At 64.5% G+C, this 57,671-nt stretch carries 46 protein-coding genes (2 of these 46 cut by a window edge); 15 read left to right on the top strand and 31 right to left on the bottom strand.

The genetic code is table 11. From position 1 onward, the window contains the following. Window positions 1–237 carry the beginning of a YihY/virulence factor BrkB family protein gene (locus L6D77_RS03235; RefSeq protein WP_153785857.1) on the bottom strand. It extends 723 nt beyond the left edge of the window, so 237 of the gene's 960 nt are visible here — the first part of the coding sequence; its start codon is at window positions 235–237; its stop codon lies off the left edge, out of view. Between the two features lie 279 nt (window positions 238–516). Beyond that, the gene (locus L6D77_RS03240) at window positions 517–696 is read right to left on the bottom strand and encodes a CsbD family protein (RefSeq protein WP_125465105.1); all 180 of its coding nucleotides are present in this window, start codon (window positions 694–696) and stop codon (window positions 517–519) included. 243 nt (window positions 697–939) lie between these two features. Between L6D77_RS03240 and L6D77_RS03245 the strand changes: the two genes are divergently transcribed. Together L6D77_RS03245 and L6D77_RS03250 are read left to right on the top strand one after the other, a co-directional pair. Continuing rightward, window positions 940–2,412, top strand: coding sequence for a right-handed parallel beta-helix repeat-containing protein (locus tag L6D77_RS03245; protein WP_232880855.1), 1,473 nt, complete (start codon window positions 940–942; stop codon window positions 2,410–2,412). Between the two features lie 94 nt (window positions 2,413–2,506). Further along, window positions 2,507–2,737 (top strand): YheU family protein, encoded by a 231-nt coding sequence (locus tag L6D77_RS03250; protein ID WP_110996347.1) that lies wholly within the window; start codon window positions 2,507–2,509, stop codon window positions 2,735–2,737. Window positions 2,738–2,743: 6 nt separating this feature from the next. On the opposite strand, the gene csrA is transcribed toward L6D77_RS03250, so the two are convergent. Together csrA and L6D77_RS03260 are read right to left on the bottom strand one after the other, a co-directional pair. Then, a complete protein-coding gene (gene csrA, locus L6D77_RS03255) occupies window positions 2,744–2,926 on the bottom strand; it encodes a carbon storage regulator CsrA (protein WP_232880853.1) in 183 nt (60 codons plus the stop codon). 125 nt (window positions 2,927–3,051) lie between these two features. After that, window positions 3,052–3,867: an SDR family oxidoreductase gene (locus L6D77_RS03260; protein WP_232880851.1), complete on the bottom strand. Its 816-nt coding sequence runs from the start codon at window positions 3,865–3,867 to the stop codon at window positions 3,052–3,054. Window positions 3,868–4,079: 212 nt separating this feature from the next. Here L6D77_RS03260 and L6D77_RS03265 point away from each other — a divergent pair, with 212 nt between their 5' ends. After that, entirely contained in the window at window positions 4,080–4,232 is a 153-nt protein-coding gene (locus tag L6D77_RS03265) for a DUF3309 family protein (protein ID WP_110996334.1), read from the top strand. A 1-nt stretch (window position 4,233) separates the two neighbouring features. Here the strand turns inward: L6D77_RS03265 and L6D77_RS03270 are convergent, their stop codons facing one another. From L6D77_RS03270 to L6D77_RS03325, 12 genes are all read right to left on the bottom strand, one after another. Further along, complete coding sequence (locus L6D77_RS03270) at window positions 4,234–5,442, bottom strand: EAL domain-containing response regulator (protein ID WP_232880849.1); 1,209 nt, start codon at window positions 5,440–5,442, stop codon at window positions 4,234–4,236. Window positions 5,443–5,452: 10 nt separating this feature from the next. Then, window positions 5,453–9,052 (bottom strand): transporter substrate-binding domain-containing protein, encoded by a 3,600-nt coding sequence (locus tag L6D77_RS03275; RefSeq protein WP_236169966.1) that lies wholly within the window; start codon window positions 9,050–9,052, stop codon window positions 5,453–5,455. Window positions 9,053–9,071: 19 nt separating this feature from the next. Further along, complete coding sequence (locus tag L6D77_RS03280; protein ID WP_232880833.1) at window positions 9,072–9,698, bottom strand: response regulator transcription factor; 627 nt, start codon at window positions 9,696–9,698, stop codon at window positions 9,072–9,074. A gap of 429 nt (window positions 9,699–10,127) precedes the next feature. Continuing rightward, window positions 10,128–10,535, bottom strand: a complete 408-nt coding sequence (locus L6D77_RS03285; protein ID WP_232880831.1) for an Imm63 family immunity protein — start codon at window positions 10,533–10,535, stop codon at window positions 10,128–10,130. Between the two features lies 1 nt (window position 10,536). Beyond that, window positions 10,537–12,030, bottom strand: coding sequence for a glycohydrolase toxin TNT-related protein (locus L6D77_RS03290; protein WP_232880829.1), 1,494 nt, complete (start codon window positions 12,028–12,030; stop codon window positions 10,537–10,539). Window positions 12,031–12,454: 424 nt separating this feature from the next. Further along, window positions 12,455–13,102: a hypothetical protein gene (locus L6D77_RS03295; protein WP_232880820.1), complete on the bottom strand. Its 648-nt coding sequence runs from the start codon at window positions 13,100–13,102 to the stop codon at window positions 12,455–12,457. Window positions 13,103–13,418: 316 nt separating this feature from the next. Next, window positions 13,419–13,895: a lytic transglycosylase gene (locus tag L6D77_RS03300; protein WP_232880819.1), complete on the bottom strand. Its 477-nt coding sequence runs from the start codon at window positions 13,893–13,895 to the stop codon at window positions 13,419–13,421. Then, the gene (locus L6D77_RS03305) at window positions 13,895–27,178 is read right to left on the bottom strand and encodes a hemagglutinin repeat-containing protein (protein ID WP_236169967.1); all 13,284 of its coding nucleotides are present in this window, start codon (window positions 27,176–27,178) and stop codon (window positions 13,895–13,897) included. Before L6D77_RS03305 ends, L6D77_RS03300 begins: the two co-directional genes overlap by 1 nt. A 27-nt stretch (window positions 27,179–27,205) precedes the next feature. Further along, window positions 27,206–28,936, bottom strand: a complete 1,731-nt coding sequence (locus L6D77_RS03310; RefSeq protein ID WP_232880804.1) for a ShlB/FhaC/HecB family hemolysin secretion/activation protein — start codon at window positions 28,934–28,936, stop codon at window positions 27,206–27,208. A gap of 299 nt (window positions 28,937–29,235) precedes the next feature. Continuing rightward, on the bottom strand, window positions 29,236–30,900 hold the full coding sequence (locus L6D77_RS03315; RefSeq protein ID WP_232880802.1) for a cation acetate symporter: 1,665 nt from the start codon (window positions 30,898–30,900) through the stop codon (window positions 29,236–29,238). Then, window positions 30,897–31,208, bottom strand: coding sequence for a DUF485 domain-containing protein (locus L6D77_RS03320; RefSeq protein WP_232880800.1), 312 nt, complete (start codon window positions 31,206–31,208; stop codon window positions 30,897–30,899). The genes L6D77_RS03315 and L6D77_RS03320 overlap by 4 nt, the downstream gene beginning before the upstream one ends. A gap of 241 nt (window positions 31,209–31,449) precedes the next feature. After that, window positions 31,450–32,310 carry a glycine betaine ABC transporter substrate-binding protein gene (locus L6D77_RS03325; protein ID WP_232880798.1) on the bottom strand — a complete coding sequence of 287 codons (861 nt, stop codon included), beginning with the start codon at window positions 32,308–32,310 and terminating at the stop codon, window positions 31,450–31,452. Window positions 32,311–32,515: 205 nt separating this feature from the next. Between L6D77_RS03325 and L6D77_RS03330 the strand changes: the two genes are divergently transcribed. Then, window positions 32,516–34,081 carry a glycoside hydrolase family 17 protein gene (locus L6D77_RS03330; protein WP_232880796.1) on the top strand — a complete coding sequence of 522 codons (1,566 nt, stop codon included), beginning with the start codon at window positions 32,516–32,518 and terminating at the stop codon, window positions 34,079–34,081. Between the two features lie 125 nt (window positions 34,082–34,206). Here L6D77_RS03330 and L6D77_RS03335 read toward each other — a convergent pair whose 3' ends face one another. After that, window positions 34,207–34,563: a hypothetical protein gene (locus tag L6D77_RS03335; protein WP_232880794.1), complete on the bottom strand. Its 357-nt coding sequence runs from the start codon at window positions 34,561–34,563 to the stop codon at window positions 34,207–34,209. A gap of 218 nt (window positions 34,564–34,781) precedes the next feature. On the opposite strand from L6D77_RS03335, the gene L6D77_RS03340 reads away from it, so the two are divergent. Continuing rightward, a complete protein-coding gene (locus L6D77_RS03340; protein WP_232880792.1) occupies window positions 34,782–36,080 on the top strand; it encodes an alpha/beta fold hydrolase family protein in 1,299 nt (432 codons plus the stop codon). Then, window positions 36,073–36,888: an MlaA family lipoprotein gene (locus L6D77_RS03345; RefSeq protein ID WP_232880790.1), complete on the top strand. Its 816-nt coding sequence runs from the start codon at window positions 36,073–36,075 to the stop codon at window positions 36,886–36,888. The genes L6D77_RS03340 and L6D77_RS03345 overlap by 8 nt, the downstream gene beginning before the upstream one ends. Window positions 36,889–37,027: 139 nt before the next feature. On the opposite strand, the gene L6D77_RS03350 is transcribed toward L6D77_RS03345, so the two are convergent. Further along, window positions 37,028–38,176 (bottom strand): patatin-like phospholipase family protein, encoded by a 1,149-nt coding sequence (locus tag L6D77_RS03350; RefSeq protein ID WP_232880788.1) that lies wholly within the window; start codon window positions 38,174–38,176, stop codon window positions 37,028–37,030. Window positions 38,177–38,264: 88 nt separating this feature from the next. Beyond that, entirely contained in the window at window positions 38,265–39,200 is a 936-nt protein-coding gene (locus tag L6D77_RS03355) for a lipid A biosynthesis lauroyl acyltransferase (protein ID WP_232880774.1), read from the bottom strand. Window positions 39,201–39,300: 100 nt separating this feature from the next. Between L6D77_RS03355 and minC the strand changes: the two genes are divergently transcribed. The 4 genes from minC (at window position 39,301) to L6D77_RS03375 (ending at window position 42,015) form a co-directional block, all read left to right on the top strand. Beyond that, window positions 39,301–40,056 carry a septum site-determining protein MinC gene (gene minC, locus L6D77_RS03360; RefSeq protein ID WP_232880773.1) on the top strand — a complete coding sequence of 252 codons (756 nt, stop codon included), beginning with the start codon at window positions 39,301–39,303 and terminating at the stop codon, window positions 40,054–40,056. 98 nt (window positions 40,057–40,154) lie between these two features. Continuing rightward, window positions 40,155–40,967 (top strand): septum site-determining protein MinD, encoded by an 813-nt coding sequence (gene minD, locus L6D77_RS03365; protein WP_232880759.1) that lies wholly within the window; start codon window positions 40,155–40,157, stop codon window positions 40,965–40,967. 3 nt (window positions 40,968–40,970) lie between these two features. Next, window positions 40,971–41,225 carry a cell division topological specificity factor MinE gene (gene minE, locus L6D77_RS03370; protein WP_023631120.1) on the top strand — a complete coding sequence of 85 codons (255 nt, stop codon included), beginning with the start codon at window positions 40,971–40,973 and terminating at the stop codon, window positions 41,223–41,225. A gap of 154 nt (window positions 41,226–41,379) precedes the next feature. Further along, window positions 41,380–42,015: an RluA family pseudouridine synthase gene (locus L6D77_RS03375; RefSeq protein ID WP_232880746.1), complete on the top strand. Its 636-nt coding sequence runs from the start codon at window positions 41,380–41,382 to the stop codon at window positions 42,013–42,015. Between the two features lie 56 nt (window positions 42,016–42,071). Here the strand turns inward: L6D77_RS03375 and L6D77_RS03380 are convergent, their stop codons facing one another. Genes L6D77_RS03380 through L6D77_RS03395 form a run of 4 tightly spaced genes read right to left on the bottom strand, consistent with a single transcriptional unit; the run spans window position 42,072 to window position 45,754 of the window. Then, window positions 42,072–42,989 (bottom strand): 5-oxoprolinase subunit C family protein, encoded by a 918-nt coding sequence (locus tag L6D77_RS03380; protein ID WP_232880744.1) that lies wholly within the window; start codon window positions 42,987–42,989, stop codon window positions 42,072–42,074. Next, window positions 42,986–43,681: a 5-oxoprolinase subunit PxpB gene (gene pxpB, locus L6D77_RS03385; protein WP_232880742.1), complete on the bottom strand. Its 696-nt coding sequence runs from the start codon at window positions 43,679–43,681 to the stop codon at window positions 42,986–42,988. Before pxpB ends, L6D77_RS03380 begins: the two co-directional genes overlap by 4 nt. Beyond that, a complete protein-coding gene (locus L6D77_RS03390) occupies window positions 43,678–44,457 on the bottom strand; it encodes a 5-oxoprolinase subunit PxpA (RefSeq protein ID WP_232880731.1) in 780 nt (259 codons plus the stop codon). Before L6D77_RS03390 ends, pxpB begins: the two co-directional genes overlap by 4 nt. A gap of 10 nt (window positions 44,458–44,467) precedes the next feature. Continuing rightward, window positions 44,468–45,754, bottom strand: coding sequence for an MFS transporter (locus tag L6D77_RS03395; protein ID WP_232880729.1), 1,287 nt, complete (start codon window positions 45,752–45,754; stop codon window positions 44,468–44,470). A gap of 128 nt (window positions 45,755–45,882) precedes the next feature. Between L6D77_RS03395 and L6D77_RS03400 the strand changes: the two genes are divergently transcribed. Then, window positions 45,883–46,794: a LysR family transcriptional regulator gene (locus L6D77_RS03400; protein ID WP_232880727.1), complete on the top strand. Its 912-nt coding sequence runs from the start codon at window positions 45,883–45,885 to the stop codon at window positions 46,792–46,794. Between the two features lie 135 nt (window positions 46,795–46,929). Here L6D77_RS03400 and L6D77_RS03405 read toward each other — a convergent pair whose 3' ends face one another. Genes L6D77_RS03405 through L6D77_RS03415 form a run of 3 tightly spaced genes read right to left on the bottom strand, consistent with a single transcriptional unit; the run spans window position 46,930 to window position 48,760 of the window. Continuing rightward, complete coding sequence (locus L6D77_RS03405; protein WP_232880725.1) at window positions 46,930–47,451, bottom strand: DUF2937 family protein; 522 nt, start codon at window positions 47,449–47,451, stop codon at window positions 46,930–46,932. Window positions 47,452–47,460: 9 nt separating this feature from the next. After that, complete coding sequence (locus tag L6D77_RS03410) at window positions 47,461–48,234, bottom strand: class II glutamine amidotransferase (protein ID WP_232880723.1); 774 nt, start codon at window positions 48,232–48,234, stop codon at window positions 47,461–47,463. Between the two features lie 16 nt (window positions 48,235–48,250). Then, window positions 48,251–48,760 carry an MFS transporter gene (locus tag L6D77_RS03415; RefSeq protein WP_232880721.1) on the bottom strand — a complete coding sequence of 170 codons (510 nt, stop codon included), beginning with the start codon at window positions 48,758–48,760 and terminating at the stop codon, window positions 48,251–48,253. Between the two features lie 189 nt (window positions 48,761–48,949). Here L6D77_RS03415 and L6D77_RS03420 point away from each other — a divergent pair, with 189 nt between their 5' ends. Beyond that, window positions 48,950–50,992 (top strand): S9 family peptidase, encoded by a 2,043-nt coding sequence (locus tag L6D77_RS03420; RefSeq protein ID WP_232880720.1) that lies wholly within the window; start codon window positions 48,950–48,952, stop codon window positions 50,990–50,992. A gap of 178 nt (window positions 50,993–51,170) precedes the next feature. After that, on the top strand, window positions 51,171–51,644 hold the full coding sequence (locus L6D77_RS03425) for a cyclic nucleotide-binding domain-containing protein (RefSeq protein ID WP_232880718.1): 474 nt from the start codon (window positions 51,171–51,173) through the stop codon (window positions 51,642–51,644). Here the strand turns inward: L6D77_RS03425 and L6D77_RS03430 are convergent. Next, window positions 51,641–51,919, bottom strand: a complete 279-nt coding sequence (locus L6D77_RS03430) for a hypothetical protein (protein WP_232880716.1) — start codon at window positions 51,917–51,919, stop codon at window positions 51,641–51,643. The genes L6D77_RS03425 and L6D77_RS03430 overlap by 4 nt on opposite strands. A 133-nt stretch (window positions 51,920–52,052) precedes the next feature. Here L6D77_RS03430 and L6D77_RS03435 point away from each other — a divergent pair, with 133 nt between their 5' ends. Both L6D77_RS03435 and L6D77_RS03440 read left to right on the top strand, forming a co-directional pair. After that, on the top strand, window positions 52,053–52,418 hold the full coding sequence (locus L6D77_RS03435) for a YajD family HNH nuclease (RefSeq protein ID WP_110992478.1): 366 nt from the start codon (window positions 52,053–52,055) through the stop codon (window positions 52,416–52,418). 71 nt (window positions 52,419–52,489) lie between these two features. Then, window positions 52,490–52,960, top strand: a complete 471-nt coding sequence (locus L6D77_RS03440) for an RNA methyltransferase (protein WP_046856681.1) — start codon at window positions 52,490–52,492, stop codon at window positions 52,958–52,960. Window positions 52,961–53,090: 130 nt separating this feature from the next. Here the strand turns inward: L6D77_RS03440 and L6D77_RS03445 are convergent, their stop codons facing one another. The 4 genes from L6D77_RS03445 to L6D77_RS03460 all read right to left on the bottom strand — a co-directional run. Continuing rightward, on the bottom strand, window positions 53,091–54,581 hold the full coding sequence (locus L6D77_RS03445; protein ID WP_232880714.1) for an aldehyde dehydrogenase: 1,491 nt from the start codon (window positions 54,579–54,581) through the stop codon (window positions 53,091–53,093). Between the two features lies 1 nt (window position 54,582). Further along, window positions 54,583–55,485: a dihydrodipicolinate synthase family protein gene (locus L6D77_RS03450; protein WP_232880712.1), complete on the bottom strand. Its 903-nt coding sequence runs from the start codon at window positions 55,483–55,485 to the stop codon at window positions 54,583–54,585. A gap of 66 nt (window positions 55,486–55,551) precedes the next feature. Then, window positions 55,552–56,880: an MFS transporter gene (locus L6D77_RS03455; protein WP_232880710.1), complete on the bottom strand. Its 1,329-nt coding sequence runs from the start codon at window positions 56,878–56,880 to the stop codon at window positions 55,552–55,554. Between the two features lie 185 nt (window positions 56,881–57,065). Continuing rightward, window positions 57,066–57,671: the final stretch of an NAD(P)/FAD-dependent oxidoreductase gene (locus L6D77_RS03460; RefSeq protein ID WP_153786677.1), read on the bottom strand. Its footprint extends 714 nt past the window's final position; 606 of the gene's 1,320 nt are visible here — the last part of the coding sequence; the start codon falls outside the window, past its right edge — the gene reads right to left on this strand; its stop codon occupies window positions 57,066–57,068.

The following is a 57,671-nucleotide window of genomic DNA, read 5'->3' on the forward strand; positions in this document are numbered from 1 at the left end:
CTCCAGTGCCTGCGGTGGCAGCACCAGCTCCGACTGCAGGCGCAGCCAGGAGAAGAAATCCGGCAAGTGCAGGAAACCGATCAGGGCGATCAGGAACAGCAGGAAGGGGAACAGCGAGAACAGCATCTGGTAGGCCAGCGCGGAGGCGTAGGTGGACATCTCGTCGTCAAGGAACTCCTTGACGGTGCGCACCAGCACGCGGTGCAGGGGCAGGCCGCGCAGGTCGGGGAAAATCATAGCGTCTCCTTTCGCCGCTTGATCATCTGAGGGTTTGGCTCACTACTGGGGAGGCCTGTCAATGCAGACAAGTCTAATAGACCCTGCCGCCGCTGTGGTTGCTCAGTGCGCAGGTGAAGAAAAACGCCACACCCGCTCCCACGCAACCGTGGGAGCGGGTGTCTTGAGTTGCCAGTACGGGCCTCATCGCTGGCAAGCCAGCTCCTACAGGATAAGCGCATAGCTTGAGCTGATGCGGTCGGGGTGGGAGCGGCTTGCCCCGCGATCAGGCCCGGCAGGTCAAGGCTTCTTCAGCGCATCCTTGGCCTTGCCCACCGCCTGCTGCGCCTCGCCCTTGAGCTCCTGGGCCTTGCCTTCGGCGCGCAGCCGATCGTTGTCGGTCACCTTGCCGACGCCTTGCTTGATGTTGCCCACGGCCTCGTTGGCCAGCCCTTTGGCTTTGTCTTTGGTGCCACTCATGGGATGTCTCCTTGCGCAAAAGACACGGGAAATCGTGCCGACAGTGGGTCGACCCACGCCCCTTCGCCAAAGTTTCAATGAGTTCGAATACCGACAGTCGAACGGCAAACAGCGGGCGAATACCGCACCGATTCACCTGCCACGGCGCCGCGAAGCTGCGTGGCTGCCCTAGAATCGCGCCTCAGACAGGCCGCCCGAACACGGCGCGGCGCATAAAAACAACAGTCAGTGGAACCCCGCACCATGCGCTTGATGCCTGCGCTGGCAGCCCTGCTGCCGCTGCTCCCCTTGTCCGCCCACGCCGTTGCGCCTGCCGAAATGCAGACGCTGACCGTCAATCGCTATGCCGACGACGGCCAACCCGGCACCCTGCGCTGGGCCATCGAAACCAGCAACCAGAACCCCGGCCATTACCGTATCGAGATCGCCGCCGTGGGCAAGCCGCCCCATGTGATCCGCCCGGCCCAGGCGCTGCCAGAAATCAAGGGGCCGGTCAGTATCACCGGCCTGGCCTGGGCCCGCGACGGCCAGTTCATCGCCATCGACGGCTCGGGTTACATCAAAGATGAAGGCGTGCACACCTGCCCCGGCGCCCTGCCCGGCCAGTTCGGCACCAACGTGCGCACCACCACCAACCCCGGCCTGGTGCTACGCGATACCCAGGGCGTGCACATCCAGGGCCTTGAGGTGCGCAACTTCTGCATCGGCATCCTGGTCAACCGCGCCAGCCACAACGTCATCGAAGACAACCGGATCGTCGCCAACAAGGGCGGCGCCGGGATCATGCTGACCGGCGACGATGGCGCCGGCAACCCGACCGCCACCACCACGAACAACAACAAGGTCCTGCGCAACCAGCTGATCGACAACGGCGATGGCCTGGAGCTGACCCGTGGCGCGGCCTTCAACCTGGTGGCCGACAACCTGTTCCGCTCCACCCCGGCCAACCCGGAGCCCTCCCAGGGCATCGAAATCCTGCTGGGCAACGACAACAGCGTGGTGCGCAACCGCTTCGAAAACTACTCCGACGGCCTGCAGATCAACTGGGGCAAGCGCAACTACCTGGCCGCCAACACCTTCAGCGGCAACTCCATCGGCGTCAGCGTCACCGGCGAGGGCAATATCCTCGACGGCAACCTGATCCACGGCAACCGCATCGGCGTGGCGCTGCGCCCGGAGCCGGACATCACCGCCACCCGCCTTACCGCCAACCGCATCTGGGGCAACAGCCAGGATATCCGCCGCTGCGAAGCGGGCGGCTCGTGCGTGGCCAACCAGCGCACCGGCGCCATCGTGTTCGGCGTGCCGGCCCAGGCCCATGCGTTGTACGTGGGCTCGCGCGGTGTCGGGGCGCAATTGGCGAAGCAGGACCAGGCGATCATCTGCGACGCCAAGGGCGAGCCCAAACCCTGCCAGCCGCTGCCCAACCACAACCAGCAGCCGCCGACACTGCTTGCCCTGGATGGCAACGTGCTGCGCGGCGAGGTGCGGGGGCCGGCGTCAAGCCTGCTGCGGGTCGAGCTGTTCGGTAATGCCCGCGCTGAGGCGACCGAGGCCGAGCAGTATCTGGGTGAAGTGCTGGTCAACAGCGATGCCAAGGGGCAGGCGCGGTTTGCCCAGGCGCTTGTGCAAAGCGAAGGGCTGCAAAGCTTCACCGCGACCGTCACCACCGCCGATGGCGCAACCTCGGCGTTGAGCGAAGCGCTGCGGCGTTGAGGCAACAGGCCTTGTCGCCGCCAAGCTGGCGACAAGGCAGCCGCTGCCGATTTCACGTAGCATGCGCAGATTCCCACCACCACTGCCCATCGCCATGCTGATCCCCTACGAGCAACTCGAAGCCGACACCCTCACCCGCCTGATCGAGGACTTCGTCACCCGCGACGGCACCGACAACGGCGACGACACGCCACTGGAAACCCGTGTGCTGCGGGTGCGCCAGGCGCTGGCCAGGAAGCAGGCATTCATCCTGTTCGATTTCGAGAGCGAGCAATGCCAGCTGCTGGCCCGGCATGATGTGCCAGCGGAGTTGCTGGCGCCCTAGGCCCTTTCAGGCACGCGCCTTGGCCTGCTGCTCCTTGATCCGTTTGTACACCTCCACCCGGTGCACATCGATGTTGCGCGGTGCGCTGATGCCAAAGCGCACCTGGCCATTCTCGATCGACACCACCTGGATGCTGATGTCGTCCCCGATGTAAATCACCTCGCCCACTTCACGTCCGATTACCAACATGCTCCGATCCTCCAGCCATAGGAAAAATCGGAGCCTGCCCTGATGGCTTTGTCCTACTCAATCACTCCCTAGAGAAATAGACCCGGCCTACCCTGAGCGGTAAAAAGTCCTACAACAAATCTGTCTTAACCAGCGCTTCTACCGGCCTTTGCGTGCATCTTGACCGCCATATCGGCCATTTCGTCATACAGCCGCTGTGGCGCCTGGCACTTGAGCTGCCACGCCTGGCGCCCGGCTTCGTGGGGCAGGATAAGGAACTCGCCGGCGGCCACCTGTGCATGGATGTACTCGGCAATGTCGGCAGCGCTGATGGGCGAGCTTTCGAGCAACTTGCCCACCTGGGCTTTCATCGCCGGGGTCGGCCCGCGGAACGAGTCCAGCAGGTTGGTCTGGAAGAACGACGGGCAGACCACGTGCACCGCCACCCCGACCTGGCGCAGTTCCACCAGCAGGCTCTCCGACAGCGCCAGCACCCCGGCCTTGGCCACGTTGTAGTTGCTCATGCCCGGCCCCTGCATCAGCGCGGCCATGGAGGCGATGTTGATGATCCGCCCGTGGCTGCGTTCGAGCAGCGGCAGGAACGCCTTGCAGCCCTTGACCACGCCCATCAGGTTGACCGCGATCTGCCAGTCCCAGTCTTCCAGCGTCAGCTCGCTGAAGAAGCCGCCCGAGGCCACCCCCGCGTTGTTGACGATCACGTCGCAGCCGCCCAGGCGCTGTTCGCAGGCCTGGGCCAGGGCGGTGAGCTGGCTGTAGTCGCGCACGTCGCAGCGCTGGACAAAACCGTCGCCCCCCGCGGCGCGCACCCGCTCCAGTGTCTCGCGCAGGCCCACCTCGTTGACATCGGCCAACGCCAGCTGCCAGCCCTCACGGGCCCAGCGCAGGGCGATTTCGCGGCCCAGCCCGGAGCCGGCTCCGGTGATCATCATTCGCTTGTGCATGGTCGGCGCCTTGTCCTGAACAGTGGGAATGCCCGGCAGTCTAGCGACAAGCAGGGCTGCGCCGGTGCGGCATCAGGCTGCTGAATGTGGGGGTATCGGAAGATCCCGGGGCACAGCCGATTGAATCTTTACCCCTGCACACTGGTCGCAAATAAAGAGCGGCCAGCATTGTTCAGAGGCCCTTGACCCCTTAACCACGCAAGGACTCCGCCATGACCACGATCCTCATCATCATCCTGATCCTGCTGCTGATCGGTGGCTTACCGGTCTTCCCCCACTCGCGCAGCTGGGGCTACGGCCCTTCCGGCATCGTCGGCGTGGTATTGGTGGTGCTGTTGATCCTGGTATTGCTGGGGCATATCTGACCTAGCCAGGCGGCGCCAGGCGCAGGTCACTGCGCAGGCGCCGCAGCAGCGCTTCGCGGTCCAGCGGCAAGGCCAGGTAGTCGCCCTGGGCGCTTTCGCAGCCCATCGCCAGCAGGGCCAGGTGCTGTTCGGCACTGGATACCCCGACCACCGTCAGGTGCTGGTCGAGGGCCAGCGCCAGGCCCAGGCAATTCTGCACCACCGCAAGGCAGCGGGCCTCGTGGGGCAAGCCGCGAATGAAGCGCTCGGCCAGTTTTATGCGGGTGAAGGGCAACTGGCACAACAGCTGGCTGCCCGCCTGGTCGCTGCCGAACTCGGCCAGGCTCAGCTCACAACCCAGCGCCCGCAAGCGCAGCAGGTTCTCCAGCTCCACCACGGTGATGTGGTACAGGCTGCGCCCGGTCAGCTCGAAGCACAGGTGACGCACATCGACCCGCTGCTGGTGCAACAAGCTGCGGATACGCAACACCAGCGAGCGGTCGAGCAGTTGCGGCCCCAACAAGCGCAGGGTAATCCGCAACCGGCGCCCCTCGGCCTGCAGCTCGCTGTACAGGGCCAGGCCCTGCTCCAGCAGCAACAGCGCCAGCTCATCGAGCAAACCACAACGCTCCACTGCGGGCAGGAAGATCTCCGGCGCCAACACGCCCATCAACGGGTGGTGCCAGAACGGCACCAGGTCGACACCGGTGATGCGCCCGTCACGCAAGTCGAAACTGGGCAGATAGAACGCCGTGAACTGCCCATCGCGCATGCCGCGGCGCACCCCTTCCTCACCTGGCCATAGCATCACCGGGCGAGATGAGGCGCTAATGGCCGGCAGCGGGCTCGGCAGGCACTGGCGCAGCATTTCCACCGACAAGGGCGGGTCCATGTCAGCGATGAAACGCATGCCCAGCCGTTCCACCAGCTGCTGTACCCCGCGACGCATGCTCGGGCTCAGGCTGCAGGTCAACAGCACCGCAACTGCCAGCCTGGCCTTGCCCAGCCGGTGAAGGAACTCCAGGGTGTCCATGCTGCCGTCGTCACTGCCGGTCAGGGCGCACACCACCAGATCAACCCGCCCGGCCTGCTGCAGGCACCGCAGGGCCTCATTGGCATCCTGTGCCTGCAACACCTCGGCGCACCCCAGGAAACCAAAGGTCTTCGCCGCTATCACCCGCTGGAAGCGGTGCTCCTCGACCACCAGCACCCGCAACCCGTCTACCTCCATGTTTCACCCCTCACTGCTCAACCTGGCCGACGTGACTGCCACGTGCGGCGCCATTCTGTGTGCTGTAGCGCTGCAACACCCGTTCGAGTTCACCCAATGCCTGGCAAACGGCCTGCAGTTGCCCGGGCGGCAGCGAACCGCCGGCACAACTGCGCTCGACCTGCTCGCAGGCCTCGATCACCGCACGGGCACGGATGATCCGCGCCCCGCCCTTGATCCGATGAGCCAGCGCAACCAGTGCAGCCAGGTCCTCGTGTTGACCATGGTCGAGCAGTTGGGCAAGGTCTTTGCGATTGCTCGCCAGCAGGTCGTTGAGCAGTGCGTGCAGCGCCGGTGGGTCGCCCCCGGTCAGGCGCTCCAGGTTGCTCAGGTCAACGCCGTTGTCCACGGCGACGGGCGCGTCATCAGTCACCCGCTGCATGCCCACCAGTGCCGAGGCCAGGGCCTTGAGCCCCAACGGCTTGAAATGGCAGGCGTCCATGCCGGCGCGCTCGCAACGCAGGCGCTCGCCCACCAGCGCATTGGCCGTCAGGCCCAGCACCCGGCAGGCCCGGCGCCCCTGGCGGCGCTCGTGCAGGCGAATCGCCCGGGCCAGGGTGTAGCCGTCGAGCACGGGCATGTTGCAGTCACTGATCACCACATCGAAATCGCCCTGCAACCACGCGCGCAAGCCCTGGGCGCCATCCTCGGCGACGCTGGCGCGATGGCCCAGGTAGCCCAGCTGATTGGCCAGCAGCAGGCGATTGGCTGGATAGTCATCGACTACCAGTACCCGCAGGCTCTCACTCTTGACCGGCAAGGTGTCGGGCGCCTCCTGCGCCGCCATCGCCTCGCGGGCGTCGACCCGCTCGAGGCGCAGTGCCAGGTCGATCCGCGTACCCACGCCCAGGGTGCTGCGCAGGTGCATGTGCCCGCCCATCAGCTCGCACAAGGTACGGCTGATCGACAGGCCCAGGCCCGCACCACGCCGCGCCGACTGGCGATTGTTGCTGGCCTGCCAGAACAGCTCGCCGAGCCGTGACAGCTCGGCATCGGGAATGCCGATACCGGTGTCCTCCACCGTCAGCTCGACCGCGATCGTGCCCCCTTGGGCGATGCTGCGCAGGCTTACCCGCACATTGCCACGGTGAGTGAACTTGATCGCGTTGCTCAGCAGGTTGGCGAGCACCTGCTTGAAGCGCAACGGGTCGAGCGACACCTCGGCGTCTGCCGGCCCTTCCAGCTCCAGCAGCAACTGCAACCCCTTGCTGCGCGCCTGCTGTTCGAACAGTTGCACCACCTCGGCCACATGCTTTTGCAGGCACACCGGCTGCGGTGCCAGCTGCAGGTGGCCGGTTTCGATACGGGTGACGTCGAGGATATCGCCGATCAGCCCGAGCAGGCTGCGCGCCGAGTCCGAGGCGACTTCGATCGACAGGCGGTCGAGCACCCCCTGCTCGGCCTTGCGCAACGCCAGCTCGAGCATGCCCAGCACGGCATTGAGCGGCGTGCGTATCTCGTGGCTCATGGTGGCGAGGAAGTGGGTCTTGGCCTGGTTGGCGCTGTCGGCATCGTCCTTGGCGGCCTGCAGTTGCACTTGCAGGTGCTGGCGCTCGGTGACATCGATCCAGCCGGCAATCACCCCGGCCTGGCCGTCACGCAGGCCGCGGTAAGGCAGCATCCAGTGCGACAGGGTCCGTTGCCGGCCAGCGGCCAGGCTGACCTGCAGGTCTTCGACCTGCACCCGGCCGCTGGCCAGCACCTCGCGCCAGGCGCCTTGCCAGGCCAATGCCTCGCTCTGGCCCAGGGGTTGGCCGATGACCGCCGCCTGGCTGACCTGCAAGGCCTGCAGGTAACTGTTGTTGCAGGTCAGCAGGCAGCCGTGCTGGTCGCAGACGTAGATCGGGTGCGGCGTACCGTCGATCATCACGCGCATGAACGCCAACTGGTCGGCCAGTTCACGTTCGGCCTGCTCGCGCACGCGCACCAACCGGCGCAGGTAGCGGACCCAGGCCAGCGCCAGCAGCAACGACAGGGCGACGGCGGCAAAACCTTGCAGCACCTGCAACCGATAGCGTTGCCAGAAACTGTCGGCAACGATCACCTCGCTGCGCCAACGGCGGGCCAACGCGTCCATTTCCTGCGGTGACAGGCTGAGCAGCGCCTTGTTGAGGATCGCCTGCAGCTCCAGCGCGCCCCGTGGGCTGGCGAAGGCGAAATAGGCCGGATCCAGGCTGAGGCTGGCACTGATCTTCAGGCGTGTCGGCGCCATCCGCTCGGTCAAGGCCCGGGCCCCGATCAAGGGCACCAGCGCGGCTTCGGCACGGCCGCTGGCCACCCGCCAGACCGCATCCACCGGCCCGTCGGCCTCGACCAGCTGGATGCCCGGATAGTGCTGGCGCAGATACGCCTTGGGGTAGCCGCTGCGGGCTACGGCCAGACGCAGCCCGGCCAGTTGCTCCAGGCTGGATGCCGCCGCGCTGCTGTCGGCAGTGACCAGTACCCGCGCCGAGCTGGCAAAGCTGCGGCTGAACGCCAGGTGCTGCTCACGTTCATCGCTGGGCGTGATACCGGCGATCAGGTCGGCCTCGCCCCGGGCGGTACGCTCGATCATGCGCTCCAGGGTACCGCCAGCCACCAGGTCGAACGTCAGGCCGGTGCGCCGGCCAATGCGCTGCAACACATCCACCGCCAGCCCGCGCAGTCGCCCCTCGCCATCGCGGTAGCTGATGGGCGGGTACTGATCGTTGAGCAGCACCCGCAACGGCCCCTGGCCCTGCACCCAGCCCAGCTCCTTGTCACTCAGTTGCAGCGGGCCACGCTCCACCAGCCCCTGCCCACCCCAGCGGCGACGGATGCGCGCATGCTCCTGCGGCTCGATGCTGGCCAGCACCGCATCGACCAGGCCGTGCAAGGGCGTATCGTCCGGGTGCATGGCGAACCCCAGCGGCTGGCTTTCCAGGTCGGGGCTGTCGAAGGCCTCCAGCGGCCCCACCAGCCCTTTGCCGATCAGGTACTGGCTTTCCAGTGCGCCACCCAGGAACAGGTCGGCCTGGCCAAAGGCCAGGGCGCCCAGGGCTGCGCGAGTGGAGGGGAAGACCTGGACCTGCGCCTGGGGAAATCGCGCGAGGATGCTGCCCAGCTCGCGGTAGCCCTCACGCATGGCCAGGCGCAAGGGCACATCGGCCGCCGGTTCGTCCTCTCGCAGCACCACCACCGGCAGGTCTTGCGCGTAGGGTTGCGACAACTTCAGGCCGCCATCGCCAGCCTGCCGGGCGGTCACACTGGCCAGCAGGTCCACCTGGTGCGCCCGCAGCGCCTTGATCGCGGCATTGTGCGAGCCATACACCTGGATCTGCACGGGCAACTGCAGGTGCCCGGCCAACAGCCCGGCATAGTCGGCGCTGATCCCTTCGTAGTCGTGCCCGGTGCCCAGGATGTCCAGCGGCGGGTTGTCCGGCCGCACCACCGCAAGCCTGAGCTGCTGCCGTTGCCATAGCCAGCGCAGTTGCGCGTCGTCCGGCGTCAGCCGAGGGCCGGAAAGGCTCGAGCGGCCGTACAACTGCGGCAATGGATCAGCGGCCAGCAGCGGTGCGCAACACAGCAGCACAGCCAGCAGCCCCTTGCGCATCAGCCCCACGCAATGGCCACTAGATCAGCAGGTTGCGACGGGCGACGTCGGCCAGCTCGATCACCGAACCGACCCGCAGTTTTTCCAGCAACCTGGCCTTGTAGGTGCTGATGGTCTTGTTGCTCAGGAGCATGGTTTCGCCGATGGCCTTGTTGCTCAGGCCCCGCGACAGGTGCTGGAGGATGATCACTTCCCGGTCACTGAGGCAGGAAATGCGCTGTGCTTCGCTGGCGTGGATGTCCTGGCGATTGACCGAACTGAGCGACACCTCGGGGAAATAGCTGTACCCCGAGCGCAGGGCCAGCACCGCCTTGCTCAGCTCGCAGAGGTCGTCGGACTTCGACACGAACCCGGCGGCCCCGGCCTTCATGCAGCGCAACGAGAAACACTCGGCCAGTTGCGAGGTGAGCACCAGGATCTTCGGCGGCTGTGGCAGCGCCCGCAACCGGGCCATGACCTGCAGCCCATCGAGGCCAGGCATGATGATGTCGAGGATGACCAGGTCGGGGGTGTACTCGCGGGCCAGTTGCACGGCATCGACGCCGTTGTCGGCCTGGCCGATGATGTCCATGCGCTCCTGGCGCAACTGCAGGCACACGCTGGCGCGGATAAAAGGGTGATCGTCGACCACGAGGGCATTTTGCATGGCGTTGTCCTCTTCGTTGAGCGGTTTCAGGGCTCGCAGTACGAGTAGACGCGCGAGGCGGCCATTGCGGGCCTGGGGGCGTATTGTTCACCCTGGCCGAGGGGGCCGAATGCACGATGCGTCCTAAATCGAAGAGGAAATTTCCCAAGAGCGGATCGACCTTCCCTGCTTTTCAACGCACAAAAATGTGCCCGACGGGCGACTTACGCCCGGCGCTTTACGAACAGAGATGTCGCAAACACTGAATGGCACAAGCCAGCGAGCCTTAGGCTTTGTACGGAAATGTCAGGCTCGCGTAGGCGGGGCTATTGCGTACTCACTCCAACATAACGAGTCGCAACTTCAACAATGCAGTTATAAACACAGCCTTATCCGCCCTTAGAGGCAACCTCACCCCCGCCTTTTGCACCTACTTAGTTTTTCTCGACATTATACATCAGAGTATGGAGCGTTAATTAATATTGACTCAACCTCATCAGCGGCCTTTTTTTCCCACTCATCACTGACACGACCAAGAATTGACACGTATTGGGAAAACAGCAGCCTCCGCGAGTCAGCACCAACACTCCTATTAGCCAGCTCATAGTCTGAAGCCAAGTTAAAGGCCACACCACTAATTATCCAGTACATCAACTCATCCAAAGAATTCGTACGCTTTCTAAATATTTCAAAACACCTCTCTGAACACACATAGTCAAACCCGTCAGATCTAATCTCCACATGAGGGCTTCCATTTTCTGGAGAGCTATCTCTTACAATCAAAAGAGACCTTGGAGCTCCAATGCGCTCACCCAACGAGTAAATAGCCTCTTGTATTTCTTCGATCGTCGAGCTCATATCAATTAGTCCTCCTCAAATAACCTTCTTTCACTAATCTTTCAACATTAAATCTTTCAGAAAGGTCAGGCAGAATTTGAGTACCTCCGCCAGGCTGACCAAAGGCAGGAGCAATCTTTCCTTGAACGACTGGCAATGGCTTAAGTACTTCGCACTGATAGTATTTCTCGGCTTTTGAGCCAGGCGCCAATGCTCGTTGTTCAAACGGAACACCTTGAGGTGATAAGAAAGACCCTTGAAGTCCACCATAACGGTCCAATTTAGTACCCACTGGCAATGTGATTTTAATAGGATCACCAGAGAAACCTAATTCTTTCGGCCAATCCCAACCACCGTCAGCTTTTTTAAACTGATCGTAGTAAGAAAACCCTCCGGCTTCATTATCTGCAATAGCGCCGATTGTCGCTTGATTCTTTGGTGGAATTACTTTTGCACCAGAGCCTACCGAACTCTCCGCCGCGCTACCACCCACCCCACCGCCACGTATTGCCCCCACCAACCCCAGCGAGTTGAGAATGGCTCCGGCACCGGCCAGCACTCTATCGCCAGTAGTAGGCTCATACCCATTGATCGGATTTGCGCCGCCCAAGCTTGTAAAGAGCTGGCAGGCCACGCCAATCACTCCAGAGCTGCCACACCCTGCGTTGTAGGCGTCGAGTCCGAACTTCTCGGCCGCCATCGTCGCACGGTCGACTTCCATCTTGTCCCGCTGAGCCTGTCCTGCGGCCTCGGCATCACTGGCCGCGACCAGTTTCCATTCCTTGCCAGCAGGCGTCTGTATCGCCTCATCGGTAACCTGGCAGAAGCCGTTGCTCGAGTTCGCACACGCCACGATATCGCCTGGTTGGGCGGGGGTGAACTGGTCAGGCCCCATTTCCGAACCGACAACGGTGTGCTCAGTCTCCAGCACACTGTCACCCAGCTTGCGCAACTTGCCGATTTCATCAGCCCGCTTCTGACAATCGTCCGACGCCCCCGCCGCCCCGCCGCAGGCCGATGCGTATTCACGCTCCTTTTGCTTGAGGTACATCCGCCCATCCAGGGTCAGATGATTGTTATCGACCGCATTTTTGCCCGCATCGGCACCCGCCAAGGCGCTGCTCGCATCACCCCCGACGACCGCCCCGGCAAGGCCGGACGCCAACGTGGCCAGTGCCGAAACCGTTTGTTTTTCGTCTTCACTCAGTTCGTCTACGGCTTTGCCTGGGTACACCTGCTTGGCGATCAGCTCACCACTCAACGCACCTGCGGCGCCGGCAGCGGCGGCAGCGGCGGCGTTGCCTTGAGCCTGTGCCACCACCGCACCGAGTACGGCGTGGGCCATCAGGCGCGCAGTCTCGTTGTCACCCGCAACCTGCTTGATCTGCTGGGCCAGGTAGGGCGCCGAGGCACCTGCCAGCGCACCGGCCAGGTTGCCACCTGCCAAGCCTTGAAGGGCTGCGGTCACCGCCTGGGCGGCGCGCTGCAGATCACTGCCGGTGCCATAGGCCTGCATGGCGTCCCTGTAAGCGGGGCTATTGCGCACTCGCGCGCCATAAGTTTCGGCTGACTCGCTCGCTTTGCGGGCTTCGACTGTCTGCTTGCCCGCCTCGAACGCGCGCAGGTCGCCCTCGGTACATGCGTAACGCTTGACCTGGCGCGGCCTGCACGCGGGTCGCCACAGGTGATCCGCTGTCACCGAATAAAAGCATCCCAATGCGGGTTTTCAGCCCGTCACAACACACTGGATGACCCGAGCCAGCCGACAACAAAAAGCCCCTGGCGGTTCGGTGGCGCAGCCATTGGACGGCCAGGGGCCAATAAGCGCTGCGTGTTAGCCTCTGAGGGAGTTCAGCGAGGCAGGATTGTGGATAGGCAACTACTGCCCGCCGCTAACCGCGAATAAAACAACACCGGCGCAGGACCGGTGTTGATTATGTTCAAATCGAAGGTTCGTGATTGATCAGGGAAAAACCCTCTCGAAACAAATCCTTAAGCTCAGCGCGACGCCTTGAAAATAAAGATAAATCGCCCACCAAGTCTTGAATGCTATTTGTAACCCTCACCAAATAGCCATTACCTATTCTTTCATTAGGAAAGCCTGACGCTGCGATTTTATCAGCATCAACCTCTTGGACAAACTCATCTCCATAAAACATCGCCCAGCCAATATTTGGCACGTCGGGCTTCAAGGCCGCATTAAATGAACCCACTTGAAAACTGTTATTTCTCTCGTGAGAACCCAGCTCAGCCCCACTGAAAAGATGCAGCATTCCAAGCTGAGGAGGAAATATTTCGCACCATATCTTGAAGAGCGAATACCAGTCAACTTTCTCACTGCAAGCAGCATTCAAGCGAATTGAGCCCAGAACAATTTGCCCTCGAATATTTCTAGACATATGCACAATACCCCTCGAAGACTTGATCGCTTTATTTCTTCTCCATGCATAGTCTTGATAGAAGTCCAACAATGAGCCATTGACCCGAACGGCAGCTTTAGACGCCCAAACGCCTTCACTTTCAGCCCTTCCTATGAAAGGGTCCGTGAATTTATCTGCATTATGCGACACCTGCTCCGGAGCCAGCAAACCACCGCTCAGACTTAATGAGTCAACAAGCCTCTCGCCAGCACACCAGCCAATCGTTTCAAACTTAAGGTTTAATTGAAATCTGTATATATGATTTCATAAGTCATCAGAACTTCGTCACTGACACAGGTGATCCGCTGCCACCGCATAAAATCACCCCGACGCGTGTTTGAGCCTGCCAATAGCATGCCCAAGACGACCTGGCCAGCATTATATGATCACACCAGATACAGTTCTCTCCGACCAGTCGGGCACATGCCCCGCGTGGAATACAAATGTATGACACGTGGGGCAGTAGAAACTCACCCATCCTGTTTCATCTATCAGCCTTTATTACATTAGAGTAAAAACCAAATTTTGGAATTTTTTCATAGTTTCGAGACGGCTCAAAACTTGACCTGGCCTCTTCAAGCTCATGAGGATTAAACTTTTCTCGCCTAATAACAAGGTCACCCCCCTCATTAAAAATGTAGGACTCTCCACCTATGATCTCGTCTCCATCCGCTTCAAACTCCCGATGAGTCGCCATAGTCAAAAACAAGTTATCCGCATCTATGACCTGGAATTGGTAAGTCAAATACTCGCGACAATTCTTATCTAAAAACCCGACACCAACCATTCCTTTATCCATAGACAACTCAACAAAGCAGGATGGCGCGGATTCCGACCCAATAAGAGCCGTATATGGCTCACCCGATAGATGCCTAGAATGCGCCAAAGCCTCATCCATAAGCCCTAACGCAACCTTTTTCATCCGAAACCAAGACTTACAGTAATAAATAGGCAGCCCCATCAATACACCTTCCCATTAGTATCTCTAATTAAAACCCCTGCCTTATTAGCGGAGTCCAAGATGGCTTTTGGAATCACTCCATTCTGGGGAGGAACCTCTAGAATAACAGTACCCTGCAATTTTTGACCGCCCAAAGACCCACTAGAAGGGACTTTCGCAATGGTCGCGCCAGAAGGATATTTCGTAACAGCCTCACTTATGTAGCTCTTTGCTGTCGCCTCTGAAACCTCAGAAAGCTGTGTCAGTTTACGAGAGACGATTTCGCCTTTTATGGGATTATACGAATCAACACGATAATAGCCATTCCCGTCAGGTCGCAGAATATAAACTTCATTGTTCGGGTAGTTTTTAGACTGTAACTTATTAAACTCATTACCCGCATCAAGCCGTTGCAACCATTCAGGTTTAGACGATGGAACTACTGCATCATCTACCTTTCCAGTAGCGCCACCAACCGTTTTTGTCCCACCCAAAGCCTTGCCAAGCACAAGTCCCGCGCTGAATTTTAGGACATCCTCTCGGCTAGCGCCATTATCGACCAGCTTGACAATCCCCGGTACATCCACCGGCGCCAGCGTCGAACCCAGCAGTCCATCCTGGCGTGCCAGATTGTTGATTTTCTCCTCACTGAACCCTTGGCGTCGCCACTCAGCGACGAGCTCGCTGGCCCTGATCGCATCCAGGTATGGGTTGGCGATTCCGCCTAGCGGCGACCAGTCGGCACCGGACAGCGAATAGATATTGAGGTAATCGCCACCCTCGCCGTTACGTTGCCCCTCTTTCACCCCGTTCAACATGGTGACGGCATAGTCCGCCACCAGAATGTTGTACTCCTCTCGGCTTAGCCTGCCGCTCTGGTACATCCCCAGTATTTTCTCGCCGGCCTCCTTTTCCAGCTGGCGGTACTCGTTGCGAATATCTCGCTGGCATTCACCATTGCCCGCACAATTCTTGTACCTGGCCTGCAGTTCATCGATGCTACCGATGCCTTCAGCCTTGAGTTTTTCGTAAAGCGCACGGCTGGACGCATCCAGTCGTTCGACGCCGTATTTGTTCGTCAGGAAGTTGTTTTCTACCGCATTTCGCCCCGCACCCGCACCCGCGATGGCGTCGGCGCTGTTGCCCTCCACCAAGCCCCCTGCGAGGCCGGCCGCCAGCGTCGATAGCGCCGAGACAGTCTGCTTCTGCTCCTCGCTCAAGGCATTGCTGTCACTGGTGCCATACAGCTGCTGAGTGATCAGGCGCGCGACCAGCTCGCCTCCGGCAGCCCCGGCGGCCCCTGCTGCGGCCGAGTTGCCTTGAGCCTGAGCGACCACAGCCCCCAGCACGGCGTGAGCCATGACATTGAGCGCTACATTGTCACCCGTCGACTTCTTGATCAGCTGCGCCAGATACGGCGCCGAAGCCCCGGCCAGCGCGGAGCCGATATCGCCACCCGCAAGCCCTTGCAACGCGGCTGTGACCGCTTGGGTGACCCTCTGGTAATCACCACTGGTCCCATACTTGCCCATGATCCGCTGGTAGGCGTCTGTCGCCACCAACTGCTTCTGGTACGCCTTGAGGGTCTCTTCGTCTGCATCTGACGCTGGCGCCTTGGTGCCCTGGGCCTCAAGTTCGGCACGTGCCTCCTTGTCGGCCTTGAGTTTCCCTTCGGTGCGCACGATGTCCGACACCTGGTTGCCGATCTCACCGATCAACTGCACCTGCTGCAGGCGCCGCTGCTCCTTCTCCTTGTCGAAGATCGGGCTGATGCTGTCGTTGGCATGTTCGACGTCGTGGCTCAGGGTCGCGACATCCTGCTTCTGCTGGCCAGGGTCGCGGATTTCCAGGGTGCCCTCGGAGATCGCCGACGACGTGGTGCCGCTGGCGCTGCCACTGTGGTTGTAGGCGATCAGCGTGCCGCTTGGCATGTTGCTGGTGAAACCACTCGTACCATTGTTGCCGCCGCTGACACTGGCGCTGGCCATCTGGCTCTTGAACTCGGCCTTGTTCTCGATATCGCTCCAGCCCAGCGTGCCGGTGCTCAGGCGGTTCTTGTCGGCCTCGGCGGTGCTGGCGATGACGCTGCCGTCGAGTTGGGTGTGCTTGCCCACATCGATCTGGTAGCCACCCTTGCCGGCGAACAGCCCGGTCTGCTCCTGCACGCTCTGGTATTTGGAATCGAGTTTGTTCTGGCTGACGCTCAGGCTGCCGCTGGCACCCGTGCCAATGATGGCGACGCTCACCCCACCGCTGACGTTGGTCTGCTTGGACTTGTAGTCGTCGGTGTCCTGCAGGCTTTGCAGCGTCAGGTCGCGGCCAGCGTCGGCGACGACCTTGTCGGCATTGACCTGCGCCCCCTTGAGCGCGGTATCCCGCCCGCTGATCAGGGTCGCCTGGTTGCCGGCGTCCAGGGTGGTTTCGGTCCAGGTAGTGCCGTTGCCCTTCTCGTTGCCCGTGCCCTTGTTGGCATTGGCGAAGACGCTCAGGCCACCACCGTTGGGCCCCACACCCAGGCTCAGGCCAATCGCACCGCCGCTGCTGTTGTTCTTGCCGTCCAGCTTCTGCGTGTTGGCCGCAGCCTCCAGCAGGATGTCACGCTCGGCAGACAACAGCAGGTCGTTGCCGGCCTTGAGCTGGCTGCCCTGCACACGAATGTCACCCTCCGTGGCGTCACGGCCATTGCCGGTGGCGACGATGGTCAGGTCATTGCCGCTGGTCAGGCTGCTGCCCTGGCTGACCGTTTGTGTCTGGGTCTGCCGGGAGCTCGACTGCTGCCCACCCAGCGAGAACGCAATGCCGACGAACTGCCCGGCGTTGTCCGCCGTCATGCCGCCGTTCTGCTGCGCGGCCTGCCAGGCCTGGACGCCGGTCAGGCCGGCCTTGATGCCTTGGAGGGCCGAGAGACGGCTGTCTTCTTCCTGGGTCGCCTGCTTGGTGAGCTGGTAGGCGGTATCGACCGCACTGCCGACCGTGCCGGACAAGGCCAGGGTCAGGCCGCTGCTCTTGCTCTTGGCGGTCTGCTCGCTGGTGTTGTGGCTTTCGGCCGCGATGACCTCGACGTTCTGCCCGATCAGGGTGATGTCCTTGCCAGCGATCACCTCCGAGCCCTTCACGCTCAGGTCCTTGCCTGCCTCGATGGTGACATTGCCAAGCACGCTGCCGACGGTGCTGGCCTTGGCATTCTCGCTGGTGCTGGTGGAGGTGTTCTCCAGGCTGGTCGAGCCGAGGGTGAAGCCGATCCCACCGCTGCTGAGCAGGCCGGACTTTTTCTTCGAACTCGAGTGGCTTTGCTCGAAGGTTTCGGTGGCACTTTCGATCTGGACATTGCCGCCGGCCACCAGGCTGGTGTCATGGGTGGACACAATGTTGCTGCCCTGTACGCCGATATCCTGCCCGGCCTGCACGACCACCGTGTCGCCACTGACGGAGGAACCTACCTGGGTGACAGCACGGGAACTGTCGATGCGGATCTTCTGGCTGCTCGACAGCCCGGAACTGCTGGTCTTGGTCTTGCGGTAATAGCTGTAGTCGCTGTTCTCTTCGGCGACCAGGTTGACGTCGCCGCCCGCGTACAGGTACGCCTCATTGCCCGCCGTCACGCGGCTGGCGCTCAGGCCAAGGTCATCCCCCGCCTTCAACGCCACATTGCCGCCCACCGCCAGGGTGGTGGACACCTGCTGGACATGGTCCTCCTGGCTGGTGACTTTCTTCGTCTTGCCCGCCGAATGCTGCTCATTGGCGGCAGACATCAGGTCCAGGTCCCCAGTGGCCGTCATCGCCACATCGCGCTTGGCCTCGATCGCACTGGCCACGGCGCTGATATCGCGCCCGGCGCTGACGGTCAGGTCGCGCCCGGCCTGCAGGCTGGAGCCGTTCTGGGTCACGCTGGAGTCGCTGTGGCGCACACCCTGGTCGTTGCTGACCACCTGCTCCACCGAGCTCAGCCTGACATCGCGCCCGGCCTTGATGGTGGTGTCGGCAGCGCTGCTGAGCACGCCGCCGTTGTTGCCCAGGTCGCGCCCGGCGTTGATCGCCAGGTTGTTGGCCGCTTCGACGCGCGCGGCGTTGTCGACGAAGTCGCGCTGCTGGGTGTAGCTGCCGTTGCTGCTCTGGTGCGAGGTCAGGCTGCGTTCGTTGACCACGTCGCGGGTGGCGGCCAGGTTCACGTCGCGCCCGGCGATGATGCCCCCGGCCTTGTTCACCAGGTCGTTGCCGGCCAGCAGGTCGAGGCGCTCGCCCGCCTGCACCAGGCCGCTGTTGACCAGGTTGTTGCCGGCCTGGGCCGACAGGTTGTGGGTGGCGCGCAGGGTGCCGACGTTGTCCAGGTCCTGCCCGGCGATCAGGCTGACGTCGCTACCGGCGATCAGTGCGCCATTGGGCGCCAGGCGGTCGTTGGAATGGGCCAGGTAGAGCACCGGCACCAAGACCTGCTCGCCGTTCACCTCGGCGTTTTCCAGCCAGACGATGTCGTGGGTCAGGGCCGCCACCTGCTCGGAAGTCAGGCTCACCCCCACCGCGAGGTTGAGCTGCTGCTTGCTCTTGATGGCGTTGTCCATCAGGTACTTGAACAGCTTCTCGTCGGTGTCCTGGCCGTCGATGAAGCGCTGGCCGGTGCGGGCGACCACGGCCTGCTGCACCAGTTTCTGCTCGTAGAAACCATCGCCCAGGCGCTTGGCGCTGAGGTCGGGGTCGTAGCCGAGGTTGGCCAGCAGGTAGTCCGAGCTCATGAACTGCTTGAGGTCGGTGAGTACCGGGTTGGTTTCGATCAGGTACTTGTGCGGGTTGCTGCGCACGCTGCTGTCGGGAAGGCCTTGCACGCGGTCGATGCTGACCGGGCCGAGCGCCTGGCCGTTGATGGCGGACGCTTCGCGGATGCCATCGTTGACCTGCGAACGCCCCGGCAGCTGCGGGCCGGCACCGCTACCGGCCAGGCTGGTATCGATGGCGCTGGCGCCGGCGACGCTGCCTACCGGCGCGCGGGTGGCGGTGCTCAGCTGCGTGCCGCGGCTGGCCGCCTGGGTGGCGTCGGCCAGGTTGATGTCACGCGCCTGCACCAGCGGCAACGGCTGTTGGCGCTGCACGGCGCTCAGGCTGGCACCGCCCATGGTCCAGCTTTGCGGGCCGCTGTTGGCGGGCGCGCTGCCGGCCTCGCTGCTCAGGCGGAACAGGCCGTGCTGGCCGCTGGGCAGGCTGAAGCCCGGCAGCGCCAGCGGGTTGACCTGCTGTTGGGCCAGGTCTGGCGGCAACTGCTGATTGAGGGTGATCCGGGTGGCGAAGGCCGTGCCCGGTGCCGAAGTGTCGGTACGCGCGCCGCTGCCGATGTAGTCGTAGCCTGGGCGTACCACGCTGTTGCTGATGGCGTTGCCGGCGGTGATGCTTACCGCGCCACCGGCCTGCATCACGCCAGCGTAACGCTGGTCGCCACCGGCGAGCTTGCGGGTGCTGCCCAACCCGACCAGCTCCGCTTCGGTCATGCCGATGAACCCGGCCAGGGCGCCTTGCAGGCCACCGATGTCGTTAGGGTTGTAGCCTGCGCTCTGATACCAGTACCTGTTGGTAACGGCACTGGCGGCGCTGTACCAGCCACCGGCATTGCTGGTGCGCGCCGAGCGGAAGATGCGGGTGGTCTCGGTCTCTCCTGTTTCCACGCCGCGGTTGGTCAGGTTGTTGACCGTGGCCACCAGGCTGCCGCTGGCGGCGATGGTGCTGCTGCTGTTGAGCAGGTCGCCGCCGCGCAGGGTGAGGTTACCGCCAGTGGTGATGCTCGAAGCCGCACTGGCCTCGGTCACTTCGAACTTGTCGCGCTGGACCATCTCCCAGACGTAGTTGCGCTTGCCGCTGCAGTCGCCGGCGTTGTAGCCCTCGATACAGGTGGTCTCGCTGATCTTGGCGGTGTACACGCCCTTGTTGTCGGTCTTGAGCACCGCGCGCACGTTCTGGATGGTGCTGGCGGCGAGGCTCATCGAGCGATCGCTCTGCAACGAGCCGGAACTGTTGACGATGCTGCTGGCCAGGGTGCCTTGGCCGTCGCGGTCGACGCTCAGGCTGCCCAGGCTGTACACATCGGCATAGCTGTTGGTCAGGCTGTCGACGCGCAGGCCCATGTCGCCGCCGCTGAACAGCAGGCCATGGTCGTTGACCAGGGCGCCGGTGGTCAGGGTCATGTTCTGCCCCGCGCCCAGGGTGCCGCTGTTGTTGACCGCAGCGGCGCCGAGGGTCAGGCCGGCGCCAGAGGTCAAGCGCCCGGCGTTGTTCAATTGCCCGGCCACCGAGACGTTGGTCGCACCGCCCCCGGCGATGCTGGCGCTGCTGCCGAGGTTTACCTGCGCCGCCCCCAGGCCCAGGGTGCCACGGCTGCTCAGGCGGCCGTTGCCGGCGTAGGTGCCGCCCAGGTTCAGGCCAAGGCTGCCGTCACTGGCGATCAGGCCATCGTTGCTCCAGTTGCCGCCGCTGCCGAGCAGCGCTTCGCTGGCCAGCAACTGGCCGCTGGCGCTCTGGCTGAAGTCGCCGACATTGACTGTCAGGCGCCCGGCCTGGATGACGTTGCTGTTGTGCCAGCTGCCGGCGTTGAGGGTCAGGCCGCCGCGGGTGACGATGCTGCCGCCCGCACCGGTTACGTGGCCGGTGGCGATATCGAAGGTGCCACGGCCGACATGCAGCAGGCTGCCGCCGCCGTTGAGGAAGCTGCCAACGCCCAGGCTAAGGTCGGTGTTGGCGGTTTCCAGGGTGCCGTTGCGGTTGTCGAACTGGCCGGCGATCTGCAGGCTGGTGGCGCCACTGGTGCCAAGGGCACGCAGCTGGCCGGTCTGGTTATCGAGGCTGGCGGCCCTGATCGCCAGGGTGCTGTCGCTTTCGATGATGCCCAGGCGGTTGTTCAGTGCACCGCTGAGGTCGAGGTCGATGCGCTGGCCGGCGATCTGGCCGTCGTTGTCACCGCTGTTGTCGAAGTTGGCGCCACTGACCTGGACCAGGCCCTTGGCGTACAGGCCGCCATTGCGGTTGTCGAAGTCGCCGGTGGTAACCCGGGCATCGCCGCCCTGGGCGGCGATGCGCCCACCATAGTTGTCGATACCGCCCAGGGCCTTGAGGGTCAGGAACTGGCCCTGGGTGATGCCGCCCTGGCGGTTGTTGGCGAGGTCATAGCCGTTGCGCAGCACGCCACGCAAGTCGGCCGTCACGCCGCCGCCGACGCTGGCCAGCACACCGCCGCGGTTGTCCAGCAGGCCGGCGTCGACCTCGAGGTTGCCGCTGTCGGCGAGGATTCGGCCGCTCTGGTTGTCGATGTCGCCGGTCACCAGCTTCAGCGCACCCTGGCCTTGCAGGGTGCCCTTGCCATTGCCGAGGCTGGCCGAGCGCACTTCAAGGTCACCGCCCTGGCTGTAGATCAGGCCGTCGGCGCCGTTGTGCACGGCGCCGGTCACCACCACGGTCAGCGCCTGGCCAGCCGCAACGGTGCCGCGGTTGCGGTTGTCCAGGCTGCCGGCCAGCAGGCTCAGCAGCGCCTGGCTGACGATCTGCCCACCCTGGTTGTCGACCTGGGTGGCGCGCTCGATGCGCAACGGGCCAGCGCTGGCCAGCTTGCCGTGGGTGTTGGTCAGGGCGCCGAGCAACGCCAGGGTCACCGCGCCGTTACCCGCCAGGGTGCCGCCGCTGTTGTCCAGGGTGGTGGCGTTGAGGGTCACGGCCTGCTGGGCATTGATGCCGCCAGCGACATTGCCCAGGGTCATGGCGTTGAGGGTCAAGGCCGCGCCACTGTCGATCAGGCCGCCCTGGCCATTGTTGAGCAGGCCGGCGATCTCCAGGTGCTGGCCGGCGGCACTGGACAGGATGCCCGCACCGCTGTTGTCCAGGTTCGCCGCCGTGACCGTCAGGGCCTGCTGGCTGACCAGGGCGCCACCGCCACTGTTGAGCAAGTCGCCACTGACCTGGGCCTGCAGCGCCCCGCTGCGGCTGGACAGGGTGCCTTGGTTGCGGTTGTCGAGGCTGTCGAGGATGACGCCGAGGCCTTGCCAGCCCGAGACCAGGCCGGCCTGATTGAGCAGGCGCTGGGCGTTGACCGCCAGTTGCGCCTGGCTGATCAGCTTGCCGCCGCTGTTGTCCAGGGTGCGGGCGCTCAAGGCCAGGTCCTGGTGGGTGGACAGCTCGCCCCCCTTGTTGCTCAGGTCGCGCAGGTGGTTGATGGTCAGGGCGCCGTCGGTACGGATCTGGCCAGCGTCGTTGTTCAGGTCGCCCGTGGCGCTGCCCAGGTCGATGGCAATGGTGCTGCCGAGCAGCGCGCCAGCCTGGTTGTCGAGCGACTGGCTGGCGATGTCCAGCAGGCCGCTGGCGTTGACCAGCCCTTGCTGGCCGTTGTTCAGGCCACCCGCCAGTTGCAGGCGCAGCCCGCCGCGGCTGGTCAGGGTGCCGCCGCTGTTGTCCAGGCTCGCGGCCTGGGCATCGACGCTCGCTGCAGCCACCAGGCCCTTGATGTTGCTCAGGGCGCGGTCGATGCGCAGGGTCAGCGACTGGTTGCTCAGCAGCTTGCCGGCGCTGTTGTCCAGGCTGCCGGCGGCCAGGGTGAAGGCTTGGGCCGAGGAAATCTCGCCGCCCTGGTTGTTGACCTCGCCGAGCTGCTTGAGCACCAGCACTGGCGCATTGATCAAGCCCCGCCGGTTGTCCAGCAGGCCGTGGTTGAGGTCCAGGGTCAGGGCGCTGTTGCTGAACAGCTGGCCGCCCTGCTGGTCAAGGCCGCTGACGCTGAGTTCCACCGCGCCGTTGCTGCCGATGCGGCCGGCGTCGCGGTTGGTCAGTTGGCCGCTGGTCAGTTTCAGCTGGGTGTCGCTGTCGAGCCGGCCCTTGCGGCTGTTGTCCAGATCGGCGGTGGTGAGGGTAGCCGCGCCCTTGGCGCTGATGATGCCCTGGTCGCTGTTGTCGACATGGCCGGCCTTGAGCAGCAGTGCGCCATCGGTGAGCAGTTGGCCGCCCTGGTTGAGCAGGTCGGCCGTGTGTTCGAGGGTCAGCGCGCCGCCGCTGGAGATACTGCCGGCGCGGTTGTCGAGGCTGTCGCTGGCCAGGCCCAGGGTGCCTTCGGCATCGATCTGCCCTTCGCGGTTATCGAGCGCGCCGTGCAGGCTCGCCGCCAGCGCTTGCTGGGTTCGCAGCAAGCCACCGGCGTTGTCCAGGCTGTCGCCGGTCACGGTCAGGCCGGCCTTGCCCGAGAGCAGGCCCTTGCTGCGGTTGATCACCTCGGCCACGGTCAGCTGCAACTGGCCGTCGGCCAGGAGCTTGCCGCCGTCACTGTTGTCCAGGCGCGTGCCGTTCAGGGTCAGGTCGGCCTTGGCCGACAGCTCGCCGCCGCGGTTGTCCACGTTGGCCACGTGCAGATCGAGGCCTTGGCTCGCCGCCACCTGGCCGCCCTGGCGGTTGTCGAGGGCGTCGCCACTCAGCTGCAGGTTGTCACCGGCCAGCAGTTCGCCGGCCTGGTTGTCGAGGTTGGCGACCTTGGCCACCAGCGTGGCCTTGCCGGATACCAGGCCTTGCTGGTTGACCAGGCTGCCGGCCTGCAGGTCCAGGTGTTGATCGGCGATCAGCGTGCCGTTCTGGTTGTGCAGCTCGGCATCGACCACGAGCTTCTGGGTGCCGCGGCTGCTGATCATCCCCTGGCGGTTGTTCAGGTCATGGCTGCGCAGGTCCAGGCCATTGGCCGAAACCAGGCCGTCGAGGTTGTTCAGCAGCTGCTCGATGCGCAGGGTCAGGCCTTGCTGGCCGATCAGCTTGCCGTGGCTGTTGTCCAGGCTGCGGGCGGCCAGGGTGAAGGCCTGGGCGCTGGAGATTTCGCCGTTCTGGTTATCGACCTCGGCCAGCTGCTTGAGCACCAGCAGCGGTGCGTTGATCAAGCCGTTGTGGTTGCTCAGCCGCCCCTGGTTCAGGTCCAGGGTCAGGGCGCTCTTGCTGAACAACTCGCCGCCTTGCTGGTCAAGGCCACTGACGCTGGCCACCAGGGCCTTTTCGCTGGCGATGCGGCTGCCTTGGCCGTTGTTGAGCTGGCCGCTGGTCAGGTCGAGGCGATCGCCACTGACCAGGCGCCCGCCACTGTTGTTGTCGAAGGTCCCGGTATCGACCTTGGCCGCGCCCTGGCTGCTGAGCAGGCCACCGTCGCTGTTGCCCAGGCTTTGGCTGGCCAGCGTCAGGCCGGCGTCGCTGATGATCGAGCCCTTGCGGTTGAGCAGCGCGCCCTGGCTGGTCACGGCCAGGTCGCCAACGCTGGACAACTTGCCGGTGCTGTTGTCCAGGCGGCCGAGCGTGGCGCTCAGGCGGCCATCGGCGCTGATCACGCCCAGCAGGTTGTCCAGGCCGCCATCCAGGCGGATGTCCAAGGCCTGGCGGGCAACCAGCCGCCCCTCGCCGTTATCCAGGTACTGGCCGACCAGGTTCACCGCACCCTGGCCCGACAGCAGCCCCTGGTTGCGGTTGAGCACCTGCGTCACACGCAGGGTCAGTTCGCCGTCGGCGAGCAGCTTGCCGCTGTCACTGTTGTCGAGCTTGGCGCCGGTGACCGTCAGGCCGGTCTTGCTGGACAGCTCGCCGCCACGGTTGTCGACATCGGCAACCTCCAGCGTCAATGCCTGCTTGCCACCGACCTGGCCGCCGTTGCGGTTGTCCAGGCTGGCGCCGATCACGCTCAGGTCAGCGTCGGCCACCAATACACCTGAGTGGTTGGTCAGCGCTGTCACCTGGGCCACCAGCGCGCGCTGGCTGGAAATGCGCCCACCGCTGTTGTCCAGGCTGCTGCCTTCCAGGCGCACCGGGCCGGCGGCATTGAGCTGGCCGCCACGGTTGTCCAGGCGGGTCCCCTTGTAGGTCAGCGCCGCCAGGCTCTTGAGCAGCCCTTGCTGGCGGTTGTCCAACTGGTCGACATCGAGCAGCGCCTGCTGGTCCGCGCGCAGCTTGCCGGCGCGGTTGTCCAGGGTGGCGGCGTGCAGGTCGATGGCGCCCTTGGCGATGATCTCGCCCTGCTGGTTATCCAGCAGGCCATGGATGCGGGCGTTCAGGGCGGCGTCGCCGACCAGCTTGCCGGCCTCGCGGTTGTCGAGGCTGGCCGCCTCGAGCTCGATCTTGCCGGCAGAGCCGAGCAGGCCGTCGCGGTTGTCCAGGGCGCCGCGCAGGGCCAGGTCCAAGGCCGTGTCGCCGGTGACCTGGCCCTTGCGGTTGTCCAGGCTGGCGCCCTTGACGCGGGTGCTGCCGACGCTGGAGATCTCGCCGTTCTGGTTGTCGCTGGCGCCGGCCAGGGTCAGGGCCAGGTCGGCACGGCTGGTGACGGTGCCGTCATGGTTGTCCAGGCTTGCCGCACTCAGCGTGACGCCGCTGGCCGAGACCAGGCCGCTGGCGTTGTTCAACGCTTCGTCCAGGCGCACGCTCAAGCCCTGGTTGCCCAGCAGTTTGCCAAGGCTGTTGTCCAGGTTGCGCGCCACCAGCTCGAAGGCCTGGGCGCTGGAAATCTCGCCTTGGTGGTTGTTGACGCTGTCGAGGTTGCTCAGCGTCAGGCGCGGGGCGTTGATCAGGCCGCCCTGGTTGTTCAGGTGGCCTTTGTTGAGGTCCAGGTTCAGTTCGCCGAGGCTGGTCAGGCGGCCGCCATCGCGCTGGTCGAGCCCGCGCACATTGGCGGTCAGCGCCTGGTTGCTGGCGATGCGGCCGGCGGCGCTGTTGTTGACCTGGCCGGCCTTGAGGTCAAGGGTCTGCACGCTGGTGAGCGCGCCACCCCGATTGTCCACCGCGCCGCTGGCGGTCAGGCCCAGGTGCTGGCCGGCGCTCAGGGTGCCGGCGCGGTTCTCCAGGGTATCGACCTGCGCGCTCAGCCGGCCCTGGCTGGTCAGCTCGCCGGCGTTGTTGTCCAAGTGGCCGACGCGGGCGTCGATGGCCTGGTCAGCCTTGATCAGCCCACCCTGGCCATTGAGCAGCTGGCCGGCTTGCAGGTCGGCCTGGCCGGCGCTGAGCAGGCGGCCCTTGTCGTGGTTGTCCAGCACCCCGGCGCTGGCACTCAGTTGGCGTTCCGCGCTCAGCGTGCCGCCCTGGTTGCTCAAGGTCTGCGCCGCGCTGGCGTTCAGGTCGCGGCTGGCCACTACGCTCTGGCCGCGGTTGTCGATGTGCTGGGCGTTCAGGCGCACGTCACCGGTGGCGTTGCGGCTGTTGTCGGCGTTGACCCCGGCCTCGATGATGGCGTGGTTGGTCAGGCGGCCACCGCTGTCGAGGTCGATGCGCTGGCCAGCGACCAGGTTGGCGTGGTTGTCCAGGTCGCCCTGGGTCTTGACCTTGAGTTCGTTGCCGGCGTACACCGCGCCTGCCGCGTCAAGCTGGCCGGCATTGATCGCCACCGTGCCTTTGTCCGCCGTGACCTCGGCCATGCGCAGCTGGCCGTTGGCGTCGAGCTGGATATCGCCGCCACTGGCGATCAACTTGCCGTCGAGTTTCACCCCCACCCCGGCCTCGGTGCCCACCAGGGTGATGGCCCCGGCGTACATGCCGCCCAAGGCCGAAGAGTCGATGGCCAGTTGCGGTGCGTTCGCAGGGTTGGCAGCCCGCGCCGTGGCCTTGAGCGTGTGTGGGTCGACATCGTTGGCGCCGGCGATTACCGCCAGCTGGCGCGCCTGGATCTGCGCGTTGATCTTGGCACTGCGGGTGATGATCTCGAACTGGTCGACGTTGTTGGCATTGAGCCCCGCGCCTTCGATGGCGACACTGCCCTGCTCGACTTGATAGCGCTGCAACTGGCCGTTCTCTACCACCGGCTTGCCGGTGGTCAGGGTCGCCCGCGGGGTGTTGATGAAGCCGCAACCGTTACAGGTAACGCCATAGGGGTTGGCGACGATGACATGCGCCGACTGCCCCGCCACTTCGGTATAGCCTTTGAGCTGGCTGGGGTTGGCGCCGTTGACCTCGTTGAGGATCACGTTGGCCGAGCGGCCGCCCAGGTTGCTGTTGCCCAGGATGATCCCACCCAGCTGGGTAGCCTGGGTACGGTCGGTGGCGTTGTTGAGGATGACCCCCTGCTGGCCGACGTTGTAGTCGCTGAACCTGTTGTGCGACAGCCCAGAACCGCTGGGTGCGGCGATGTTGACAATCGGCACGCCGTTGCCTGCCTGGCCGAGGCTGGTGCCGCTGCCGTTGACCACGATGCCGTCGGCCATGGCCACCAGCGGCTGCCAGAACATCATGTTGGCCAGCATGAATGCCAGGCCACGCTTGGACAGGCCCCAGAAAGAGTCTCTGGGTTGCAGGGCAGCCGAAGGCTGGCGCACCAGGAAGGCGAACTGACGAACATCCATGTCGGGCATCTCGAGTGGAAAGCGGTGTTAAAGGAAGAAATCCAGGCGGAAATAAACCGGCGCCTCGCGCTCGAGCAGCCCGTCCGGGCGTTCGAGGGAGTGGGCGAAGGTCACACTGGCCGAGACATTGCGCCCGCGGGCGAACAACTCGAGCGAGTCGCTCGACACCCGGCCATGCTGGTCGCCGCTGTAGCGGTCGTGGCTGATCGCGCCGACGTCATAGCCAAGGCCCAGGCCGTACTCGGCCAGCACCGGGCGCAACCAGTCCCAGCCCACCTGGCGGCTCCAGCGCAGGTCGTTGCGCCAGTAGTAGCCACTGTCGCCGTTCAGGCTCTGGTCCTTGTAGCCACGTACCGAGGACTGGCTGCCCAGGCTCATGCGCTGGGGGCTGAACAGCCGGTCTTCGCTGCGCTGGCCGGTGACCAGGCTGCTGAACACCAGCGATTCGCCCAGCACCTTGAACGGCTGCAAAAAGCTGGCGGTAGCGGTGTACTTGCGATAACGCGCGTTGGGCAAGCGGTTGCCATAGTCATCGCGCTCACGCTCGCGCTGGGCGTCGAAGGCGCCGATACCCTCTTGCAAGCCCAGGTCGAGGTTGACGAAGGCGCCGCCGATGCGCCGGCCGTGGTTGATGCCGAACTGAGCCTCGCTGAGGCGGTGGCTGCTGTTACGCAAGCGGCTGTCTTCGATGTAGTTGTTGGTGCGCAGGTAACTCAGCCCGCTGTTGAGCGAGGTCTTGCTCAGCGAATCGCGGTGGATAACCCGTTCGAGGCGCAACTGATGGTTCTGGCTGTCGCCGGTCTGCTTGAAGTTGTAACTTGCCGCCTCGCCCAGGGCGCGGTACTCGCTCTGGCTGTAGCTGTAGCTGAGGTTCCACCAGCCGAATGGCAGGTTGTAGTAGAGCGAAGCGTTGCGCGAGGTCTTCTGGTGATCGCTGATGGCGTCGTGGCCACCGCGCAGCAGCAACTGGTCGGCCAGGCCCAAGGGGCTGTCCCATTCGAAGGTGCTGCCCCATTGCTGCTCGCCGGTGCTGCGCTGCCCTTCGTTGCTGCGCGACAGGCCGACCCGCCAGGGCTTCTGCGGGCTATTGGCGACCAGTACCTCGCTACCGCCCACGGCCTTGCCTGGGGTCAGCTGCATACGGGCCTGGTTGGAGGGCAAGCGATTGAGCTGATCGACCATCTGCTCGACCTGGCGCAGGTTGAGCAAGTCGCCCGCGCGGCCCGGGAAGGCCATGTCCAGCTCGCGCGCCGACAACTGGCTGCCTTCTGCAGGTTTCAGGCCTTCGAGACGGCCCTCCACCACGATGACTTTCAGGTGGCCACTGGAAAGGTCCTGCTGCGGCAGGTAGGCGCGGCTGGTGACCAGGCCTTTGTGGATGTAGAGATCGGTGATGGCCTTGAGCAGGGCATTGAGCTGCGCCACGCCCAGGCACTGGCCAAGGTAGGGCTTGAGCAGGCGCTCGCGCTCCGTGGCCCCAAGGGCATCGGCGCCCTCCAGCGCAATGTCGCTGATCGGGAAACAGCGGCTGTCTTCGGGCTTGGCCGAAGGGGCCGTGTCGCCAACCTTGCCAGGCAAGTCCTTGAGCTGCTCCAGGCGCCGCTGCTGCTCTTCGAGCAGGCGGTTCTGGCGGTCGCGAATCAGGTCCTGGTCGCCAGGGTTGTTGAACGACGCGGCACTGGCCACGTTGACGCAGACCACAAGCCAGGCACACAGCAGCCCACCACAGGTGCGCTGAGCCATAGAGGGGGAGAACATGTTCGATCCTTCGAAAGCGGAGCAGTAGGGCAAAAAAGCGATGATGCTATTTGGCCATTAACCTGACGTCAATAAACCATCGACGTGTGGTAGGTCTTTCTTGACCATCAACGCGGCCTCCCTGTTGTGCCCTCAGTTTGGCGCTGGATCATGCCCTATAAAGTGTGGGCTAGAGAGGGTGGTTATCGCGGTGGGTGGCTAACGTTGAGCCGGGCGTTCTGAGCAAAAAAAATACCCCTCCGAAGAGGGGTATTGATGTATCTACCGCCTGAACTGCCCGAATCCTCTATTCCCGAGGATCAGTGCGAAACCGCACCGCTGGCCCCCAGACCGGTCTGCGAGCGAACGAACTGCGGGTAGAACAGTGCGCGTTCGTCTTCGGCAGCCTTGGACTTGTCGGTAACCGAGAAGAACCAGATACCGACAAAGGCGATCAGCATCGAGAACAGCGCCGGGTACTCGTACGGGTAGATGGCTTTCTCGTGGCCGAGGATCTGCACCCAGATGGTCGGGCCGAGGATCATCAGGCCCACCGCGCTGACCAGGCCCAGCCAGCCGCCGATCATGGCACCGCGGGTGGTCAGTTTCTTCCAGTACATCGAAAGCAGCAGTACCGGGAAGTTGCAGCTGGCGGCGATGGAGAAGGCCAGGCCGACCATGAAGGCGATGTTCTGCTTCTCGAACAGAATCCCCAGGCCGATCGCCAGCACGCCCAGGGCGATGGTGGTGATCTTCGACACACGGATCTCGTCCTTGTCGTTGGCCTTGCCCTTGCGCCAGACGCTGGCGTACAGGTCATGGGACACCGCCGAGGCACCGGCCAGGGTCAGGCCGGCCACCACCGCCAGGATGGTGGCGAAGGCCACCGCCGAAATGAAGCCGAGGAAGATGCTGCCGCCCACGGCATCGGCCAGGTGCACCGCCGCCATGTTGTTGCCACCCAGCAGGGCGCCGGCGGCGTCCTTGAAGTCCGGGTTGGTGCTGACCAGCAGGATCGCGCCGAAGCCGATGATGAAGGTCAGGATGTAGAAGTAACCGATGAAACCGGTGGCATAGAGCACGCTCTTGCGGGCTTCTTTAGCGTCGCTGACGGTGAAGAAGCGCATCAGGATGTGCGGCAGGCCGGCAGTACCGAACATCAGCGCCAGGCCCAGGGAGAACGCCGAGATCGGGTCCTTGACCAGGCCGCCCGGGCTCATGATCGCCTCGCCCTTGGCATGCACCTTGATCGCCTCGGAGAACAGGGTGTTGAAGTCGAAGCCCACGTGTTTCATCACCATCAGCGCCATGAAGCTGGCACCGGACAGCAGCAGCACGGCCTTGATGATCTGCACCCAAGTGGTGGCGAGCATGCCGCCGAACAGCACGTACAGGCACATCAGCACGCCGACCAGGATCACCGCGACGTGGTAGTCGAGGCCGAACAACAGCTCGATCAGCTTGCCGGCACCGACCATCTGCGCAATCAGGTAGAACGCCACCACCACCAGCGAGCCCGAGGCCGACAGGGTGCGGATTTCCTTCTGCCCGAGGCGGTACGAGGCCACGTCGGCAAAGGTGTACTTGCCCAGGTTGCGCAGCCGCTCGGCGATCAGGAACAGGATGATCGGCCAGCCGACCAAAAAGCCGATGGAGTAGATCAGGCCGTCGTAGCCCGAGGTGAACACCAGGGCGGAAATACCCAGGAACGAGGCGGCCGACATGTAGTCGCCGGCAATCGCCAGGCCGTTCTGGAAGCCCGTGATCTTGCCGCCGGCGGCGTAGTAGTCGGCGGCAGAGTTGTTGCGCTTGGAGGCCCAGTAGGTGATGCCCAGGGTAAAGGCGACGAAGGCCACGAACATGGCGATCGCGGCAACGTTCAGCGGTTGTTTCTGCACCTCGCCGGTCAGGGCATCGGCTGCCCACACGGCAGGTGCGAAAGCACCGCAGGCCAGGACGGCCAGGGTTTTGGCGTGACGGATCATTGCTTGGCCTCCTCGAGGATTGCCTTGTTCAACTCGTCGAACTCGCCGTTGGCGCGGCGCACGTAGATGCCGGTGAGCACGAATGCCGAAATGATCAGGCCGACGCCCAGGGGGATACCCCAGGTGATCGACGAACCGGGGCTGAGCTTGGCGCCGAGCAAGTGCGGGCCGTAGGCGATGAGGAGGATGAAGGCGCAGTAGAGGCCAAGCATGACTGCCGAGAGAATCCAGGCGAAACGCTCGCGCTTGGTGACCAGTTCCTTGAAGCGCGGACTGTTCTGTATCGATTGGTAAATGCTGTCGTTCATTGTTTTTGTCCTAGCAGCACAGATGTAGGGAGAACCCGACTCCACTTTATGCTGCCGCTGGACGCCAACCAGACGACCTTAGTCTTAGATGCAATGGTGTTTTGCAGATTGCGTAACAAAGTGACGACGTATTCGCGGGTAAACCCGCTCCCACAGGGATCACCACAAGCTTAAACAGTGTGGAGATCCCTGTGGGAGCGGGTTTACCCGCGAAGCAGCAAAACTGGCCCTGTAAGGACTGTTACTTACCCGTCCACTCCTTGACCCGCTCCGGATGCTTGGCCACCCAGTCCTTGGCCGCCGCTTCCGGCTTGGCACCTTCCTGGATCGCCAGCATCACTTCGCCGATCTCATCCTTGGACTGCCACTGGAACTTCTTCAGGAACTCGGCCACTTCCGGCGCCTTGGTAGCCAGCTCCTTGCTGCCGATGCTGTTGACCGTTTCCGCGGCGCCATACACGCCCTTCGGATCTTCAAGGAACTTGAGTTTCCACTTGGCGAACATCCAGTGCGGCACCCAGCCGGTCACGGCGATGGATTGCTGCTTGGCGTAGGAGCGGCCAAGCTCGGCGGTCATCGCCGCGCCGGAGCTGGCGGTCAGCTTGTAGCCGGTGAGGTCGTAGTCCTTGATGGCCTGCTCGGTCTTGAGCATGACCCCGGAGCCTGCGTCGATGCCGACGATCTTCTGCTTGAAGCTCTGGTCGGTCTTGAGGTCTTCGATGCTGTTGGCCTTGACGTATTCGGGGACGATCAGGCCGATCTTGGCGTCCTTGAAGTTGGGGCCGTAGTCGACCACGTTGTCCTTGTTCTTGGCCCAGTACTCGCCGTGGGTGACCGGCAGCCAGGCCGACAGCATGGCGTCGAGTTTGCCGGTGGCCACGCCCTGCCACATGATGCCGGTGGCCACGGCCTGCAGTTTCACGTCGTAGCCGAGCTTCTGCCTGATCACTTCGGCGGCCACGTTGGTGGTCGCGACGCTATCGGACCAGCCATCCACGTAACCGATGCTGACTTCCTTGGCCATGGCTTGCGCCGCACTCATGGCCAGTACCACAGCGGTGCCCACGCCCAGGAAACGTCGCATTCTTGTAAAAGTCGCCATCAAAGCATCCCCTCGTCAGGTCTTGGAGATTGCATCATCAACCTGACACATCAGGCGACCTGCTCTGTCAGCGACCTTTAGCGAACGATCAGCGACAGCACTGTGCCATTAGCGTCAACGGCCCACACCGGCCTGCGCGATCCTTGCATGCCAAACGCTTGGCGCCGGGCATTTGCGGCTATCATCTAGCGCTTTGCGCCTGACGATGGACCGCCCGATGCCCTGCACTGCCCGCCCGCTCATGCCCTTGTACCTGCTCGCCTGCCTGCTGGCACTCGCCGGGCTCGGCGCGCTCTGGTACGGACTCGGCAAGCCGGTGCACCTGCCAGACGCCGCCAGCCCCACGCACAAACTGCAGTGCGCCTCCTACACGCCGTTCGACAAGGACCAGTCGCCGTTCGACCAGCCCTTCCGCTTGCGCCCGGCGCGCATGGACGCCGACCTGGCGCTGCTGGCCGAACGTTTCCAGTGCATCCGCACCTACTCGATGACCGGCCTCGAAGCCATCCCGGCCCTGGCCCGCAAGCACGGCCTGAAGGTGATGCTGGGGGCCTGGGTCAACGCCAGCCCGGTGGACACCGACAAGGAAATCGAGCTGCTGATCGCCGCCGCCAACGCCAACCCCGACGTGGTCAGCGCGGTGATCGTCGGCAACGAGGCGCTGCTGCGCAAGGAAGTCACCGGCGAGCGCCTGGCCGGGTTGATCAACAAGGTGAAAAGCCAGGTCAAGGTGCCGGTGACCTACGCCGATGTCTGGGAGTTCTGGCTGCAGCACCCGCAGGTTGCGCCGGCAGTGGACTTCCTGACCATCCACCTGCTGCCCTACTGGGAAGATGACCCACGGGGCATCGACGCGGCCCTGGCGCATGTCGCCGAAGTGCGTCAGGTGTTCGGCAACCGTTTCGCGCCCAAAGACATCCTGATCGGCGAAACCGGCTGGCCCAGCGAAGGCCGCCAGCGCGAGACGGCAGTGCCGAGCCGGGTCAACGAGGCGCGATTCATCCGGGGGTTCGTCACCCTGGCCGAGGCCAATGGCTGGCACTACAACCTGATCGAAGCCTTCGACCAACCGTGGAAGCGCGCCAGCGAAGGCGCGGTGGGCGGCTACTGGGGCCTGTACGACGCCGACCGCCAGGACAAAGGTGTGCTCGAAGGGCCGGTGAGTAACCTGGCGCTGTGGCCACAATGGCTGCTGGCCTCGCTGCTGTTGCTGCTGGCGACCCTGGCCCTGGCCGGGCGCCCGGCGAATGCCCGCGCCGCATTGCTGTTGCCGCTGCTGGCCGCGCTGGGCGCGGGCAGCCTGGGGCTGTGGGGCGAACTGATGCGCACCAACGCACGGTTTGCCGGCGAGTGGCTGTGGGCCGTACTGCTGGCCGGGCTCAACTTGCTGGTGCTGGCTCATGCGGCCTTGGCCCTGGCCCGCCGTGACGGCTGGCGACAGCGCTTGTTCATCTGGCTTGAAGGGCATGCCGCCAAGTGGCTGCTGATCGCAGGGTTCGCCGCCGCAGTGAGCATGCTGGCGATGGTGTTCGACCCGCGTTATCGCAGCTTCCCCAGCGCGGCGCTTTTGCTGCCGGCGGTGGTGTACCTGCTGCGGCCGGTGCACGCACCACGGGCAGAGGTGGCATTGCTGGCGTTCATCGTGGGCGCGGGCGTTGCGCCGCAATTGTTCCAGGAAGGGCTGGCGAATCAGCAAGCGTGGGGCTGGGCGTTGGTCAGCGTGTTGATGGTCGGGGCGTTGTGGCGCAGTTTGCGTTTGCGCAAGGCTTGAGACTGCAGGCGAGGGCTTTGCCCTCGATCGCGGCACAAGGCCGCTCCTACAGGAACAGCGCAGCCCCTGTAGGAGCGGCCTTGCGCCGCGAAAGGGCCGCGCAGCGGCCCCTGTCAGCCGCAACGCTATTGCCTGACCAACCGCAACCCGGCCAGCACCACCGCGAACACCGCAATGCTCGCGGTATACAGCACCAGCGCCGGCAACCCGAACACCAGCGCCAGCGCCGCCAGCCACCAGCCCGATCGCCCGGGAACCCACTGCGCGACCAATGCCAGCCCCAAGGCACTCCAGGCAATCACCTGGAAATGAATGCCCAACCCCAGCAGCGAGCGCACCTGGCATTGCCAGACAGCCCCCGGCAGCGAACACATGCCCACCCACTGGGCCTCTTCCATCAAGCCATAACGCACGCCATAGCTGGCGGCAAGCCACAGCGGCAGGCACAGCAGCAAGGCAATGACCGGCCACGAACGGGACATCCGGTTCTCCAATAGCGGCAATCGAAAGCGTGAATGATCGCTCACAGGCCGATGTAAGGCAAAATCATGGCCCTGCGGCTATGTTGCAAACACCGTTGTTGACGTGGACAACGGTATCTGGCGCGACAAAGGTATGAACGGCAGGCAACTTTGCCTTGCCGACCATGGTCCTAGCCTGCGTACAAATTGCACGACCTTGCGTTTTTCTGGGGGACTACATGCTTCGATCTTTGCGCCTCGCCGCCCTGCTCGGTGGCTTGCTCATGGCTGCGGCCGCTTCGGCGCGGGATATCGATGCCGCGAGTTACGGCTACCCGTTGACCAACCCATTCGAGGCGACCATCGCCACCACGCCGCCTGACCAGCGCCCGACGCTGCCCAGTGACGATGAAATCAACCAGGACGACTACAGCCTCACCCTGCGCCCGGAACGCGAGTTCACCCTGCCGGACAACTTCTGGTCGGTGAAAAAACTGCGCTACCGCCTGGCCAAGCAGGACCACGAGGCGCCGCTGATCTTCCTCATCGCCGGTACCGGCGCGCCCTACTTCAGCTCGATCAACGAATACCTGAAAAAGTTGTTCTATCAGGCCGGCTACCACGTGGTGCAGCTGTCCTCCCCCACCAGCTACGACTTCATGAGCGCCGCTTCGCGCTTCGCCACGCCCGGGGTAAGTGCCGAGGACGCCAAGGACCTGTACCGGGTCATGCAGGCCGTTCGCGCCCAGCACCCGCGCCTGCCGGTCAGCGAGTACTACCTGACCGGCTACAGCCTGGGGGCGCTGGATGCAGCGTTCGTCAGCAAGCTGGACGAAACCCGGCGCAGCTTCAACTTCAAGCGCGTGCTGCTGCTCAACCCGCCGGTCAACCTGTACACCTCGATCAGCAACCTGGACAAACTGGTGCAGACCCGCGTCAAGGGCATCGACAAGAGCACCACGTTCTACGAGCTGATGCTGGAAAAGCTCACCCGCTACTTCCAGGACAAGGGCTACATCGACCTCAACGAAGCCCTGCTGTATGACTTCCAGCAGTCGCGCCAGCACCTGTCCAACGAACAGATGGCCATGCTGATCGGCACCTCGTTCCGCTTCTCGGCAGCCGACATCGCCTTCACCTCCGACCTGATCAACCGCCGCGGCCTGATCATCCCGCCGAAATACCCGATCACCGAAACCACCAGCCTCACGCCGTTCTTCAAGCGTGCCCTGCAGTGCGACTTCGACTGCTACCTGACCGAGCAGGTGATCCCCATGTGGCGCGCGCGCACCGACGGCAACAGCCTGCTGCAGCTGATCGACCAGGTCAGCCTGTACGCCCTCGCCGACTATCTGCATGAGAGCCCGAAGATCGCCGTGATGCACAACGCCGACGACGTGATCCTTGGCCCGGGCGACATCGGTTTCCTGCGCCGGGTGTTCGGTGAGCGCCTGACCCTGTACCCCCACGGCGGCCATTGCGGCAACCTCAATTACCGCGTCAACAGCGACGCCATGCTGGAGTTCTTCCGTGGTTAACCGACTGCTGCTCGTCACCGCCCTGCTCGCCAGCGGCTGCGCCCTGGCCGAGGAAGTCGCGCCCCGGGCCAGCGTGGTCGAGGCCGACAAGGCCCCGGGCCTCACGGCGGAGCCCGATGGGTTCCTCGACCCGCTGCGCGAACTGAAATTCAACCCCGGCCTGGACCAGCGCGAATTCGAGCGCTCGACCCTGGCCGCGTTGAACATCTATGACCCGCTGGAGTCGATGAACCGGCGCATCTACCACTTCAACTACCGTTTCGACCAGTGGGTGTTCCTGCCGGTGGTCGATGGCTACCGCTATATCACCCCAAGCTTCGTGCGCACCGGGGTGAACAACTTCTTCAACAACCTGGGCGATGTGCCGAACCTGTTCAACAGCGTGTTCCAGCTCAAGGCCAAACGCTCGGCAGAAATCACCGCGCGGCTGATGTTCAACACCATCATCGGGGTCGGCGGGCTGTGGGACCCGGCGACCAGCATGGGCCTGCCACGCCAGAGCGAGGACTTTGGCCAGACGCTTGGCTTCTATGGCGTGCCGGAGGGGCCGTACATCATGCTGCCGATCCTCGGGCCGTCGAACCTGCGCGACACCACCGGGCTGGTGGTGGATTACGTGGGCGAAGAGGCGGTCAACTACCTGAATGTGCCGGAAACCGCCGAAGAGCATGCAGAGATCACCGTGCTGCGGGCCATCGACAAGCGCAACAGCACCAACTTCAGCTATGGCCAGACCAACTCGCCGTTCGAGTATGAAAAGCTGCGGTACGTGTACACCCAGGCGCGCAAGTTGCAGATTGCCGAATGACGCCAGCGCGGCCCTGTAGGAGCGGCCTTGTGCCGCGATAGGGCTACGCAGCGGTCCCTGACCTTGCAGCGATGCACATATCGCTGGGGCTGCTTTGCAGCCCTATCGCGGCACAAGGCCGCTCCTACAAGGAGATCTCTCAGCCCGGCAAGCCGAGGAACTGGCACAACTCGCGCTTCTTGGCCAACGCATCCTTGCGCCCCAGTTCGATCAGCTCGCTGCAATAGCTCGACTCGAACAGCAGGTAGCTGAGCACCCCCGCCCCGCTGGTCTTGGTCGCCCCCGGCCCGCGCAGGAACAGCCTTAGCGCCGCCGGCAACTCGCGCCGGTGCCGGGCGGCGATCTCGTCCAGCGGCTGGCTTGGCGCCACCACCAGCACCTCGATCGGCGCCAGGCCCAGGCGCCGGGCGTCGAGGTGCGCCGGCAACATATGGCTCAGGTGGTTGAGGCGTTGCAGCAGCTCGATATCGTCTTCCAGGCTGTCGATGAAGGTGCTGTTGAGCATGTGCCCGCCGATCTGCGCCAGGCTCGGCTGCTGGCCGCTGAACACCCGCTGGGTGGGCAGCGGCGGCGCCGGGCGCTGCGGGTTGCCACTGACGCCCACCACCAGCACGCGGCTGGCGCCCAGGTGCAGGGCCGGGCTGATCGGCGCCGACTGACGCACCGCGCCGTCGCCAAAAAACTCCTCGCCGAGCCGCACCGGGGCGAACAACAGCGGGATGGCCGAGCTGGCCAACAGATGGTCGATGGTCAGCGGCGTGGGCATGCCGATGCGCCGGTGGCGCAGCCAGGGCTCGATGGTGTCGCGGCCCTGGTAGAAGGTCACCGCCTGGCCGGACTCATAACCGAAAGCGGTCACGGCGATGGCGCGCAGCTGATTGGCGGCCAGCGAATGGGCAATGCCGTCCATGTCCAGATGCTGGTGCAGCAACTTGCGCAACGGGCGGCTGTCGAGCAATGCCACCGGCACCGAGCCGCCCAGGCCCAGCAGGCTGTGGCTGACGAAACGGCTGGCCTGGCGAATCACCCCGGGCCAGTCGCTGCGCAGCACCAGGTGGCTGCGAAAGTTCTGCCAGAAGCTGGTCAGGTGCTGCACCGATTCGGCGAAGCGGGTGGCGCCGCTGGCCAGCTTGACCGCGTTGATGGCACCGGCGGAGGTGCCGACGATCACCGGAAACGGGTTGGCCGCGCCGGGCGGCAGCAGCTCGGCGATGCCGGCGAGCACGCCGACCTGGTAGGCGGCGCGGGCGCCGCCGCCGGAGAGGATCAGGCCGGTGGTGGGGGTCATCGATTTCTTCCTGAATGACCATCGCGGGGCAAGCCCGCTCCCACGTTGGGTACACCTACGTGGGAGCGGGCTTGCCCCGCGATGGTTCTCATTTTTTCTTCTTGTCGTACAGCCGCGGCTCACCCTCAGGCCGCGACTTGAACCGCCGGTGCGCCCACAGGTATTGCTCCGGGCACTCGCGCAACACCCCTTCGACCCACTGGTTGATGCGCAGGCAGTCGGCCTCTTCGGTCTCGCCCGGGAAGCCTTCGAGCGGCGGGTGCACCACCAGACGATAGCCGCTGCCATCTTCCAGGCGCTTCTGGGTGAACGGGATCACCCGGGCCTTGCCCAACCGGGCGAACTTGCTGGTGGCGGTAACGGTGGCGGCCTGGATGCCGAACAGCGGCACGAAGATGCTTTGCTTGATGCCGTAGTCCTGGTCGGGCGCATACCAGATCGCCCGGCCCTTGCGCAGCAGCTTGAGCATGCCGCGCACATCGTCGCGCTCCACCGCCAGCGAATCGAGGTTGTGGCGCTCGCGGCCACGGCGCTGGATGAAGTCGAACACCGGGTTGCCGTGCTCGCGGTACATGCCGTCGATGGTGTGGACCTGGCCCAGCAGCGCGGCGCCGATCTCCAGGGTGGTGAAGTGCACGGCCATGAGGATCGCGCCCTCCCCTTCACGCTGGGCAGCCTGCAGGTGCTCGATGCCCTCGATGTGCGCCAGGCGCGCCAGGCGGGCCTGTGGCCACCACCAGCTCATGGCCATTTCGAAGAAGGCGATGCCGGTGGAAGCGAAGTTTTCCTTGAGCAGGCGCTGCCGTTCGTCGCCGGAAAGCGCCGGGAAGCACAGTTCAAGGTTGCGTGCGGCAATGCGCCGACGTTCGCCGGCCGCCCGGTACATCACCGCACCGAGGGCGCGGCCGAGCCCGAGCAGGGCGCGGTAGGGCAACTGGGCGACCAGCCACAGCAGCCCCAGGCCAAGCCACAGGGCCCAGAATCGCGGGTGGAGAAAATAGGGGCGAAAACGCGGGCGTTCCATTGAAGCTTCCGGCAAGACAAGGGCCGGGCATTCTACATCGGTTGCGGGCAATCGGTCTTATCGCTATAAGTCAGGGCACTTTTTTCGCAACAAGCCGTCTATGCAGACCATGAGCCCTAACCAGACACCCGACAACGCCCCCGTGTTCCAGCTCAAGGGCAGCATGCTTGCCATCACCGTGCTGGAACTGGCGCGCAACGACCTCGAATCCCTCGACCGCCAGTTGGCGGCCAAGGTGGCGCAGGCGCCGAATTTCTTCAGCAACACGCCGCTGGTGCTGGCCCTGGACAAGCTGCCCCCTGACGAGGGCGCCATCGACCTGCCCGGGTTGATGCGCGTCTGCCGCCACCATGGCCTGCGCACCCTGGCGATCCGCGCCAACCGCATCGAGGACATCGCCGCGGCGATCGCCATCGACTTGCCGGTGCTGCCGCCGTCCGGTGCCCGCGAGCGCCCGCTGGAGCCGGAGCCGGAAGTGAAAGCGCCTGAACCAGCTCCGCCACCGCCGCCGGCCGAACCCGAGGTGCGCCCGACGCGCATCATCACCACCACGGTGCGCGGCGGCCAGCAGATCTATGCCCAGGGCGGCGACCTGGTGGTCACCGGCTCCGTCAGCCCAGGCGCGGAACTTCTTGCCGACGGCAACATCCATGTGTACGGCGCCATGCGCGGCCGGGCCCTGGCGGGGATCAAGGGCAATACCAAGGCGCGCATCTTCTGCCAGCAGATGACCGCGGAAATGGTCTCCATCGCCGGCCAGTACAAAGTGTGCGAAGACTTGCGCCGCGACCCGCTGTGGGGCTCGGGCGTGCAGGTCAGCCTGTCCGGTGACGTGTTGAACATCACCCGTCTTTAACGGATACTTGCCGGCATTTTTAGCGCAACTTTTTTACCGTTGCCGTTTTTTGTATTTGCAGGGACCTCTTGTCCCGACTTATTTAGGGGTGAAACGCCTTGTCCAAGATTCTCGTGGTGACTTCCGGCAAGGGTGGTGTGGGCAAGACCACCACCAGCGCCGCCATCGGTACCGGCCTCGCACTGCGTGGGCACAAGACTGTCATCGTCGACTTCGACGTCGGCCTGCGTAACCTCGACCTGATCATGGGCTGCGAACGCCGCGTGGTGTACGACTTCGTCAACGTGGTCAACGGCGAAGCCAACCTGCAGCAGGCCCTGATCAAGGACAAACGCCTCGAAAACCTGTACGTGCTGGCCGCGAGCCAGACCCGCGACAAGGACGCGCTGACCAAGGAAGGCGTGGAAAAGGTCCTGATGGAACTCAAGGAGCAGTTCGACTTCGTCGTCTGCGACTCGCCGGCCGGTATCGAAAAAGGTGCGCACCTGGCGATGTACTTCGCCGACGAAGCCATCGTCGTGACCAACCCGGAAGTCTCCTCGGTACGTGACTCCGACCGCATGATCGGCCTGCTGTCGAGCAAGTCGCAGCGCGCCGAGAAAGGTGAAGACCCGATCAAGGAACACCTGCTGATCACCCGCTACCACCCGGAGCGTGTCGAGAAAGGCGAAATGCTGGGCGTCGAAGACGTCAAGGAAATCCTCTCGGTCGAACTGCTGGGTGTCATTCCCGAATCCCAGGCAGTGCTCAAGGCGTCCAACCAGGGCATCCCGGTCATCCTCGACGACCAGAGCGATGCCGGCCAGGCGTACAGCGACACCGTCGACCGCCTGCTGGGCAAGCCCAAGCCACTGCGGTTCATCGAAGTGCCGAAGCAAGGATTCTTCGCACGCCTGTTTGGAGGCAAATAAACCATGAACCTTTTTGACTTCTTTCGTGGCAGACAGAAACAGAGCAGCGCGTCGGTAGCGAAAGAGCGTCTACAGATCATCGTGGCGCACGAGCGTGGCCAGCGCAGCACCCCGGACTACCTGCCTGCCCTGCAGAAGGAGCTGGTCGAGGTGATTCGCAAGTACGTCAACATCGGCAATGATGACGTGCAGATCGAACTGGAAAACCAGGGCAGCTGCTCGATTCTGGAACTGAACATCACCCTGCCTGATCGCTGATTCGCACATCGGGCTGTGATCATTGGGGCTGCTCTGCAGCCCATCGCCGGCAAGCCGGCTCCCACAGGGATCTGTGCAACCTGTGGGAGCCGGCTTGCCGGCGATGGGCCGCACAGCGGCCCCAGTGCTTTCCAACATTCACTGAGACCTAGCAATGCCGCTGTCGAACATCCAGATCCTTCACGAAGACGCCGCCATCCTGGTGATCAACAAGCCGACCCTGCTGCTGTCGGTGCCGGGCCGCGCCGAGGACAACAAGGACTGCCTGATCACCCGCCTGCAGGAAAACGGCTACCCCGACGCGCTGATCGTCCACCGCCTGGACTGGGAAACCTCGGGCATCATCCTGCTCGCCCGTGACGCCGACAGCCACCGCGAGCTGTCGCGCCAGTTCCACGACCGCGAGACGGAAAAGGCCTATACCGCGCTGTGCTGGGGCCAACCGACGCTTGACAGCGGCAGCATCGACCTGCCGCTGCGCTATGACCCGCCGACCAAGCCGCGCCACGTGGTCGACCATGAGCAAGGCAAGCACGCCCTGACCTTCTGGCGCATCATCGAACGCTGCGACAACCATTGCCGGGTGGAACTGACGCCGATCACCGGGCGCTCGCACCAGTTGCGTGTGCATATGCTGTCGATCGGCCACCCGCTGCTGGGGGACCGCTTGTATGCCAACCCCGAGGCGCTGGCGGCCCATGAGCGGCTGTGCCTGCATGCCTCGATGCTGAGCTTTACCCACCCTGTCAGCGGGGAGCGGTTGAAGTTCGAGTGCCCTGCTCCGTTCTGATCCTTTGTGGCTGCACGGGCCCTATCGCTGGCTTGACGTCGATAGGGCCCGTACGCTCACCGCCAGCGTTGCAGGTACGCCTGCTGCTCCTGCCAAGCCTCGTCCTGCACCACCGCCCGAAACCGCACCACCGCCCCCGGCATGCACTGCGCCAGTTGCGCCAACGCCAGCGGCGTCAATGACCCCAGCCGCGGATAGCCACCAATGGTCTGCCGATCATTGAGCAGCACGATCGGTTGCCCGTCCGGCGGCACCTGCACCGCGCCCAGCGGGATGCCCTCGGAAATCATCGGCGCGCCCTGGTATACCAACTGCGGCCCCAACAGGCGGATGCCCATGCGGTCGGCGCGGCTGTCCAGGGCCCAGTCGCGGTTGAACGCTTCGAACAAGCTGGTGCCGCTGAAATCACCGATCTGCGCGCCCATCACCAAGTCCAACACCGGCTTGTCCGCATACACCGGACGCAGTGCTTCGGGCACGTCCCGCGGCTCGGGCAACTCACCGCCGAACATCAGTGTCTGCCCCTTGGCCAGCGCCCTGCCCTGCCCATCGATGCCGCCCAGTTCCTCGCGGACCACCGTGGCACAACTGCCCAACACCTGCTCGCCCCGGAACCCACCCGGCGCCGCCAAATAGGCGCGCACACCCTGGCGCGGCTGGCGCAAGCTCAGGCACTGGCCCTTGCCCAGCCGGAAGCTACGCCAAGGCACCACGGGCTGCTCATCGATACGCGCATCCAGGTCGGCACCGGCCAACGCCAGCACGCAGTCCTGTTCGGCAACCACGCTGAAACCGCCCAGGGCGATTTCGACCACCGCGCTGTCCAGGTCATTGCCCAGCAGCCAGTTGGCCCAACGCATGGCCACCCAATCCAGCGCCCCGCCCTGGGTCACCCCCAGGTGGCGCACGCCGAAACGCCCGGCATCCTGCAACAGGCACAGCGCAGTGCTGGCCTCGATCCGCAACTGGCTCATGCCTGGGCCTCCAACGGGCTGTCGTCGCCGCCCAGCGTAATGAATTCTCGGCGATCAACCGCCACGAAACGTACCCGGTCGCCCGGCTGCAGCAGGCTGTAGCCTTCGCGCTCACGGTCGAACAGGCGCACCGGGGTGCGCCCGATCAGGTTCCAGCCGCCCGGCGATACCGCAGGATATGCGGCCGTCTGGCGCTCGGCGATGCCCACGCTACCCGCCGCCACGCGCTTGCGCGGGGTGCTCAGGCGCGGGCTGGCCAGGCGCTCGTCCACCAGGCCCATGAAGCCGAAGCCGGGGGCAAAGCCCAAGGCGAAGACCGGATAGTCGCGGCCGCTGTGCAGGCCGATCACCTCGGCTTCACTCAGCCCGCTGCGGGCGGCCAGCAGCGGCAGTTCAGGGCCAACGCTGGCGTGGTACCACACCGGGATTTCGTGGCGCCGCCCGGCGGTGCCGGGGTCCGGCTGCAAGCCTTCGAAGGCTTGCACAATGCGTTGGCGCGCGTCGGTCGGTGCCAGGTCGAACTGCACCATCAGCGTGGTATAGGACGGCACCAGGTCGATCAGTTGCGCGCCGAACACCGCCTGCAGGCGTTGGCTGGCGGCGAGGATCCACGGCATGTTGGCTTCGTCGATGGCATCAAACAGGCGCACCATCAGGCTGTCGAACCCCACCACCTCGATACGCGGCGTCATGGCAGCTCCAGCGCGTCGAGGGCCTGGCGGATCTGGCGTACGGCGGCCACGGAGCTTTCGTTGTCGCCATGCACGCACAGGGTGCTGGCGTTCAGGCGCACGGCGCTGCCGTCATCGGCCACCAGTGCTTCACCCCGGGCCAGGCGCAACGCCTGCTCGACCACCCGCGCCGGGTCGTGGTGCACCGCGCCCGGCAGGCGCCGCGACACCAGGTGGCCGCTGGCGGTGTAGGCGCGGTCGGCGAAGGCTTCGAACCACAGCGGCACGCCGATTTCGTCGCCCAGGGCCTGGGCGGCGCTGTTGTCGGCGGTGGCCATGAGCATCAGCGGCAGGCTGCTGTCGTACGCGGCCACGGCTTCGAGCACGGCACGCAGCTTATGCGGGTCGGCCATCATGTCGTTGTACAGCGCGCCATGGGGCTTGATGTAGGCCACCCGGCTGCCCAGCACCTTGCAGATGCCGTCCAGCGCGCCGATCTGGTAGTGCAGCAGGTCGCGGATTTCTTCATTGCTGCAGGCCATGGAGCGGCGCCCGAAACCCACCAGGTCCGGGTAGGCCGGGTGCGCGCCAAGGGTCACGCCATGCTCCAGCGCCAGGGCCACGGTGCGGCGCATGGTGCCTGGGTCGCCGGCGTGGTAACCGCAGGCGATGTTGGCGCAATCGATGTACGGCATCACTTCGGCATCCAGGCCCATGCGCCAGCTGCCGAAACTCTCGCCCATGTCGCAATTGAGTAGCAGGCGCTTCACTTGGCTGATTCCCGTGTCGATGTTCATGCTGCCTACCTTAGCGTGCCTGCAGTTGTTTGCCGCGGGTTTCCGGCAGGCTCAGCGCCGCCAGGATCACCACGCCGTAGGACACCGCGGCGAAGGCGCCAATGCCAAGGCCCAGGGGTATTTTCTGGCTGAGCAGGCCGATCAGCAGTGGGAACAATGCCGCGAAGACCTTGCCGATGTTGTAGCAGAAGCCCTGCCCCGAGCCGCGGATGCGGGTGGGGAACAGTTCGGTCAGGAACGCACCCATGCCGCTGAAGATGCCCGAGGCGAAGAAGCCCAGCGGCAAGCCCAGCCACAGCATCACGCCATCGCTGACCGGCAGTTGGGTGTACAGCAGTACGATCACGAACGAACCCACGGCGAACAGGATGAAGTTCTTCTTGCGCCCCAGCAGGTCGGACAGGTAAGCGCTGACCACGTAGCCGATGTAGGAACCGACGATCACCGTGGCCAGGTAACCGCCAGTGCCGAGCACGCTCAGGCCACGTTCGTTCTTGAGGAAGGTCGGCAGCCACGAGGTGATGGCGTAGTAACCACCCAGCGCACCGGTGGTCAGCAGCGAGGCGCGCACGGTAATCCAGAGCATGCCGGGAGCGAAGATCTCGTAGAAATGCAAGGGTTCGGCGGCAGTTTCAGCGGCCTTGGCTTGGCGGTAGACCTCCGGGTCCTTGACCAGGCGGCGCACGAAAATCACGAACAGCGCCGGCAGCAGGCCGAGCAGGAACAGCGCGCGCCAGGCTTGTTCGGGTGGCAGCCAGGAGAACAGCAGCGCATAGAGGATGGCGGTCAGGCCCCAGCCGATGGCCCAGCCCGATTGCACCATGCCCACCGCCTTGCCGCGGTCCTGGGCGCGGATCACCTCGCCGATCAGCACCGCGCCGGCGGTCCACTCGCCGCCGAAGCCGAAGCCCATCAGGGTGCGGGCGATCAGCAGTTGCTCGTAGTTCTGGGCGAAGCCACACAGGAAGGTGAAGAAGGCGAACCACAGCACCGTCAGTTGCAGGGTGCGTACCCGGCCGATGCGGTCGGAGAGGATGCCGGCGATCCAGCCGCCCAGGGCCGAGGCGATCAGCGTGCTGGTGTGGATCAGCCCGGCCTCGGTGGTGCTGATGCCCCAGAGCATGATCAGGGTGGGCACCACGAAACTGAGCATCTGGGTGTCCATGCCATCCAGGCCATAGCCGATCTTGCAGCTCCAGAAGGTGCGTCGTTGCTGGGAGTCGATGTCGCGGTACCAGGCGAAGGGGCCGCTCGAAGATCGGGCGGGGGCCTGCTGCTGCACGCCGGTCGGGTTCATGTATGCCTCGGCTTGTTGGTATTGTTTTACGGGCGACGTCGAGGTCGCGGCCTGATTGCCATGTTCAGAGCCAACGCTTCACGCGTCCAACGAGAAAATCCGCCGGTCTGGAACAAGAAAAACTGATCATGAACCTTCGTTTCCTCGAAACCTTCGTCTGGGTCGCCCGGCTCAAGAGCTTCCGCCTCACCGCCGAGAAGCTGTTCACCACCCAGGCCTCGGTGTCCAGCCGCATCGCCGCGCTGGAGGCCGACCTTGGGGTGAAGCTGCTGCTGCGCGATTCGCGCGGGGTCAGCCTGACGCCCGAGGGCGGCAAGGTGCTCGAATACGCCGAGCGCATGCTCGACACCGCCAAGGCCATGAAGCAGTCGCTGGACAGCGACCGGGCCAAGACCGGGCGGATTCGCCTGGGGGTGATGGACACGGTGATCCACACCTGGATGAGCGCGCTGGTGGCGGAGCTGACCGAGCGCTACCCGCAGGTGGAGATCGAACTGGTGGCCGACACCGCGCTGAACCTGCGCGAACAGCTGCACAAGGGCTTTCTCGACGTGATCCTGCAGACCGACCTGCTGCGCGAGCCGTCGATCCGCAGCCTGGACCTGGCGCGCTATCCCATGGGCTGGATCGTTGCCGCAGGCTCCATCCACCACCGCGACTACGGCTCGCTGGCTGAACTGGGGCGCGAACGCATCGTCACTTTCTCGAAGAACTCACGGCCTCACCAGGAGGTGCTCAGCCTGTTACAAGGTGCCGGGGCGCAGACGCCGCGGTTGAACTGCGTGAACTCGGTGGCGGCGATCACCCGCTTGCTGCGCGATGGCTTCGGCATCGGCGCGCTGCCGCCGGCGCTGGTGGACAGCGAGTTGAGCCGGGGTGAACTGGTGCTGCTGGAGGGGTTGCAGCCGCCACCGAGCCTGGAGCTGGTGGTGGCCTGGCAGACCGGGGTGGCGCTGGTGGATGAAGTGGTGGGGGTTTGCCGACAGGTGCTGGAACGCTATGCGCGGGATGTGGGGGGGCAGCGGATTGTGTTGATCTGAGGGCATTGCTCGCCTTTACCGGCCTCATCGCCGGCAAGCCGGCTCCCACAGGTACAGCGCAAGTCTTGAGAATGGCGCGGTCGGGGCGGGAGCCGGCTTGCCGGCGAAAGGGCCGCAGGGCGGCCCCCTGCAGTGTCAGCGCCAGCTCTCTTTGACCACCTTGCGCCGCCCACCCATGATCACCCAGCCAACCAGCAGCAACAGGCTCTCGACCACGAACGCCAGCACGAAGCCTGCGCCAATCCCCCAGCCGATCGCCTCGGGCACCAGCAGGATCTGGTAGCTGTAGCCCTTGAGCGTCTCTTCACGCAGCGCCGGCTCCGGCTGTACCAGCACATGCCAGGTGCGGCTCACCCACGAGCCTTGCAGCGCCTGCCACTCGTGCTCCAGTAGTTGGTTGCGGATCAACAGGCTTTCGATACTGTTGGCATCGCTGTTGAACACCGGGTCGTCGCTGCTGCGGTAATGCTGCACCAACGCCTGCAGGTCGCCGTTGAAGAAACGCTGGGCGGTCTGGCGGAAGCCGTCGAGCGCCTGGCGCGACTCCAGCAGGTGCGCCTCGACCCGCTGGCTGTAGTCCTTGACCAGCCCGGGCACCTGGATACCGGCCAGCAGGCCGAAGGTGAACAACAGCAAACGCAGGTAGCTTCTGAACATGGAGCGTCCTTAGCTCTGGCCGTGGGCGACGCACTCACCATGGCGCCACAGGCCCCATTGGCCCGGCTCGTAGCGGTTCCAGGTCTCGTTCTCGGTCAGGGCTTCGGTGGCGATCACCGTGACCACGTCGTTGGGGGTGGTTTGCGTATGGAAATCGACGATCAGGTCGACATCCTTCAAGCGTGCCGCACCGAACGGGGCGCGGCGGGTGATGTGCACCAGCTTGGTGGAGCAGAAGCAGAACAGCCAGTCGCCGTCGCTGAGCAGGCAGTTGAACACGCCCTTGCCACGGTATTCGGCGCAGGCTTCGACCAGCACCGGCAGCAGTTGCTCGATCTCTACCGGCTCGGGGAAGGCTTCGCGCACGCGGTTGAGCAGGTCGCAGAAGGCCGCTTCGCTGTCGGTGTCGCCAATCGGACGATAGAAGGTGCGTTGGCCGCTGAACTCACCCAGCTGGCCGTTGTGCGCGAAGCACCAGTTGCGACCCCACAGCTCGCGCACGAACGGGTGGGTGTTGGACAGGCAGACCCGGCCGACGTTGGCCTGGCGGATATGGCCGATGACCACTTCGCTCTTGATCGGGTAGCGCTGCACCAGGTTGGCCACCTCCGACTCGCAGCTCGCCGCCGGGTCCTGGAACAGGCGCAGGCCACGCCCTTCGTAGAAGCCGATGCCCCAGCCGTCGCGGTGCGGGCCGGTGCGGCCGCCGCGCTGCATCAGGCCGGTGAAACTGAAGACGATATCGGTAGGGACGTTGGCACTCATGCCCAGCAGTTCGCACATGCTCGCGGCTCCTGGCTTACAGACGGGGTTCTACGCGGCCCTGGCCCGGGCCGGAACGGCGCACGGGGGCAGGTGCCGGGGCATCGCGGTAGCGGTCGTTGCGGTCGGCGGCCACCGGGGCTTCGACCAGCGCTTCTTCATCTTCCTTGGCCTGGCGCTGGGCCGCGGCTTCACGCTGGGCACGGCGCTCGCCGGCGCGTTTTTCCAGCGGCCAGCGGATCAGCACAAACGCGATGTACAGGGCGAAGGCGATCATGCCGTACATGGCCAGGTCAGACGCGGCGCGCCAGGCGTTGTTGCCGACCTTGAAGGCCAGGTCCAGCGCGGTGATGGCGATGGCCGGGGCGAAGCTGTCCTTGACCGGGTCGACGATGGTCGGGCTGAACAGCAGCACGGCGACGATCACCCGCAGCGGCTCGCGCAGCCAGCGCCACATCCAGCCGGTGAGCTTGCAGGCCACCAGCAGGCAGCCCAGGGCGGCGACGGCGTAGAGGCCCCAGGCCAGCAGATAGTCGTGTTCGGTCATGGTGTTCGTGCATGCCAGGCAAAGAGACGCCTATGATAAACACTTTTACCGGCGCAGGCGCCCCCGACGGTGCAGTAAGCCTGTCAGGGCCTCTTCGCGGGCAAACCCGCTCCCACAGGTTTGGCGGCGCACCTGTGGGAGCGGGTTTACCCGCGAAGAGGCCAGTAGCCTCAATCACAGAGATCCCAGATGCCCAAAGCCCCTTGCCCCCCAATTGCCCACAAAGCCGAAGGCACCGACCCCTACGCCTGGCTGCAAGACCGCGACACCCCCGAGGTACTGGCCTACCTGAACGCGGAAAACGCTTATCAGGAGGCCTGCCTGGCCGACCAGGCGCCCCTGCGCGAACAGCTGTTCGAAGAGATCAAGGGCCGTATCCTCGAGACCGACCTGTCGCTGCCCTCGCCCTGGGGCCCCTACCTGTACTACACCCGCACCACCGCCGGCGACGAGTACCCGCGCCACTACCGCTGCCCGCGCCCGGCGGATGACAGCAACACGGTGGATGAACGCCGCGAAGAGCTGCTGCTCGACCCCAACGCCCTGGCCAACGGCGGCTTCCTGGCCCTCGGCGCGTTCAACGTCAGCCCCGACCAGCGCCTGCTGGCCTACAGCCTCGACACCAGCGGCGACGAAATCTACACCCTGTACGTCAAGGACCTGGCCAGCGGCGCGCTGACCACCCTGCCCTTCGAGGACTGCGACGGCAGCATGACCTGGGCCAACGACAGCCAGACACTGTTTTTCGCCGAACTGGACGACACCCACCGCCCCTGGCGCCTGCGCCGCCACACCTTGGGCGAGGCCGAGGCCACGACCGTGTTCGAAGAGCCCGACGGGCGCTTCTTCCTGCACTGCTACCGCGCCAGCTCCGAGCGCCAGTTGGTGCTGCTGCTCAACAGCAAGACCACCAGCGAGGCCTGGGTGCTGGACGCCGCCACGCCGCAGGCCACGTTCGCCTGCCTGGCACCACGGGTCGAAGGCCACGAGTACTTCCCCGACCACGGCCAGCTCGACGGCCAGTGGCGCTGGTTCATCCGCAGCAACCAGGACGGCATCAACTTCGCCCTGTACCACGCCCCGGCCGAACAGGTACCGACCCGCGCCGACTGGCAGCTGCTGGTGGCGCACCGCGACGACATCATGCTCGAAGGCGTGAGCCTCAACGCTTCGGCCCTGAGCCTGAGCCTGCGCGAAGGCGGCCTGCCGATCATCGAGGTGCGCCCGCAAGGGCTGCCGGCCTATCGCGTGGAGCTGCCGGACGCCGCCTACAGCCTGTACGTGCAGGACAGCCTGGAGTTCACCAGCACGCGCATCCGCTTGCGCTACGAGGCCCTCAACCGCCCGGCCCAGGTGCGCCAGCTGGCGCTGGCCACGGGCGAGCAGGCCGTGCTCAAGCAGACCCCGGTGCTGGGCGCATTCGATGCCGACGACTATGTCAGCCAGCGCCTGTGGGCAGTGGCCAAGGACGGCACGCGGGTGCCGATCAGCCTGGTGCGCCGGCGCGCCGACCTGGACAAGACCGTGCCGCTGTATCTGTACGGCTACGGCGCCTACGGCGAAAGCCTCGACCCGTGGTTCTCCCATGCCCGCCTGAGCCTGCTGGAGCGCGGCGTGGCCTTCGCCATCGCCCATGTGCGCGGCGGCGGCGAGCTGGGCGAAGCCTGGTACCGGGCCGGCAAGCAGGAACACAAGCACAACAGCTTCGACGACTTCATCGCCTGCGCCGAGCACTTGATCAGCGAGGGCGTCACCGCCCGTGATCGCCTGGCCATCAGCGGTGGCAGCGCCGGCGGCCTGCTGATGGGCGCGGTGCTCAACCTGCGCCCGGAACTGTTCCGTTGCGCCATCGCCGAAGTGCCGTTCGTCGACGTGCTCAACACCATGCTCGACCCGGAGCTGCCGCTGACCGTCACCGAATACGACGAGTGGGGCAACCCCGAGGAGCCCGAGGTCTATGAGCGGATCAAGGCCTACGCGCCTTACGAGAACGTCAAGGCCCGGGCCTACCCGGCCATGCTGGTGATTGCCGGCTACAACGACAGCCGCGTGCAGTACTGGGAAGCGGCCAAGTGGGTGGCGCGCCTGCGCACGCACAAGACCGACAGCAACCTGCTGTTGCTCAAGACCGAGATGGGCGCCGGCCATGGCGGCATGAGCGGGCGCTACCAGGGGCTGCGTGACGTGGCGCTGGAATATGCGTTCGTCTTCAATGAGCTGGGCGTGGTGTAAAACGCGTTTTTGGTTGTCATAGGGTTGGCAATGGCGAGGGCTCTGCCCTCGTTTCGCGGCACAAGGCCGCTCCTACAGGTAGAACGCAATCCCTCTGTAGGAGCGGCCTTGTGCCGCGAAAGGGCTGCGCAGCAGCCCCGGCGATCTCAAGTACAACCTCCGGTGAGAACAACAACACATGCCCGACCAATCCCACCTCAACGCCGAAATCCGCGACATGCTCATGGACTGCGGCCAGTTCGATACCCTGCAACCCGGCGACTACCTCACTGCCGCCGGCTATTTCAGCCTCACCACCATCACCGAAGGCCAGACCATTTTCAGCGAAGGCGATGCCGGCACCTTCATGTGCATCCTCCATCGCGGCGTGGTCTCGGTACGCAAGACCGACGCCACAGGCGTCTTGGTAGAAATCGCCACCCTGCGTAAAGGCCGTGCCTTCGGCGAGATGGCCGTGCTCGACGGTGAGCGGCGCTCGGCCACCTGCGTGGCGGCCAGCGACTGCCAACTGCTCACCCTGGGCAAGGACTCACTGGAAAAGATGCTGATGGACGCGCCGCGCATCGCCGCACGGATCATCCGCGCCCTGGCGGTGGCGTTGTCCAAGCGCTTGCGTATGCAGGACGGGCAAAGCCTGGCCCGCCAGGTCTAGTCGCCCTTGGCCGGGGCTTTCGGCGGGTCCTGGTTCAACCCGGGCAATGGCTGATCCTTCGGCGGCCCGGGCACCGGCATGGGCGGTAACAGCGGTGCACCGGGGCGGTTGGCGCCGGCCTTGGGCGGCGTGCTCGGGGTGATCTGCGGATACGGCGTGGGGGTCGCGGTGCCGGGCGCACCGGGCGCAGGCGTGAGGGGGCCGGCCTGCTGGCCGGCGGCATCGGCCATGGGGGGGGCGGCGCTCAGCAGCGCGGCGAGGATCGCATGCAACATCTGCCACCTCCTGTCGGGAACCCTCCTACAGGCTAGGCCGATCCCTGCGTTTTTGCCTGTCCGCTGACGCCACAGGCGCGCTAGACTCAACGCCATAACCGTCATCCGCCTGATCAGAAAAAAAGGTAACACCATGAGCTCCACCTCCGCTGCCACCGCCCGCCTCGACCGCATCCTCGCCGACGCCAAGCGCGACAAGGAAATGGGCTACCGCGACAAGGCGCTGAAGATGTACCCCCACGTGTGCGGCCGCTGCACCCGTGAGTTTTCCGGCAAGCGCCTGTCCGAACTGACCGTGCACCACCGCGACCACAACCACGACAACAACCCCCAGGACGGCTCGAACTGGGAACTGCTGTGCCTGTACTGCCACGACAACGAGCACTCGCGCTACACCGACCAGCAGTATTTCAGCGAAGGCTCGCTGAGCTCGCCGAAAACCGCCGTGGCCACCCATAACCCGTTCGCCGGGCTGGCCAGCCTGCTGAAGAAAGACTGAACGTCGATTCCCGCCCCCACCGCGTCGGCGAGCCCGTATAATCGCGCTCTTTTTTGCGAAGGGCCCGACTCGTGGCGAACAAACGGTACAGCTGCATCGGCCTGTTCAACCCCAAATCCGCCGAGAACGTCGGTTCGGTGATGCGTGCGGCAGGCTGTTACGGGGTCAACTCGGTGTTCTACACCGGCAAGCGCTACGAGCGTGCCCGTGACTTCGTCACCGACACCAAGCGCGTGCACTACGACATTCCGCTGATCGGCATCGACGACCTGCAGCGCATCATCCCGCTGGGCTGCACGCCGGTGGCGGTGGAACTGGTGGACGGTGCCAGGCCGCTGCCGGAGTACACCCACCCGGATCGGGCGATCTACATCTTCGGGCCTGAGGATGGCTCGCTGAGCGAGGATGTGCGGGGCTGGTGCGAAGAGACTATCTATATCCCGACCCAGGGCTGCATGAACCTGGCGGCGACGGTCAATGTGGTGCTGTATGACCGCATGGCCAAGGGCTTGAATACCCGGTCGGGGCCGAAGTTCAAGTAAGCAGGTCTGGCCTCATCGCCGGCAAGCCGGCTCCCACAGGGTTTGCGTGGACCTTGTGGGAGCTGGCTTGCCAGCGATGAGGCCAGTGGCGGTGCCGAACTCCGTCAGAACAGCACCGGTGTTGCTCGCCTTACGAAGCGTTGATCCAGATGGTCTTCAGCTCCGTGTACTGATCATGGGCCCAGATCGACTTGTCGCGCCCGCCAAATCCGGACTCTTTGTAGCCCCCGAACGGCGTGGTGACATCACCCTCGCCGAAGCAGTTCACCGTCACCACACCGGCACGGATCTCCCGTGACAGGCGCAGCGCGTTGCGCAGGCTGCCGGTGTAGGCCGAAGCGGCCAGGCCGTAGACGGTGTCGTTGGCCAGTTCGATGGCTTCGTCGAGGGTCTCGAAGCTGGTCACGCTCAGCACCGGGCCGAAGATCTCTTCGACGAACAGTTTGTTGTCACGGCTGACGTTGTCGACGATGGTCGGCTGCACGCGCAGCCCTTCTTCGGTCTTGCCGCCCTGTACCACGTCGAGCTTGTGCTCGACGGCGTAGTCCAGGTACGACTTGACCTTCTCGAAGTGCGCCTTGCTGACCATAGCGCCCAGGCGGTTGTCCGGGTCCAGCGGGTCACCCAGCTTCCAGTCCTTCAAGTGCTTGCCGATCAGGCCAAGAAGCTCGTCCTTGACGTCCTTGTGGACGATCAGGCGCGAGGACGCCGAGCAGTTCTCGCCCATGTTCCAGAACGCACCGGCAGTGACGAACTGCGCCACTTCGTCAAGGTCTTCGCAGTCGTTCATGACCACCGCCGGGTTCTTGCCACCCAGCTCCAGGACGATGCGCTTGAGGTTGGACTCGGCGGCATATTTGAGGAACAGCCGCCCGGTGTCGGTGGACCCGGTGAAGCTGACCATCGGGATGTCCATGTGCCGGCCAATGGCCTCGCCCACTTCGCGGCCACCGCCAGGCACCAGGTTGAACACGCCCGCCGGAATACCGGCCTGGTGGGCCAGCTCGGCCACGCGCAAGGCACTGAGGGTGGTTTCCTTGGCCGGCTTGACCACGATCGAGCAACCGGCGGCCAGCGACGGGGCGATCTTCCAGGCCAGCATCAGCAGCGGGAAGTTCCACGGCAGCACCAGGCCGACCACGCCGATGGCTTCGCGCACGACCATGGTCACGGCAGCGTTGCCGGTCGGGGCGGTGGCGTCGTAGATCTTGTCGATCAGCTCGGCATGCCAGCGGAGGGTGTGAATGGTTTCCGGCACGTCGACGTTCTGGCACTCGCTGACCGGCTTGCCACTGTCCAGGGCTTCCAGCACCGCCAGCTCATGGGCGTGGTCTTCGAGCAGTTGGGCGAACTTCTGCAGCACGTGCTTGCGGTCGTTCGGCTGCATCTTCGACCAGGTGCCCGCTTCGAACACGCGCTTGGCGGCGGCCACGGCCAGGTCCACATCCTGCACGTCGCAAGCGGCGACTTCGGCCAGTTGCTGGCCGGTGGCCGGGTTGGTGGTGACGAAGGTGCGGCCCGAGATGGCATCGCGGAATTCACCGTCGATGAACGCCTTGGTGCGCAGTTGCAGGTCGGCGGCGATGGCCGCGTATTGATCCTTGCTCAGCAGGTCAGCCATTTCAGGCACCTCCGGTGATCTGGGCGATGTTGCGCTTGAGTTCGGTGACCACCCGCGCCAGCTCTGCTTTCTCGGCAGCGTCCAGGTCGTACAGCGGCTTGCGCACGCCGCCGGTCTTCAGGCCGTTGAGGGCGACGCCGTTCTTGATCGCCTGGACGAACTTGCCGCCTTCGAGGAAGTCCATCAGCGGCATCATGGCGCCCATGATGCGGCGGCCTTTGTCGAAGTCTTTTTCGATTACGCAGGCCTCGTACAGGGCCACGTGCTCACGCGGGATGAAGTTGGAGCCGGCGCAGACCCAGCTCTTGGCGCCCCAGGCGAAGAACTCCAGGGCCTGGTCGTCCCAGCCGCACGACAGCTGGATGTTCGGGCGCTGGATGGCCAGGCGGTGCAGCTGGGCCATGTCGCCGGAGCTTTCCTTGATGGCGACGATGTTCTTCACATCGGCCACGGCGTCGAAGAATTCCTCGCCCATGCTCACGCTCATGCGGCCCGGGTAGTTGTAGAGCATGATCGGAAGACCGGCGGCGGCGTCGACCGCTTTGACGTGCAGGGCGATTTCCTGCTGGGTCGGCAGCGCATACGGCGGGGTGCCCACCAGCAGCGCATCGGCCTTGATCTCTTTGGCGTGGCTGGCGAAGGCCACCGCGTCTTCGGTACGAATGCCACCGGTGCCGACGATCAGCGGCAGGCGGCCATTGAGCACGTCCTTGGCCTGGGCGGCCAGCTCGACGCGCTCCTGGGTGGTGTGGGCGTAGTACTCGCCGGTGGAGCCGCCGATGATCACGCCGTGGATCTTCGACTCGACCAGGTACTCCAGCACATCGGCAAAGGCTGCCTTGTCGATCGAGCCGTCGGCGGCCAGGGGGGTGATTGCCGGGGTATAGATGCCTTCGAATTTCACGATGAGGTTCTCCAGTGAACGCAAGGTTTCAGGCCGCGCCGGTCACACCCGACGCGGTGTGACGAATCAAGCCAGCGACGCTGCCTGCTGCAGGTTCAGCGAGCGGGTTTCCGGGGCCAGGGCGTACGACACCACCAGCCCGATCAGGGTGACGGCGGCCGCGGCATACATGGTGAAGGCGATGCCGTGGCTATCCAGCACCATGGGCACCAGCCAGGTGCCGACCGCCGCGCCGACGCGCGACAGCGAGGTACCGACGCCCACGGCATTGGCACGGATTTCGGTGGGGAACAGCTCGTTGGGGTAAACCAGCTGCAGCACCTGGGCGCCGCCGATGAACAAGGCATAGGCGCCGAACAGGCCGAGGATCAGCAGCTCGGAGCCGGCGTGGAACACCCCCAGCCCCAGCAGGGCCAGGCCCGACCAGAAGAAGCTGTGGATCAGCATGTTGCGCCGGCCCATGCTGTTGATCAGGCGCGTGGCGATGATGCAGCCGACCACGAACAGCAAGGTGATCGCCACCGAGCCGAACGAAGCCCAGTCACCCTTGAGGTTGAGCGCGCCCAGCACCTTGGGGGCGAAGGCGTACACGGCGAACACCGGGATCACCGAGCAGGACCAGAACACCGCGACGAACATCATGCGTTTGCCATAGCCCGAGTGCAGCAGGCTGAGGAACGACAGCTTCTTCTGCTCCGGCTCCTCGGGCAGGTTGCGCAGCGAGAAACCATTGCCGTAGACGCCCTTGATCACAGCTTCGGCTTCGCTGGCGCGGCCCTTGCTGAGCAGCCAGCGTGGCGACTCGGGCGTGCCCAGGCGGATCAGGAACAGGATGGCACCGATCAATGCGGGGCTGGCCAGTACCAGACGCCAGGCATCATCGCCGCCGTGGCGCAGCAACAGGTCGCCGAGGATGTAGGCAGCGGCGGCACCGGCGAACCAGAGGATGGTCAGGGTGGCGAGGCGCGGGCCGCGGTTCTTCTTGGGCAGGAATTCCACCAGCAGCGAAGTGGCCACCGGGTATTCGATGCCGACCGCAATGCCCACCGCGAAGCGCAGCAGGAACAGCACCACCCCTGACTCGACCCAGTACTGGCTGACCGAGGCGAGAATGAACAATACCGGGCCGACGAAGAACACACGCTTGCGGCCGAAGCGGTCGGTCAGCCAACCGCCGAGGAAACCGCCGAAGAAGATCCCGATCAGTGCCGAGGCGGCGATCATGCCTTGCCAGAAACTGCTCAGGGCCAGGCCGGCGGCCATCTGCACCATGGCCACGCCGATGATGCTCAGTACATAGCCGTCGACGAACGAGCCGCCGCCCGAACGCACGGTGAGCCATTGGTGAAAGCGATTAAGCGGTACATCTTCGATAGATACATTGTTAGTTGTCATTATTTTCTCCTGCCACCATCAAACGCACCCTGAATTCCGCCCGAGCGAACCCGCGCCACTGAAATAAACTTCAGCACCGTGAACCCGAAGTTGCACTTCGGGGGGAAAACAGCACGCAATAGAAACCGCAGGCCGGGTATCGAGACCCAGCGAATAAACCGTCAGTTACAACGCTTTAATTCAATTCAACTTTCTTGCCCGGCCCGGTACTGGCCCCACTTCAGGTTGAGGTTCAAGCCCAGCGACACCAGGGCCGCCGGCGGGTTGGCGCAAGGCCCTGGGGCATTGCGGACAAAGTCGATCAGCTCGTTCTTTTCGCCCGCCAGCCAGTCGGCCAGCAACTTGCCGGTGGCCGTGCCGCGGGTCACGCCCAGGCCGTTGCAGCACAGCGCGCCGTATACATTGGGCGCCAGCTCGCCGAAGTAACCCATGTGGTTGCGCGACATCGCCAGTGCGCCACCCCAGGTGTATTCGAACGGCATGCCGGAGAGCATCGGGAAACGCCGCTCGAAAGAATCGCGATGGCGCAGGGCGAAGCGCTCCAGGTACTTGCCGTTGGCCCGGCCATCGGGGTTGAAGCTGAAGCTGTTGCGGATCAGCAGGCGGTTGTCCGGGGTGCGGCGCACCGTGGTACCGAAGGGGTCGGCGGGGATCACGCCCCAGTAGGGTTTGCCGCCCAGGCGCGCCTGTTCTTCGGCCGTCATCGGCCGAGTCAGGCTGGCATAGGTGAACACCGGCAGCATGCGGCCCTTGAGGAAGCCGAAGCTCATACCGAAGGCGTTGGTGGTCAG

The sequence above is a fragment of the Pseudomonas parasichuanensis genome (assembly GCF_021601385.1).
GTDB classification, from domain to species: domain Bacteria; phylum Pseudomonadota; class Gammaproteobacteria; order Pseudomonadales; family Pseudomonadaceae; genus Aquipseudomonas; species Aquipseudomonas parasichuanensis.

Bases quoted from the DNA above. Each gene is read 5' to 3' on its own strand.
- L6D77_RS03240 (WP_125465105.1), bottom strand. From the start codon at position 696: ATGAGTGGCACCAAAGACAAAGCCAAAGGGCTGGCCAACGAGGCCGTG.
- L6D77_RS03245 (WP_232880855.1), top strand. From the start codon at position 940: ATGCGCTTGATGCCTGCGCTGGCAGCCCTGCTGCCGCTGCTCCCCTTG.
- L6D77_RS03250 (WP_110996347.1), top strand. From the start codon at position 2,507: ATGCTGATCCCCTACGAGCAACTCGAAGCCGACACCCTCACCCGCCTG.
- csrA (WP_232880853.1), bottom strand. From the start codon at position 2,926: ATGTTGGTAATCGGACGTGAAGTGGGCGAGGTGATTTACATCGGGGAC.
- L6D77_RS03260 (WP_232880851.1), bottom strand. From the start codon at position 3,867: ATGCACAAGCGAATGATGATCACCGGAGCCGGCTCCGGGCTGGGCCGC.
- L6D77_RS03265 (WP_110996334.1), top strand. From the start codon at position 4,080: ATGACCACGATCCTCATCATCATCCTGATCCTGCTGCTGATCGGTGGC.
- L6D77_RS03270 (WP_232880849.1), bottom strand. From the start codon at position 5,442: ATGGAGGTAGACGGGTTGCGGGTGCTGGTGGTCGAGGAGCACCGCTTC.
- L6D77_RS03275 (WP_236169966.1), bottom strand. From the start codon at position 9,052: ATGCGCAAGGGGCTGCTGGCTGTGCTGCTGTGTTGCGCACCGCTGCTG.
- L6D77_RS03280 (WP_232880833.1), bottom strand. From the start codon at position 9,698: ATGCAAAATGCCCTCGTGGTCGACGATCACCCTTTTATCCGCGCCAGC.
- L6D77_RS03285 (WP_232880831.1), bottom strand. From the start codon at position 10,535: ATGAGCTCGACGATCGAAGAAATACAAGAGGCTATTTACTCGTTGGGT.
- L6D77_RS03290 (WP_232880829.1), bottom strand. From the start codon at position 12,030: ATGCAGGCCTATGGCACCGGCAGTGATCTGCAGCGCGCCGCCCAGGCG.
- L6D77_RS03300 (WP_232880819.1), bottom strand. From the start codon at position 13,895: ATGGGGCTGCCTATTTATTACTGTAAGTCTTGGTTTCGGATGAAAAAG.
- L6D77_RS03305 (WP_236169967.1), bottom strand. From the start codon at position 27,178: ATGGATGTTCGTCAGTTCGCCTTCCTGGTGCGCCAGCCTTCGGCTGCC.
- L6D77_RS03310 (WP_232880804.1), bottom strand. From the start codon at position 28,936: ATGTTCTCCCCCTCTATGGCTCAGCGCACCTGTGGTGGGCTGCTGTGT.
- L6D77_RS03315 (WP_232880802.1), bottom strand. From the start codon at position 30,900: ATGATCCGTCACGCCAAAACCCTGGCCGTCCTGGCCTGCGGTGCTTTC.
- L6D77_RS03320 (WP_232880800.1), bottom strand. From the start codon at position 31,208: ATGAACGACAGCATTTACCAATCGATACAGAACAGTCCGCGCTTCAAG.
- L6D77_RS03325 (WP_232880798.1), bottom strand. From the start codon at position 32,310: ATGGCGACTTTTACAAGAATGCGACGTTTCCTGGGCGTGGGCACCGCT.
- L6D77_RS03330 (WP_232880796.1), top strand. From the start codon at position 32,516: ATGGACCGCCCGATGCCCTGCACTGCCCGCCCGCTCATGCCCTTGTAC.
- L6D77_RS03335 (WP_232880794.1), bottom strand. From the start codon at position 34,563: ATGTCCCGTTCGTGGCCGGTCATTGCCTTGCTGCTGTGCCTGCCGCTG.
- L6D77_RS03340 (WP_232880792.1), top strand. From the start codon at position 34,782: ATGCTTCGATCTTTGCGCCTCGCCGCCCTGCTCGGTGGCTTGCTCATG.
- L6D77_RS03350 (WP_232880788.1), bottom strand. From the start codon at position 38,176: ATGACCCCCACCACCGGCCTGATCCTCTCCGGCGGCGGCGCCCGCGCC.
- L6D77_RS03355 (WP_232880774.1), bottom strand. From the start codon at position 39,200: ATGGAACGCCCGCGTTTTCGCCCCTATTTTCTCCACCCGCGATTCTGG.
- minC (WP_232880773.1), top strand. From the start codon at position 39,301: ATGCAGACCATGAGCCCTAACCAGACACCCGACAACGCCCCCGTGTTC.
- minE (WP_023631120.1), top strand. From the start codon at position 40,971: ATGAACCTTTTTGACTTCTTTCGTGGCAGACAGAAACAGAGCAGCGCG.
- L6D77_RS03375 (WP_232880746.1), top strand. From the start codon at position 41,380: ATGCCGCTGTCGAACATCCAGATCCTTCACGAAGACGCCGCCATCCTG.
- L6D77_RS03380 (WP_232880744.1), bottom strand. From the start codon at position 42,989: ATGAGCCAGTTGCGGATCGAGGCCAGCACTGCGCTGTGCCTGTTGCAG.
- pxpB (WP_232880742.1), bottom strand. From the start codon at position 43,681: ATGACGCCGCGTATCGAGGTGGTGGGGTTCGACAGCCTGATGGTGCGC.
- L6D77_RS03390 (WP_232880731.1), bottom strand. From the start codon at position 44,457: ATGAACATCGACACGGGAATCAGCCAAGTGAAGCGCCTGCTACTCAAT.
- L6D77_RS03395 (WP_232880729.1), bottom strand. From the start codon at position 45,754: ATGAACCCGACCGGCGTGCAGCAGCAGGCCCCCGCCCGATCTTCGAGC.
- L6D77_RS03400 (WP_232880727.1), top strand. From the start codon at position 45,883: ATGAACCTTCGTTTCCTCGAAACCTTCGTCTGGGTCGCCCGGCTCAAG.
- L6D77_RS03405 (WP_232880725.1), bottom strand. From the start codon at position 47,451: ATGTTCAGAAGCTACCTGCGTTTGCTGTTGTTCACCTTCGGCCTGCTG.
- L6D77_RS03410 (WP_232880723.1), bottom strand. From the start codon at position 48,234: ATGTGCGAACTGCTGGGCATGAGTGCCAACGTCCCTACCGATATCGTC.
- L6D77_RS03415 (WP_232880721.1), bottom strand. From the start codon at position 48,760: ATGACCGAACACGACTATCTGCTGGCCTGGGGCCTCTACGCCGTCGCC.
- L6D77_RS03420 (WP_232880720.1), top strand. From the start codon at position 48,950: ATGCCCAAAGCCCCTTGCCCCCCAATTGCCCACAAAGCCGAAGGCACC.
- L6D77_RS03425 (WP_232880718.1), top strand. From the start codon at position 51,171: ATGCCCGACCAATCCCACCTCAACGCCGAAATCCGCGACATGCTCATG.
- L6D77_RS03430 (WP_232880716.1), bottom strand. From the start codon at position 51,919: ATGTTGCATGCGATCCTCGCCGCGCTGCTGAGCGCCGCCCCCCCCATG.
- L6D77_RS03435 (WP_110992478.1), top strand. From the start codon at position 52,053: ATGAGCTCCACCTCCGCTGCCACCGCCCGCCTCGACCGCATCCTCGCC.
- L6D77_RS03445 (WP_232880714.1), bottom strand. From the start codon at position 54,581: ATGGCTGACCTGCTGAGCAAGGATCAATACGCGGCCATCGCCGCCGAC.
- L6D77_RS03455 (WP_232880710.1), bottom strand. From the start codon at position 56,880: ATGACAACTAACAATGTATCTATCGAAGATGTACCGCTTAATCGCTTT.